The organism is Sphingomonas sp. Leaf9, assembly GCF_001421355.1.
GTDB lineage: Bacteria > Pseudomonadota > Alphaproteobacteria > Sphingomonadales > Sphingomonadaceae > Sphingomonas.
The window spans coordinates 1-56,880 of record NZ_LMKC01000004.1; the positions used below are offsets into that span (position 1 = coordinate 1).

The 56,880-nt window shown below is 67.8% G+C and carries 52 protein-coding genes and 1 pseudogene (1 of these 53 only partly in view); 33 read left to right on the forward strand and 20 right to left on the reverse strand.

Annotated elements, in window-relative coordinates:
• Positions 1-222, reverse strand: a pseudogene (locus ASE58_RS10975) (glycoside hydrolase family 125 protein); the annotation flags it as partial.
• A gap of 186 nt (positions 223-408) precedes the next feature.
• On the opposite strand from ASE58_RS10975, the gene ASE58_RS10980 reads away from it, so the two are divergent.
• Both ASE58_RS10980 and ASE58_RS10985 read left to right on the forward strand, forming a co-directional pair.
• Positions 409-1,590, forward strand: a complete 1,182-nt coding sequence (locus ASE58_RS10980) for a M24 family metallopeptidase (RefSeq protein WP_055822267.1) — start codon at positions 409-411, stop codon at positions 1,588-1,590.
• Positions 1,545-3,161, forward strand: a complete 1,617-nt coding sequence (locus ASE58_RS10985) for a serine hydrolase domain-containing protein (protein ID WP_156347712.1) — start codon at positions 1,545-1,547, stop codon at positions 3,159-3,161. Before ASE58_RS10980 ends, ASE58_RS10985 begins: the two co-directional genes overlap by 46 nt.
• A gap of 254 nt (positions 3,162-3,415) precedes the next feature.
• Here ASE58_RS10985 and ASE58_RS17940 read toward each other — a convergent pair whose 3' ends face one another.
• Together ASE58_RS17940 and ASE58_RS10990 are read right to left on the reverse strand one after the other, a co-directional pair.
• On the reverse strand, positions 3,416-4,267 hold the full coding sequence (locus tag ASE58_RS17940; RefSeq protein ID WP_156347713.1) for a hypothetical protein: 852 nt from the start codon (positions 4,265-4,267) through the stop codon (positions 3,416-3,418).
• A gap of 265 nt (positions 4,268-4,532) precedes the next feature.
• Complete coding sequence (locus ASE58_RS10990; RefSeq protein WP_055821189.1) at positions 4,533-5,264, reverse strand: arylesterase; 732 nt, start codon at positions 5,262-5,264, stop codon at positions 4,533-4,535.
• A gap of 14 nt (positions 5,265-5,278) precedes the next feature.
• Between ASE58_RS10990 and ASE58_RS10995 the strand changes: the two genes are divergently transcribed.
• Positions 5,279-5,974 carry an ABC transporter ATP-binding protein gene (locus ASE58_RS10995; RefSeq protein ID WP_235513596.1) on the forward strand — a complete coding sequence of 232 codons (696 nt, stop codon included), beginning with the start codon at positions 5,279-5,281 and terminating at the stop codon, positions 5,972-5,974.
• Positions 5,975-6,062: 88 nt separating this feature from the next.
• A complete protein-coding gene (locus ASE58_RS11000; RefSeq protein WP_055821195.1) occupies positions 6,063-8,555 on the forward strand; it encodes an ABC transporter permease in 2,493 nt (830 codons plus the stop codon).
• A 173-nt stretch (positions 8,556-8,728) separates the two neighbouring features.
• Here ASE58_RS11000 and ASE58_RS11005 read toward each other — a convergent pair whose 3' ends face one another.
• A complete protein-coding gene (locus tag ASE58_RS11005; RefSeq protein ID WP_055821198.1) occupies positions 8,729-10,201 on the reverse strand; it encodes a DEAD/DEAH box helicase in 1,473 nt (490 codons plus the stop codon).
• A 261-nt stretch (positions 10,202-10,462) separates the two neighbouring features.
• On the opposite strand from ASE58_RS11005, the gene ASE58_RS11010 reads away from it, so the two are divergent.
• Both ASE58_RS11010 and ASE58_RS11015 read left to right on the forward strand, forming a co-directional pair.
• Positions 10,463-11,581 carry a histidine kinase dimerization/phosphoacceptor domain -containing protein gene (locus tag ASE58_RS11010; protein WP_156347714.1) on the forward strand — a complete coding sequence of 373 codons (1,119 nt, stop codon included), beginning with the start codon at positions 10,463-10,465 and terminating at the stop codon, positions 11,579-11,581.
• Complete coding sequence (locus ASE58_RS11015) at positions 11,574-11,978, forward strand: response regulator (RefSeq protein WP_055758012.1); 405 nt, start codon at positions 11,574-11,576, stop codon at positions 11,976-11,978. The genes ASE58_RS11010 and ASE58_RS11015 overlap by 8 nt, the downstream gene beginning before the upstream one ends.
• On the opposite strand, the gene recF is transcribed toward ASE58_RS11015, so the two are convergent.
• Positions 11,975-13,042: a DNA replication/repair protein RecF gene (gene recF / locus ASE58_RS11020; RefSeq protein WP_055758008.1), complete on the reverse strand. Its 1,068-nt coding sequence runs from the start codon at positions 13,040-13,042 to the stop codon at positions 11,975-11,977. The two genes, ASE58_RS11015 and recF, sit on opposite strands and share 4 nt — an antisense overlap.
• 128 nt (positions 13,043-13,170) lie before the next feature.
• Here recF and ASE58_RS11025 point away from each other — a divergent pair, with 128 nt between their 5' ends.
• Positions 13,171-13,512, forward strand: coding sequence for a hypothetical protein (locus tag ASE58_RS11025; protein ID WP_055758004.1), 342 nt, complete (start codon positions 13,171-13,173; stop codon positions 13,510-13,512).
• Positions 13,513-13,574: 62 nt separating this feature from the next.
• Here ASE58_RS11025 and ASE58_RS11030 read toward each other — a convergent pair whose 3' ends face one another.
• Both ASE58_RS11030 and ASE58_RS11035 read right to left on the reverse strand, forming a co-directional pair.
• Entirely contained in the window at positions 13,575-14,324 is a 750-nt protein-coding gene (locus tag ASE58_RS11030; RefSeq protein ID WP_055821202.1) for a Coq4 family protein, read from the reverse strand.
• 67 nt (positions 14,325-14,391) lie between these two features.
• Positions 14,392-14,628: a hypothetical protein gene (locus ASE58_RS11035; RefSeq protein WP_055821205.1), complete on the reverse strand. Its 237-nt coding sequence runs from the start codon at positions 14,626-14,628 to the stop codon at positions 14,392-14,394.
• Positions 14,629-14,722: 94 nt separating this feature from the next.
• Between ASE58_RS11035 and ASE58_RS11040 the strand changes: the two genes are divergently transcribed.
• From ASE58_RS11040 to ASE58_RS11060, 5 genes are all read left to right on the forward strand, one after another.
• A complete protein-coding gene (locus ASE58_RS11040) occupies positions 14,723-16,540 on the forward strand; it encodes an ABCB family ABC transporter ATP-binding protein/permease (protein WP_200909352.1) in 1,818 nt (605 codons plus the stop codon).
• Between the two features lie 72 nt (positions 16,541-16,612).
• Entirely contained in the window at positions 16,613-17,554 is a 942-nt protein-coding gene (locus ASE58_RS11045) for an alpha/beta fold hydrolase (RefSeq protein WP_235513598.1), read from the forward strand.
• 114 nt (positions 17,555-17,668) lie between these two features.
• Positions 17,669-19,438: a DNA helicase RecQ gene (recQ, locus tag ASE58_RS11050; protein ID WP_055821209.1), complete on the forward strand. Its 1,770-nt coding sequence runs from the start codon at positions 17,669-17,671 to the stop codon at positions 19,436-19,438.
• Between the two features lie 57 nt (positions 19,439-19,495).
• Positions 19,496-19,924 carry a TIGR01244 family sulfur transferase gene (locus ASE58_RS11055; RefSeq protein ID WP_055821212.1) on the forward strand — a complete coding sequence of 143 codons (429 nt, stop codon included), beginning with the start codon at positions 19,496-19,498 and terminating at the stop codon, positions 19,922-19,924.
• Positions 19,925-20,148: 224 nt separating this feature from the next.
• The gene (locus ASE58_RS11060; protein ID WP_055757981.1) at positions 20,149-20,442 is read left to right on the forward strand and encodes a hypothetical protein; all 294 of its coding nucleotides are present in this window, start codon (positions 20,149-20,151) and stop codon (positions 20,440-20,442) included.
• Between the two features lie 224 nt (positions 20,443-20,666).
• Here the strand turns inward: ASE58_RS11060 and topA are convergent, their stop codons facing one another.
• From topA to plsY, 4 genes are all read right to left on the reverse strand, one after another.
• Positions 20,667-23,249 (reverse strand): type I DNA topoisomerase, encoded by a 2,583-nt coding sequence (topA, locus tag ASE58_RS11065; RefSeq protein WP_055821215.1) that lies wholly within the window; start codon positions 23,247-23,249, stop codon positions 20,667-20,669.
• Positions 23,250-23,335: 86 nt separating this feature from the next.
• A complete protein-coding gene (locus ASE58_RS11070) occupies positions 23,336-23,977 on the reverse strand; it encodes a hypothetical protein (RefSeq protein WP_055821218.1) in 642 nt (213 codons plus the stop codon).
• Positions 23,977-25,071: a DNA-processing protein DprA gene (dprA, locus tag ASE58_RS11075; RefSeq protein ID WP_055821221.1), complete on the reverse strand. Its 1,095-nt coding sequence runs from the start codon at positions 25,069-25,071 to the stop codon at positions 23,977-23,979. The genes ASE58_RS11070 and dprA overlap by 1 nt, the downstream gene beginning before the upstream one ends.
• Positions 25,064-25,630 carry a glycerol-3-phosphate 1-O-acyltransferase PlsY gene (plsY, locus tag ASE58_RS11080; RefSeq protein ID WP_082468019.1) on the reverse strand — a complete coding sequence of 189 codons (567 nt, stop codon included), beginning with the start codon at positions 25,628-25,630 and terminating at the stop codon, positions 25,064-25,066. The genes dprA and plsY overlap by 8 nt, the downstream gene beginning before the upstream one ends.
• Positions 25,631-25,767: 137 nt before the next feature.
• On the opposite strand from plsY, the gene murI reads away from it, so the two are divergent.
• Positions 25,768-26,565 carry a glutamate racemase gene (gene murI / locus ASE58_RS11085; RefSeq protein WP_055822279.1) on the forward strand — a complete coding sequence of 266 codons (798 nt, stop codon included), beginning with the start codon at positions 25,768-25,770 and terminating at the stop codon, positions 26,563-26,565.
• Positions 26,566-26,674: 109 nt separating this feature from the next.
• On the forward strand, positions 26,675-27,919 hold the full coding sequence (gene hemA, locus ASE58_RS11090) for a 5-aminolevulinate synthase (protein WP_055757963.1): 1,245 nt from the start codon (positions 26,675-26,677) through the stop codon (positions 27,917-27,919).
• A gap of 36 nt (positions 27,920-27,955) precedes the next feature.
• Here the strand turns inward: hemA and ASE58_RS11095 are convergent, their stop codons facing one another.
• From ASE58_RS11095 to ASE58_RS11105, 3 genes are all read right to left on the reverse strand, one after another.
• Positions 27,956-28,771 (reverse strand): GGDEF domain-containing protein, encoded by an 816-nt coding sequence (locus tag ASE58_RS11095; RefSeq protein WP_156347715.1) that lies wholly within the window; start codon positions 28,769-28,771, stop codon positions 27,956-27,958.
• A gap of 109 nt (positions 28,772-28,880) precedes the next feature.
• Entirely contained in the window at positions 28,881-29,360 is a 480-nt protein-coding gene (locus ASE58_RS11100; RefSeq protein WP_235511813.1) for a DUF3429 domain-containing protein, read from the reverse strand.
• Positions 29,353-29,862 (reverse strand): hypothetical protein, encoded by a 510-nt coding sequence (locus ASE58_RS11105; RefSeq protein ID WP_055821227.1) that lies wholly within the window; start codon positions 29,860-29,862, stop codon positions 29,353-29,355. The genes ASE58_RS11100 and ASE58_RS11105 overlap by 8 nt, the downstream gene beginning before the upstream one ends.
• A 70-nt stretch (positions 29,863-29,932) precedes the next feature.
• On the opposite strand from ASE58_RS11105, the gene rpiB reads away from it, so the two are divergent.
• The 5 genes from rpiB (at position 29,933) to ASE58_RS11125 (ending at position 33,658) form a co-directional block, all read left to right on the forward strand.
• Positions 29,933-30,373, forward strand: a complete 441-nt coding sequence (rpiB, locus tag ASE58_RS11110) for a ribose 5-phosphate isomerase B (protein ID WP_055821230.1) — start codon at positions 29,933-29,935, stop codon at positions 30,371-30,373.
• An 87-nt stretch (positions 30,374-30,460) separates the two neighbouring features.
• Complete coding sequence (glyA, locus tag ASE58_RS11115; RefSeq protein ID WP_055757949.1) at positions 30,461-31,756, forward strand: serine hydroxymethyltransferase; 1,296 nt, start codon at positions 30,461-30,463, stop codon at positions 31,754-31,756.
• A gap of 12 nt (positions 31,757-31,768) precedes the next feature.
• Positions 31,769-31,921 carry a hypothetical protein gene (locus ASE58_RS18205; RefSeq protein ID WP_200909353.1) on the forward strand — a complete coding sequence of 51 codons (153 nt, stop codon included), beginning with the start codon at positions 31,769-31,771 and terminating at the stop codon, positions 31,919-31,921.
• A gap of 57 nt (positions 31,922-31,978) precedes the next feature.
• Entirely contained in the window at positions 31,979-32,440 is a 462-nt protein-coding gene (gene nrdR / locus ASE58_RS11120; protein ID WP_055821234.1) for a transcriptional regulator NrdR, read from the forward strand.
• 180 nt (positions 32,441-32,620) lie between these two features.
• A complete protein-coding gene (locus tag ASE58_RS11125) occupies positions 32,621-33,658 on the forward strand; it encodes a TrmH family RNA methyltransferase (RefSeq protein WP_082467969.1) in 1,038 nt (345 codons plus the stop codon).
• Between the two features lie 141 nt (positions 33,659-33,799).
• Here ASE58_RS11125 and ASE58_RS11130 read toward each other — a convergent pair whose 3' ends face one another.
• The gene (locus ASE58_RS11130) at positions 33,800-34,105 is read right to left on the reverse strand and encodes a chorismate mutase (RefSeq protein WP_055757943.1); all 306 of its coding nucleotides are present in this window, start codon (positions 34,103-34,105) and stop codon (positions 33,800-33,802) included.
• A gap of 197 nt (positions 34,106-34,302) precedes the next feature.
• Between ASE58_RS11130 and rpsD the strand changes: the two genes are divergently transcribed.
• Positions 34,303-34,914 (forward strand): 30S ribosomal protein S4, encoded by a 612-nt coding sequence (gene rpsD, locus ASE58_RS11135; RefSeq protein WP_055757940.1) that lies wholly within the window; start codon positions 34,303-34,305, stop codon positions 34,912-34,914.
• 417 nt (positions 34,915-35,331) lie between these two features.
• Here the strand turns inward: rpsD and ASE58_RS11140 are convergent, their stop codons facing one another.
• Positions 35,332-35,886: a septal ring lytic transglycosylase RlpA family protein gene (locus tag ASE58_RS11140; RefSeq protein ID WP_055821237.1), complete on the reverse strand. Its 555-nt coding sequence runs from the start codon at positions 35,884-35,886 to the stop codon at positions 35,332-35,334.
• A gap of 82 nt (positions 35,887-35,968) precedes the next feature.
• On the opposite strand from ASE58_RS11140, the gene ASE58_RS11145 reads away from it, so the two are divergent.
• The 5 genes from ASE58_RS11145 to fucP are packed head-to-tail and all read left to right on the forward strand — an operon-like array spanning position 35,969 to position 40,508.
• Positions 35,969-37,078 carry an S-(hydroxymethyl)glutathione dehydrogenase/class III alcohol dehydrogenase gene (locus tag ASE58_RS11145; RefSeq protein ID WP_055821240.1) on the forward strand — a complete coding sequence of 370 codons (1,110 nt, stop codon included), beginning with the start codon at positions 35,969-35,971 and terminating at the stop codon, positions 37,076-37,078.
• Between the two features lie 58 nt (positions 37,079-37,136).
• Positions 37,137-38,144 carry an aldo/keto reductase gene (locus ASE58_RS11150; protein ID WP_055821243.1) on the forward strand — a complete coding sequence of 336 codons (1,008 nt, stop codon included), beginning with the start codon at positions 37,137-37,139 and terminating at the stop codon, positions 38,142-38,144.
• Positions 38,141-38,872, forward strand: a complete 732-nt coding sequence (locus tag ASE58_RS11155; RefSeq protein ID WP_055821244.1) for an SDR family oxidoreductase — start codon at positions 38,141-38,143, stop codon at positions 38,870-38,872. The genes ASE58_RS11150 and ASE58_RS11155 overlap by 4 nt, the downstream gene beginning before the upstream one ends.
• The gene (locus ASE58_RS11160) at positions 38,869-39,213 is read left to right on the forward strand and encodes an L-rhamnose mutarotase (protein WP_055821248.1); all 345 of its coding nucleotides are present in this window, start codon (positions 38,869-38,871) and stop codon (positions 39,211-39,213) included. Before ASE58_RS11155 ends, ASE58_RS11160 begins: the two co-directional genes overlap by 4 nt.
• Entirely contained in the window at positions 39,210-40,508 is a 1,299-nt protein-coding gene (fucP, locus tag ASE58_RS11165) for an L-fucose:H+ symporter permease (protein WP_082467971.1), read from the forward strand. The genes ASE58_RS11160 and fucP overlap by 4 nt, the downstream gene beginning before the upstream one ends.
• Here fucP and ASE58_RS11170 read toward each other — a convergent pair.
• Positions 40,499-42,334, reverse strand: coding sequence for an amidohydrolase family protein (locus ASE58_RS11170; protein WP_055821250.1), 1,836 nt, complete (start codon positions 42,332-42,334; stop codon positions 40,499-40,501). The genes fucP and ASE58_RS11170 overlap by 10 nt on opposite strands.
• Positions 42,335-42,409: 75 nt before the next feature.
• On the opposite strand from ASE58_RS11170, the gene dacB reads away from it, so the two are divergent.
• The 3 genes from dacB to ASE58_RS11185 all read left to right on the forward strand — a co-directional run bounded on the left by dacB (position 42,410) and on the right by ASE58_RS11185 (position 48,329).
• A complete protein-coding gene (gene dacB / locus ASE58_RS11175; protein ID WP_082467973.1) occupies positions 42,410-43,813 on the forward strand; it encodes a D-alanyl-D-alanine carboxypeptidase/D-alanyl-D-alanine endopeptidase in 1,404 nt (467 codons plus the stop codon).
• A gap of 165 nt (positions 43,814-43,978) precedes the next feature.
• On the forward strand, positions 43,979-46,999 hold the full coding sequence (locus ASE58_RS11180) for a TonB-dependent receptor domain-containing protein (protein WP_055821256.1): 3,021 nt from the start codon (positions 43,979-43,981) through the stop codon (positions 46,997-46,999).
• A 163-nt stretch (positions 47,000-47,162) separates the two neighbouring features.
• Complete coding sequence (locus ASE58_RS11185) at positions 47,163-48,329, forward strand: serine hydrolase domain-containing protein (RefSeq protein ID WP_055821259.1); 1,167 nt, start codon at positions 47,163-47,165, stop codon at positions 48,327-48,329.
• 13 nt (positions 48,330-48,342) lie between these two features.
• On the opposite strand, the gene ASE58_RS11190 is transcribed toward ASE58_RS11185, so the two are convergent.
• A complete protein-coding gene (locus ASE58_RS11190; RefSeq protein ID WP_055759230.1) occupies positions 48,343-49,272 on the reverse strand; it encodes a DUF808 domain-containing protein in 930 nt (309 codons plus the stop codon).
• A 334-nt stretch (positions 49,273-49,606) separates the two neighbouring features.
• Here ASE58_RS11190 and ASE58_RS11195 point away from each other — a divergent pair, with 334 nt between their 5' ends.
• Both ASE58_RS11195 and ASE58_RS11200 read left to right on the forward strand, forming a co-directional pair.
• Positions 49,607-51,397 carry a methyl-accepting chemotaxis protein gene (locus tag ASE58_RS11195; protein ID WP_055821262.1) on the forward strand — a complete coding sequence of 597 codons (1,791 nt, stop codon included), beginning with the start codon at positions 49,607-49,609 and terminating at the stop codon, positions 51,395-51,397.
• 72 nt (positions 51,398-51,469) lie between these two features.
• The gene (locus tag ASE58_RS11200; RefSeq protein ID WP_162233525.1) at positions 51,470-52,627 is read left to right on the forward strand and encodes a carbohydrate porin; all 1,158 of its coding nucleotides are present in this window, start codon (positions 51,470-51,472) and stop codon (positions 52,625-52,627) included.
• Positions 52,628-52,671: 44 nt separating this feature from the next.
• On the opposite strand, the gene ASE58_RS11205 is transcribed toward ASE58_RS11200, so the two are convergent.
• On the reverse strand, positions 52,672-53,727 hold the full coding sequence (locus ASE58_RS11205; RefSeq protein ID WP_055821266.1) for a glycosyltransferase family 4 protein: 1,056 nt from the start codon (positions 53,725-53,727) through the stop codon (positions 52,672-52,674).
• A complete protein-coding gene (locus ASE58_RS11210) occupies positions 53,724-54,650 on the reverse strand; it encodes a UDP-2,3-diacylglucosamine diphosphatase (RefSeq protein WP_082467977.1) in 927 nt (308 codons plus the stop codon). Before ASE58_RS11210 ends, ASE58_RS11205 begins: the two co-directional genes overlap by 4 nt.
• Before the next feature lie 162 nt (positions 54,651-54,812).
• On the opposite strand from ASE58_RS11210, the gene ASE58_RS11215 reads away from it, so the two are divergent.
• The 3 genes from ASE58_RS11215 to ASE58_RS11225 form a co-directional block, all read left to right on the forward strand.
• Positions 54,813-55,550, forward strand: coding sequence for a class I SAM-dependent methyltransferase (locus tag ASE58_RS11215; RefSeq protein ID WP_235515918.1), 738 nt, complete (start codon positions 54,813-54,815; stop codon positions 55,548-55,550).
• Positions 55,551-55,577: 27 nt separating this feature from the next.
• Positions 55,578-56,189 carry a hypothetical protein gene (locus ASE58_RS11220; RefSeq protein WP_055821269.1) on the forward strand — a complete coding sequence of 204 codons (612 nt, stop codon included), beginning with the start codon at positions 55,578-55,580 and terminating at the stop codon, positions 56,187-56,189.
• 507 nt (positions 56,190-56,696) lie between these two features.
• Positions 56,697-56,880, forward strand: partial view of a hypothetical protein gene (locus ASE58_RS11225; protein ID WP_235511812.1) — the 5' portion only. The gene runs 20 nt beyond the window's last position; 184 of the gene's 204 nt are visible here — the first part of the coding sequence; it begins with the start codon at positions 56,697-56,699; the stop codon falls past the right edge of the window.

The window sequence follows — 56,880 nt, forward strand, 5'->3', positions numbered from 1 at the left end:
ATAGGCATTGGCGAACAGCCACGCCAGTTCGGGATCGGCGATCATCCCGCTGACCCGCGCGATCTCCTGCTCGACCGACTTGCTCACGAACCGGCGATCGGCCGGCGCCGGCCGCTTGCTCGCAAACGCCGGCTTGCCCTGCGCCATCGCGAACCCCCCGGTCGCCAGCCCCGCGCCCAGCAGCGCGCCCTGCGTCATCAACGTGCGGCGGTCGGTCGGCATCGGGCAGTCTCCTTGGGGATCGGCCCCAGCTAGGTCACCGATGCCCTGTCTGGCAATGGAGCTCTGGCAATGGGGCTGACGCCCGCGCCGATCCCGGCTAGGCTGGCTGCGGCGACGATCGTGGACGCGGCCCCCGCGATCGACCGGTCGCCCTTTCCAATCGGGCGGTTTCAGGCGGAGACGGACATGACCATCGGCGGATCGAGCGCGGCGGCGCAGCTGGCAGCGATCGCGCCCTGGGCGTCCCCCGCCCCGGCGATCACCTCTGCCGAGCGCCTCGCCCGGATCGACCGCGCCCGTGCGCTGACCGAGGCCGCCGGCGCGCAGGCGCTGCTGGTCCATACCGGCGCGTCGCTGCAATATTTTACCGGCATTCCTTGGGGGCCGAGCGAGCGGATGGTCGCGCTCCTCCTGCCCGTCACCGGCACGCCGCGCATCATTTGCCCGGCGTTCGAGCGCGGCACGCTGGAGGCCGACCTCACCATCCCCGCCGAGCTGCTATTGTGGGAGGAGGATGCGGACCCGACCGCGCTGGTCGCAGGCGCGCTGCCTGCCGGCGCTACGCTGGCGGTCGACCCGCTGCTGCCCTTCGCCTGGGGGCAGAAGCTCGCGCGCCACGGCCTGACGCTGGCCGACGGTGCGCCCGCCATCGACGGGTGTCGCCAGGTGAAGTCGCCGGCCGAGCTGGCGCTGCTGCAACAGGCAAAGGACATGACGCTCCAGGTGCAGGCCGCCGCCGCACGCATCCTGCGCCCCGGCATCCTCGCCAGCGAAGTCGTCCGCTTCATCGACGACGCGCACCGCGCGGTCGGTGGCGGCGGGTCGTTCTTTTGCATCGTCCAGTTCGGCCGCGCCACCGCCTTTCCCCACGGCCTGCCCGGCGACCGCGCGCTGGCGGAGGGCGAGCTGGTGCTGATCGACACCGGCTGCCGGGTGGAGGGCTATCACAGCGACATCACCCGCACCTATGCCTTCGGCCAGGTCGCCGACGAGGTGCGCGCGATCTGGGACATCGAACACGCCGCACAAGCCGCCGCCTTCGCCGCCGCCGCGCCCGGCGTGCCGGCGCAAGCCGTCGACGCCGCCGCCCGCGCGGTGCTGGTGCGCGAGGGGCTGGGCCCCGACTATCGCCTGCCAGGCCTGCCGCACCGCACCGGCCACGGCATCGGCCTGTCGATCCACGAACCCGCCTATCTGGTGCGCGGCGACACGACGCCGCTCGAACCCGGCATGTGCTTTTCCAGCGAACCGATGATCGTCGTCCCCGACCGCTTCGGCATCCGGCTGGAAGACCATTTCTTCGTCACCGACACCGGCGCGCAGTGGTTCACCCAGCCGCAGCCGTCGATCGACCGGCCGTTCGGGTAGGGAAAGCTTTCCCGCAGGGGCCAAACCCAAACCCAGCTGTATTGCCAGTGCAATACACATCTGCAAGGATGATGATTAACGTCCTCCTGCGGATAGGTCGAATGAACAAGCTCGTGCTGGCGGCACTTCTTATGATCGCAACGCCCGCTTACGCGCAGGTGCCGGGCGACGGACTGGCGACATTCCTCAAGACGAAGATGCAGCAGGAACGCATCCCGGCGCTTCAGGTCGCGGTCGTTCAACGCGGGAAGATCGTGGCATCGGCAGCCTATGGCGTAGCCGATGTCGAGCATGGCGTGCCCGCCACCACGTCCAGCATCTTCTCGATCAATTCCTGCACCAAGGCGTTCACGGGCGTCGCGATCATGCAGCTGGCCGAAGCGGGCAAGTTGCGGACCGACGATCCGGTTTCCCAATATCTTGATGACCTGCCGCAGGCGTGGCGAGCGATCACGATCCGGCAGGTGCTTTCCCACGTATCGGGACTGCCGAACATCATCGGTGACAAGGAACAGGTGATCGGCGACGGGACCGAGGCATCGGCATGGGCCGCGGTGAAGAAGCTGCCGCTCGAGTTCAAGGCCGGCGAACGCTACCGCTACAATCAGACCGGCTACGTCATGCTGGGCCGGGTCATCGAGAAGCTCGGCGGGATGCCCTTCGCCGCATTCATCGAGAAAAATCAGTTCGCGCCTGCCGGGATGATGCATACCCGGTTCGGCGATTCCTCTGACGTCGTTCCGCTAACGGCGCGCAGCTATTCCTACCTCGCCAACACCGATGGCGTATGGCGGTCGGGTGACCGCCTGATGGCGACCTACGCGACCTTTCCGGGATATTTCAGGACCGCGGCGGGCATCCTGTCGACCGCCGACGATGTGGCAAGATGGCTGATCGCGCTGCAATCCGGCAAGCTACTGAAGGACAAGGCCAGCGTCGCCGCCTTGTGGACGCCGGTCGTGTTGAACGACGGCACGACGGCGGGGACCAACGAGTTGCTGAACGGATCGGGCCTGGGCTGGCCGGTGACGATGCGGACCGAACATCCGGCGGCGGGTCCGATCGGCGGGATGCGATCGGCCTTCTTCGTCTATCCCAAAGATGACCTGTCCGTCGTGGTGCTGACCAACCTTCAGGGCGCCAACCCGGAATATTTCATCGACGAGGTCGCCGCCTATTACATTCCGGGGATGCACGAGGCCGACGGCTTCGGCCTGCCGTCTGCCGTAAGGGCGTTCCGCGCCCAAGTGCTTCGCCGCGGTTTCGCGCAGGCCCCGCGTGTATGGCAGTCGATGCGGGCAAAGCCGAGCGAGGCCGAACTGAACGCCTGGGGCTACAAGCTGCGCGAGCAGGAGCAGTCGGATCAGGCGCTCGCCATCTTCCGGCTGAACGTCGCCAACAACCCCGGAAGCTGGAACGCTCATGACAGCCTGGCCGAAGTCCTGGAGGCGAAGGGCGACCGTGCCGGCGCGATCAAGCATTACAGACGATCGCTCTCGCTCAACCCCGGGAATGGCAATGCGGTTGAGCATTTGAAGGAGCTGGAAGCATCGCGTGCGCGACTGAACTGATCTGACCGTGGCAAGCGGTGGCTATCGGGTGACGCGTAGAGGCCTCAGTCTAGGCAATCCGGCTAGAACGGCGAGCGAGACGGCCGAGCGTTCCCACAAGGATGGTATTTCGGAAATTTGGCTTTGAGCCGAACCTTTAGACTGGGTTGGGAGATTGCTGGGTTACCGCAGCCTCGGCAGCAGGTCGGGGGCAACGAGCCTGTGCATTATCCATTAATTTAATAAGCGCAGAGCGAACGATTGGACGCGCTGACTTATTGTCTAGGCGAGAAAGATAGGTGAGTTTCGCCTTCGTTGCTTGAGCGACTCGATAACCTACATAGTAGCCAAAACGGTCTGGAAGCTCTTTTGGCGGGCCGCCGCCCATCTGCAATGCTTTGACTATTGCTGTACCGGTCGTGTCCATCGAAATGTGCGGCAACGAAGCATAAAGCATCTTCCCATCGTGCGTCGGTTTTGGGCCGAATTGGCTCGGGGGTGTCCAACAGAAGCTGGCGATCCGTTGCCCGAGGCGTCATCGTTGCGGCGGCATCAACCGCCAGCCCTTCCTGCCAAATGGTACACCAGAACTGATCGCAGTCCGAAAAATGACGTCCATGCTCGAGGTGAAACAGCTCGTGAGCAAGGAAGGGCTGTAACGAATTATCCGAGTGGTACTCAGCAATCATGTCCGCACCAAAAAGCATGACATGTCGCTTTCCCGGCTCAAGATAGTCGGAGCCCCCGTCTCGTAGCCCGAGAGAGTGATAGAGGTATATCGGTATTGGTGACCTAAAATCTGGGAATATCTTCCTAAAATTCTTTACCGCGCCGCTCAGGGCTATAGGAAAATCAGATATCACACGATGGTAGGCTGCTTGCTTCGCCGGAAGCTGAACAAGTGCATCCGCGATCAGCCGATCCGTCGACACATCACGTCGATAAACACCCGGCAACATAGCGTTGATCCGGTCACGTACCATTGCGATCCGTGTGTTTTGAGGCTGGCCGGCGGTTTCCGTTGCGACTTGTTCGAATGGTGTAGCGAGATCAACATAGCGGGCCGATGGTCCTGCGTCAGACGGTACGCTTGCGGTCGCACCTCCGGCAGCGAGGCAGGCCACCATGCAAGCGATCCTTTGTGTTCCAATCCCCCGCATAGTCCCTCCGACGGCAACAATAGAACGCCTTTATGACCATTGGCCGTCCAGTGTTCCACTCCAGTTACTGGCCAAGTAAAGTGCCGTTCGACATTCCCGATTGGGAAGCTGTGACGGGAATACCGGACCACCGATTGCGCTGACGGTCGCCTGCGGGTTCCTGTTTCCCGAAACCTGTTCCCGATTTGCAATTCCCGAAACTACCGATGTCGACGTGGAAACGGGAAAGCCCCTACCCCCGCAACCGCCCCGCCACCACCGGCCCAAGCCGTGCCACGATCCGATCCACCCCTTGCGCATTCGGGTGAATCCCATCGGGCTGCATCAGCGCCCGGTTGCCGATCACGCCCGCCAGGATGAACGGGTCGAGCGTCGCGCCGTACTGCTTCGCCATGTCGGGCCAGATGCGGTTGAATTGCGCGGCATAGTCCGGCCCCAGATTGGGCGGCACCATCATGCCGGTCAGCACCACCGGAATCCCGCGCTGCTTCAGTTCGTCCAGCATCGCGACGAAATTGGCCCGCGTCTCGGCCGGCGGGATCTGGCGCAGCAGGTCGTTGCCGCCCAGCCCCAGCAGCACGAGGTCGGGCTTGCGATCCAGCTTGTCGAGGGTGAAGGCCAGCCGCTGCCGCCCCGCCGCGCTGGTGTCGCCCGAAATCCCGGCATTGACCACGCGGGCATTGATCCCCTGCCCCCGCAGCACATCCTGCAGATCGTCGGGCAGGCTGTCGCCGCGCGCAAGGCCATAGCCCGCGTACAGGCTGTCGCCGAACGCCACCACCAGCCGCTCCGGCCCCGCGACCGGCGCCTGAGGATCGACCGGGTTCGGCGTCGCCGCCGCAGCGATATTCACCGGCGCGGCGTCGTTCGCCTCCGATAAATCCGGCCCGCCGCATCCCGCCAGCAGCAAAGCGCCTTGGAGAAGAATGACTGCGCCCGCATATGTGGGTCCCTGCTTCGTCACTGGCGAAAAACTCCATGCCCTCGGTTCCGAACGATATGGTCATCGACGCACGCGGTGTCACCCTGACGCTGGGCGATGGCGACGCCGCCACCCGCATTCTCCACGGTATCGACCTGGCCGTGCCCGCCGGGACCAGCGTCGCGCTGCTCGGTGCCTCCGGATCGGGCAAGTCCTCGCTGATGGCGGTGCTGTCGGGGCTGGAGCGTGCCAGCGGCGGGCAGGTCCATGTCGCGGGCGCGGATTTCGGCGCGATGGGCGAGGACGATCTGGCGCGCGCCCGGCGCGGGCGGATCGGCATCGTGTTGCAGGCATTCCACCTGCTGCCGACGATGACCGCGCTCGAAAATGTCGCGGTACCGATGGAGCTGGCCGGCGAGAGAGACGCCTTCGCACGGGCCGAGGCCGAGCTGGTGGCGGTGGGCTTAAGCCACCGGCTCCACCATTATCCGACGCAATTGTCGGGCGGCGAGCAACAGCGCGTCGCCATCGCCCGCGCGCTGGCCGGGCGGCCGGCGCTGGTGTTTGCCGACGAACCGACCGGCAATCTCGACCGCGCGACGGGGCAGGCGATCATGGACCTGCTGTTCGAACGCCGCGCCGCGACGCAGGCGACGTTGCTGGTCATCACCCACGACCCGGCACTGGCCGAGCGGTGCGACCGGGTGGTCGAGCTGGCCGATGGCCGCATCGCGCGGGATACGGGGCGGTGATGGGCGCGCCGCCCTTGCGATGGTGCCGTACCCCCGCGCAGGCGGGCACGCCGGCTGGGACGAACCGGCACTCTCCCGAAGGTGTCGCATGAGCGAGTGGCGTCTGGCGTGGACCTTCGCCCGCCGCGAACTCGATGCCCGCTTCCGCGGCCTGCGGCTGCTGCTGGTCTGCCTGATCCTCGGCGTCGGTGCGCTGGCGGCGATCGGCAGCCTGACGCGATCGATCACCGGCGAACTGGCGGCGCGCGGGCAGAGCCTGCTGGGCGGCGATCTCGAACTCTCCGTGTCGCAGCGTACTGCCAGCGATGCCGAACGCCGGGCGATGGCGCGGCTGGGCCGGGTGTCGGAAACGCTGCGGATGCAGTCGATGGCCGCCAACTTCGATGGCCAGACTGCGCCGATCGAGCTGAAGGCGGTCGACGCCCCCTATCCGCTCTACGGCATGCTCACCCTGCGAAGCGGCACCGCACGGCCATTGTCACCGACCGAGACCTATGTCGGACAGGCATTGGTCGAACGGCTGAAGCTGCGCATCGGCGGATCGGTGCGCTATGGCACCGCGCGCTTCACCGTCGCCGGGATCATCGCCGACGAGCCCGACCGCTTGAGCGAAGGCTTCACGCTGGGCGCGGTGGCGCTGGTGTCGCTGGAGGGGTTGCAGCGCACCGGCCTGATCGCGCCGGGCAGCCTGTACGAAAGCAAATATCGCATCGCCAGCCGCTATGATCCGGCGCAGGCGATCAAGGCGTTTACCGACCGCTATCCCGCGCAGGGCTGGGACACGCGCACCCGCGACCGTGCCTCGCCGGGGGCCGAACGCTTCCTGTCGCGGATGGGCGAATTCCTCGTGCTGGTCGGCCTCACCGCCCTCGTCATCGCCGGCATCGGGGTCGGTAACGGCGTGTCGAGCTACCTCGCCACCCGTCGATCGAGCATCGCGACGCTGAAGGTATTGGGCGCGACCTCCGGCCTGATCGCGCGGGTCTATCTGGTGCAGATCGTCGCGGTGGCGGCGATCGGCATCGCAGTGGGCCTGGCGATCGGCATCGCCGCCGTGCCGCTGATCGTGGCGCTGGCGGGCGATGTCCTGCCGGTCGCGCCGGCCTTTGCGATCCATCCGCTGCCGCTGGTGCAGGCCGCCGCCTATGGCCTGCTGATCGCCCTCGCCTTTGCCGCGCCGCCGTTGTTGGCGGCGGGCGCGGTGCCGGCCGCCGGGCTGTTGCGCGGCGTGCATGACGGGCGGCGCGCGCCCCGGTGGAAGGCGGCGGCATGGATGGGCGCGGCCTTTGCCGGGATCGTCGCGCTGGTGCTGGTGACCAGCGAACGGCCATGGTTCGGGGCGGCGTTCCTTGGCGCGGCGGGCGGACTTCTCCTTTTGTTATCGCTACTTGGTCGGCTGATCCGCAGGCTGGCGGCCCGATTGCCCCGGTCGCGCAGGCCGCTGTGGCGACTGGCGGTGGCGGCGCTGCACCGCCCCGGCGCACGTACGGGCGCGCTGGTGGTGGCATTGGGGCTGGGCCTGACCCTGTTCGTGCTGCTGGCGGCGATCCGCACCAGCCTCGACGCCAACATCCAAAAGACCGTTCCGGCGCGCGCGCCCGCGCTTTTCGCCCTCGATGTGCCTCCCGCCCGCGAATCACCGTTCCGCACAACCATCGCCAACATCCAGCCCGGCGCCGAAATCCAGACCGTGCCCCTGATGCGCGGCACGATCACCGCCTATGGCAAGACCCGCGTCGCCGACCTGAAGACTATCCCCGAAGGCGCATGGGCGCTGCGCGGCGAACGCGGCCTGACCTTTGCCGCCGACCTGCCACCGGGCAGCGAGCTGGTGGCGGGCAGATGGTGGCCGGCAAACTATAGCGGGCCACCGCTGGTGTCGGTCGACGAACGCATGGCGCAGGCGCTGGCGCTGAAACTCGGCGATCCGCTGACGATCAGCGTCGCGGGACAGGAACGCACAGCGCGCATCGCTTCACTCCGCAAGATCGAATGGGACACGATGGGGTTCAATTTCGTGATGGTGTTCAGCCCCAACACCCTGTCCGACGTGCCCCACAACCTGGCGGCGACGATCACCATGCCGCCGGGCCGCGAACGCGCCGTCGTCCGCGCGCTGTCGGCCGGTTTCCCCTCGACCTCAGTAGTCGAGGTGCGCGAAGTGATCGGGCAGGTGCGGACCATCGTGTCGCAAATGGCGACCGCCATCGCGGCGGCGGCGGGGATCGCGATCCTGGCCGGCATCGCCGTGCTGATCGGCGCGATCGCCGCCGCGCGCGAAACGCGGACCTACGATTCGGTGATCCTGAAGACGCTGGGCGCGACACGCGGGCAGATATTGACAGCGCAGGCGCTGGAATATCTGCTGCTGGCGGTGATCCTCGCCGTGCTGGCGGCGGCGATCGGGATCGCCGGGGGATGGTATGTCGTGGTCGAGCTGTTCGCGTTCGACTGGCTGCCGGATTATGGCGCGATCGCCATGACACTGGCGGTGGGGGTCGGGGTGACGGTGGGGATCGGGCTGCTCGGCGCGTTGCCGATCCTGAGCGCCCGGCCGGCGCGGGCGCTAAGAGAACTGTAAGGTCCTCCCCGGCACGGGGAGGGGGACCAGCGCAGCTGGTGGAGGGGGAGGTCCACATACGGAACCGTTGCGTTGCGCCGAGAACCCCCTCCACCACCGCTACGCGGCGGTCCCCCTCCCCGTGCCGGGGAGGATGAAAAAGGCCCCGGCAGTTGCCTGCCGGGGCTTGTCGATTACACCGCTGCGCGGGGAGCGCCGCCGCCGCGACCGCGGCCACCACGGCCGCGACCACCGCCGCCGCCGTTACCACCCGGACGGCCACCGCCACCCGGACGCCCGCCACCACCGACACCGGCTTCGCGCTGCGGACGACCACCGCCGCCCTGGCCTTCGCCACGCTGCGGCTGGCCGCCGCTCCGCGACGGATTGCCGACCGGACCGCCGCGACCATGCGCCGGCTTTGCGCCATGGGCATGGGTCGCACGCGGCCGCGCGGGGCCACGCTCGCTCGGCAAGCGCTCGGGACGATCGGGGGCATAGGGCGCCCGGCTCGCCTTGATCTGCGCGCTCTGCTGCAGGAAATCGTCGGGCAGCGGCACGACGTCGATCTTCTGCTTGGTCAGCCGCTCGATCCCCTTCAGGAACGGCCGCTCGTCATCGGCGCAGAAGCTGAACGCCACGCCCGAAGCACCCGCACGCGCGGTGCGGCCGATGCGGTGGACATATTGTTCCGACACGTTGGGCAGTTCGAAGTTCACGACATGGCTGACCCCCGACACGTCGATCCCGCGTGCGGCGATGTCGGTCGCGACCAGGATCGGCACGGTGCCGTCACGGAACGCGGCCAGCGCCTTTTCCCGCTGCGGCTGCGACTTGTTGCCGTGGATCGCGTTCGACGCGATGCCGTTGGCCGCCAGCAGCTTCACGACGCGGTCGGCACCATGCTTGGTGCGGGTGAACACCAGCGCGCGATCGATCTTGGTATTGCGGAAGAACATCGTCAGCAGCGTCTGCTTCTCCGCCTGCTGGACGAAGGTCACATACTGCTCGACGCGCTCGGCGGTCGACGACACCGGCGTCACCTGCACGGTGGCCGGATCGGTCAGATACTTGTCAGCCAGCTCGCGAATGTCCTTGGGCATCGTGGCCGAGAAGAACAGCGTCTGGCGCGACTTCGGCACCATCGACACGATACGGCGCAGCGCGTGGATGAAGCCCAGGTCAAGCATCTGGTCGGCTTCGTCGAGGACGAGGATTTCCAGCTCGCCCAGACCCAGGACCTTCTGGTCGATCAGGTCGAGCAGCCGGCCCGGCGTCGCGACGAGGATGTCGACGCCCGGCGCCACGTCACGGATGTTGCGCGGCACCGGCACGCCGCCGAAGACGGTCGCGACGGTCAGCTTGCTGTGCTTGGCATAGGCACGGGCGTTGTCGGCGATCTGGCTGACCAGTTCGCGCGTCGGGGCCAGCACCAGCATGCGGCAGCGCATCGGGCGGCGGCGCACATTGGCCTTCACCAGCAGGTCGATCGAGGGGAGGACGAACGCGGCGGTCTTGCCGGTGCCGGTCTGGGCGATGCCCAGCAGGTCGCGCCCTTCGAGGACCAGCGGGATCGCGTCGCGCTGGATCGGGGTCGGGGTTTCGTAATTCTTGGCGGCGAGCGCGTCGAGGATCGACTTCGACAGGCCGAGGGACTGGAAGGTCATGGTAGTTCCTGAAATAGGGTCCGGCACCCGAAACGCAGCAAGGCGCACGGGCAGCGGGGCAAAAAATTGCGACCCGCGTGACTAGGGAAGCCGGTTGGAGCTGCGACGCGGAGCCGAGACCAAAGAGGTCCGATCACGCTGCCTGAAAAGCGTCGCTGCGCTGCGGCAAATAGGGGGAACCGGCCCGAAGGTCAAGTATGTCGCCCCGGCCAGTGCGGTTTGAAGGTGGTAACACCCGTCCGGACGCCCTACACCGTGGCGATGACCGACCCTGCCCCGGCTGGCGCACGCCCGAACGATGCGTCATCCGCAAACCCCGTGGTCGATGCCCTGCCCCATCGCCAGCTCTATCTGTTGGGGGAAGCGGCCGACCGCCTGCTCGCCGCCGAAGACCCGGCGCGGATGGTCGACGATCTGTTCACGCTGATCGGCGACGAACTGCGGCTCGACGTCTTCTTCAACTACCGGATCGATGGCGACGAACTGGTGCTCGAAACCCATGGCGGGCTGACGCCGGGCGAGGCAACGGCGTTCGACCGGCTGGCGATGGGGCAGGCGGTGTGCGGCTGCGTCGCGCGCGATCGCCGGCCGATCACGGCGTTCGGCGTGCAGACATCGGACGACCCGATGGCGCAGTTCGTCCGCGACCTGGGCGTCGACGCCTATGTCTGCACGCCGTTGATGCACGGATCGACGCTGCTCGGCACGCTCAGCTTCGGGCGGCGCTGGACCGACCGGTTCGACGCCGACGAACTCGCCTTCATCCGCACCGTCTGCCACTATGTCGCGCTCGCCAAGCATCGCCTGCGGATCGAGGCAGAGCTGCGCGCCGGGATCGCATCGCGTGAACGATTGCTCGCCGAACTCAACCACCGCGTCCGCAACGCGTTGCAGACCGCCGTTGCGGTCGTCCGGCTGGGCGCGGCCGACACGGTGGACGATTCGGCGCGCACCGCCCTGGCCGTCGCCGCTGCGCGGCTGGAGGTGCTGGCCACCGCGCATCGCCCGCTCTACGCGACCGACAGCCCCAGCCGGATCGACATCGCCGCGCTGATCGAATCGCTGGTCGAGCGCAGCGACGACGAACCGGTCGAGATCACGGTCAGCGGCACGGGGGCGCTGCCGATCGAACAGGCCGCTGCCATCGCGCTGCTGACCCACGCCCTCGTCACCGCCGAACCCGACGCGGTGACCGCCATCGCGATCGAGCGGTTGCCGGAGGCCCTCAGCATCGTGCTGACCGGCCCGGCCATGGGGCAGGCGAACCCGGTGCTGGACGACAGCCGCCTCGTGCGCGGGCTGGCGCGACAGCTGCGCGCGACCATCCTGCGCGATGGCGAACGGCTGACGCTCAGTGTAGCCGGCCGCGACGATGGCTGATCGTTCACGCATCCTGCTGGTCGAGGACGAGGCGCTGGTCGCGATGCTGGTGGAGGACGCGCTGGTCCTGCACGGCCATGTCGTCACCGGCATCGCCGACACCCGCGCCGACGCGCTGGCGCTGGCCGCCGCCGACCCGCCCGACCTTGCGCTGTGCGACGTCCGGCTGGCGCGCGGCGATTGCGGGCGCGGTATCGCCGCGACGCTGGCCGAACAGGGCATCCCCTGTCTGTTCCTCAGCGGCAATTGCCCTGATGTCGCAGACCACCCGCTGATCCTCGGCTGCGTGGCGAAACCGTTCCACACCGCCGCGATCGGCCCGGTGATCGACGCCGCGCTGGCCCGGTTGCGCGGCGATACGGCGGCACGGACACCCGGCGAGCTACGCTTCTACTAATCCCGCTCGATCCGTCCGCCTTCGACATGATAGCGGGTGGCATCGGCCGGCATGTCGCTGAACAGCGCCGCCTCGGTCCCCGTCAGCCACACCTGCCCTGCCCCCGCCGCCCGCGCGAACAGCGCCGCGCGGCGGGCGGGGTCGAGATGCGCGGCCACTTCGTCGAGCAGCAGGACCGGCCGCCGCCCGGCACGCTCCGCGACCAGTTCGGCATGCGCCAGCACCAGCCCCAGCAACAGCGCCTTCTGCTCGCCGGTCGAACAGCGCGCCGCCGCCATGCCGCGGTCGCGGTCGGTGACGATCAGGTCGACGCGGTGCGGCCCACTCAGCGCCCGCCCCGCCGCCGCATCGCGCGCGCGCCCCGCCGCCAGTTCGCGGGCGAACAGCCCCGCATCGCCATGCCACCCCTCCAGCGACAAGGCGGCGCGTGGGAAATCGGTTGCGGGCAGCGCCGCGATCCGCGCGTCCAGCATCGCCACCGCCTCCGCCCGCGCCGCGCCAAGCGCCAGCCCGTGCTCGACCATCCGCGCCTCCAGCGCCGACAGCCAGTCGGGATCGGGCATCGCGTCCTCCGCCAGCAACCGGTTGCGCTGCCGCATCGCCGCGTCATAGCGCGTCGCCTGCGTCGCGTGCGCCGGGTTCAGCGCCAGCGTCATCCGGTCGAGGAACCGGCGCCGCTCGCCCGCCGGCTCGACGAACAGCCGGTCCATCGCCGGTGTCAGCCACAGCACCGACAGCCATTCGGCCAGCGCCGTTGCCGCCGCACCCGCACCGTTCACCCGCACGATCCGCCGTTCGGGCGCACTCGGCTGGGTTCCCGTCCCGATCCGCACGTCGTCGGTCAGGTCGGCGGCGACGCCGAAGCCGCCCGCCCCGCCCTCGCGCGCCATGTCGGACAACGGCGCACGGCGCAGCCCCCGGCCCGGTGCCAGTAGCGACACCGCCTCCAGCACATTGGTCTTGCCCGCGCCATTGGGCCCGCTCAGCACGACGAAGCCGCCACCCGGTTCGATGGTGCCGCCCGCATGGTTGCGAAAATCGGTCAGGGTCAGGCGGGTGAGCATGTGCGCGTGACCGTTAGCGGCGCGAGCGCCCGCGCGAAACCCTCCGGCCGCACGGTGGTTTGTTATACAAACGCAACTTTCCGGCGCTTCGCGAATTGGGAAGGTTCGACTTACGACAGGAATCGCCGATGCCCCGTTTCGTCCTGATGGCCGCCGCCGCGTTCGCACTCACTGCCTGCGGCTCGCAAAGCCCCGAGCAGCAGCGTGCGGAACAGCTGCGCGACCAGGCCGATGCCGAGGCCGACGCGATCGAAGCCGCCGCCGAGAACCAGACTGCGCAGATGAAGGTCGAGGCGGAAGGGCTGGTCAATCAGGCCGGGCAGGCCGGCGGCTATGATGCCGAACGGCTGAAGGTCCGCGCCGACGCGATCCGCGAAGAATCCAAGCTGGTCGAACAGCAGGCCGAAGCACGCGCCAAGGCCGTGCGCGACCGCGGCGAAGCGCAGGCCAGCGCCGCGCTGGCAAAGTAACAAGTACTTACAATCAACCGTCACCCCGGGTTTGACCCGGGGTGACATCGTAAGCAGCCGTCCTAAATCCCCGCCAGCCCCAGCTCGCGCAACCTTGCCTGCGCCGCGTGATACGCCACCGGCTCGGCGATATTGAGCCGCCGCCGCGCGACGTCGAGCGGTTCGGCCAGCAGCGCCTCATAATCCTGGGCATGCAGCCATTTCGCCCGTCGCCCATGGCGATACCCCTCCCACACCGCTTTCGCGAACGCCCGCTCGCCGGTGATGCGTAGCGATTTCAATGCCGCGCCAAGGCCGATCGCGGCCCAGCCCAGACCGCCGGTCTGCGCATAGGAAAAGGCGACGAGGCATGCCTCGCCCAGATGCTCTTCGGCGGTATAGCCGGTCAGGATGTGCCAGATGTCGTGCACATCGCGCTCGCGCCGGCCGAACCACGCGACCGGATGCGCTGCGTCCTGCCACCCTTCGCCATCGGCGTAGCTGATATCGGCCAGCCCCTGCGCCGAAAAGCCGGTGCGGTCGAGGAACGCGCGATACTGCGCGCCGACGCTGCCATCGGGCAGCGCATCGACCCACGCCCGGTCGGAAAACCGCCGCGCCAGTTCGACATGGTCATAGGCGATGCGCCCGCCGCCCGGCTCCTGCAGCAGGCGCGCATAGTTGCGGTGGCTGGTATCGGCGTTGAGCGCGCGCATGATGCGGAACACCTGCACCGTGTCGTTGCCATCGGCCAGCAACCGCCGAAGCGCTGCCCATGCCGCGCCCCAGTCGCGACGCAGCGGCTGCAATGTTTCGATTTCCTGCGTCGCCATGCCCGCCTCCGCTACTTACATCCATGTAAGTATTCCGGCGGCGCGAGGGCGTCAAGTCGTCGGGCGATCAACCCGCCTTGGGCTTGGAACGCGGCGCATTGTTAACGACGAACTGCCCACCACGCTCGCACGACGCGCTGATGACCGGGAAGGACAAGTCGGTGTTGCTGGCAAGGATGGCCGGCATCGCCGCCTGGCATTCGGCAACCGAAGTATAGCTGGCCGGAGCAACCCGCTCCCGCGTGCAAGTCGCGCCATCGTCGCCGCAACCCAGGATCGCCATGACATAGACCAACGGTGCCATTTTCCGTCTCCTCGATGGTTTCAATACATTCCACCGCAGCTTGTTCCGACGAAGCGTTGCCTATCTACGCCAGCCTCCCCAAATGGCGCTTGCCATGCCGCCTGAAACCCATTCCGCCTCCGGTCCGACCCGGCCGATGCTGGCGACGCTCCGTCGCTTCCTCCCCTATCTCTGGCCCGCCGATGCGCCGGGGCTGAAGGTGCGCATCGTCGCCGCGCTGTTGCTGGTCGTCGCGTCGAAGCTGGTGCAGGTCTATGGCGCGCCGTTTGCGCTGCAGGGTGCGATCGACACCATGGCGGCGGGATCGCGCGACGCGCTGTGGCTGGTGGTCGCGCTGGTCGCGGGCTATGCCGCCGCGCGCTTCGGGGGCACGCTGTTCGACAATCTGCGCAACGTCGTGTTCGAACGCGTCGGGCAGGATGCGACGCGACGGCTGGCGGCATCCGTCTTCCGCCACCTCCACGCGCTGTCGCTGCGCTTCCACCTCGAACGGCGTACCGGCGCGGTGACGAAGGTCGTGGAGCGCGGGACCAAGAGCATCGATACGATGCTGTATTTCCTGCTGTTCAACATCGCGCCGACCATCCTCGAACTGACCTTGGTCCTGTCGATCTTCGGCACGCGGTTCGGCGCGTGGCTGGTCGGGGGCACGGTGGCGATGGTCGTGTTCTACATCGCCTTCACCCGCTGGGTCACCGACTGGCGCTCGGCCTTGCGCGAACGGATGAACGACCTCGACACCGGCGCGGTCGCGCATGCGGTCGATTCGCTGTTGAACTTCGAAACCGTCAAATATTTCGGCGCGGAGGAGCGCGAGGCGGAGCGCTACGACCGTGCCATCGCCGGCTATGCCGATGCGGCGGTGAAGTCCGAAAACTCGCTGGCGCTGCTGAACATCGGGCAGGCGCTCATCACCGCGCTGATGCTGGGCGGCGGCATGGCGCTGATTGTGTTCGGGTGGTCGAGCGGGCGGTTCACGCCGGGTGACGTCGTGCTGGTATCGACGCTGCTGACGCAGCTGTTCCGCCCGCTCGACCTGCTCGGCATGGTCTATCGCACCGTGCGGCAGGGCGTGGTCGACATGGGGGCGATGTTCGACCTGATCGACGCGCCGGCCGAGATCGTCGATACCCCCGACGCCCCGCCGCTGACCGTGCGCGAAGGCCATGTGCGGTTCGAAAATGTCGGCTTCGGCTATGGCGACGGGCGCCAGATCCTGAACGGGATCGACCTCGACATTCCGCCGGGCACCACGCTGGCGGTCGTCGGCCCGTCGGGCGCGGGCAAGTCGACGCTCGCCCGGCTGCTGTTCCGCTTCTACGATCCCACCGCCGGGCGCATCACGATCGACGGACAGGATATCGCGCAGGTCGCGCAAAGCTCGCTGCGCAGCGCGATCGGCATCGTGCCGCAGGATACCGTGTTGTTCAACGACACCATCGGCTACAACATCGCCTATGGCCGCGCCGGGGCCAGCGCTGACGACATTGCCGAGGCGGCGCGCGGTGCATCGATCGCGCCGTTCATCGCTAGCATGCCCGAAGGTTACGCTACCCGCGTCGGCGAACGCGGTCTGAAGCTGTCGGGCGGCGAGAAGCAGCGCGTGGCGATCGCCCGCACGCTGCTGAAGAACCCGCCAGTCCTGATCCTCGACGAAGCGACCAGCGCGCTCGACAGCCGCACCGAGGCCGACATCCTCGACACGCTGGAGGCGATCGAGCGCGGCCGCACCACCATCGTCATCGCCCACCGCCTGTCGACCGTGGTCCATGCCGACCGTATCGTCGTGCTGGAGGGCGGGCGCGTCGCCGAAAGCGGGTCGCACGCCGACCTGCTGCGTCTGGGCGGGACCTATGCCGAAATGTGGGCGCGCCAGGCCGACGAGCGCGAGGCGGCACTGGCCGAGGCCTAGGGGTTTCATCATCGCCCATGGACACTCCGCCGCGCTGGCGCGTATCCCCGGCGCATTGCGGGAGGAACGCGCGTGAAGGATTCCCTGAAGAAAGCGGCGGTGACGACCGCGCTGGTCGGCGGCGGGCTGGCGCTGTGGACGGCACTGGCCGCCAGCGCGGCGGAGGCACTGGTCCCGGCGGACGGCGAATTTGTCGATGTGCCCGGCGCCCGGCTGCATTATGTCGATACCGGCGGCGATGGCCCGGCGATCGTGCTGCTGCACGGCATCTATGGCCAGCTGCGCAACTTCACCTATGCGCTGACCGACCAGCTGCGTGACCACCGGCTGATCGTCGTCGACCGCCCGGGCTGGGGCCATTCCAGCGTCGAGGGCGACCATCCGACGATAGAGACGCAGGCGCGGATGATCGCCGACCTGATCGACGCGCTGGGCCTCGACCGTCCGCTGCTGGTCGGCCATTCGATGGGCGGCGCGGTCGCGCTGGCGATGGCGCTGAACCAGCCATCGAAGATTCGCGGCCTCGCCCTCATCGCCCCGTTGACGCAGCGGATGACCGCCGCCCCCGCGATCTTTCGGGGCAAGGCGCCACCCGCCGCGGTGCGCGGGCTGGCCGCATGGACGGTCGGTGTGCCGCTCACCACGCTGACCGGCCCTGCCGTGTCGAAACAGGTGTTCGCGCCCGATGCCGTGCCGCTCGACTTCGGCACGCGCGGCGGCGGCCTCGTCGCACTGCGCCCGTCGAGTTTCCAGGCCGGCGCCGCCGAGCTGACCGACGCCAACCGCGCGCTGGCGACGATGGTACCGCGCTATGGCGCGATCAAGCTGCCGGTCGCGATCCTCTATGGCCGGGACGACGAACTGCTCGATCCGGTCAGCCAGGGCGACGTGACCGCCGGCGAGATTCCGGGCGCGAAACTGACCAAGATCGGCGGCGGGCACATGATCCCGGTGACCCATGCGGCCGAAACGGCGGCATGGCTACGCACGGCGGCCGCGGTGGGAACGCAGTAGACTCGGTCCCGCCGATACGCGTCCCCCCGGCACAGGCTTGGGCGACGCGTATCGCTGGTTCGACGATACCCTCCCCCCTCGACGCGCCTGCCCCGCATCCCTAGGTGGGACCCGATGGCGCTCGACCCGATCCCCGTATTGCAATCGACCTTTGGCTTTCCCGATTTTCGCGGTGTGCAGCGGCAGGTGGTCGACCGGGTGCTGGCCGGGCAGCGCACGCTGGCGGTGATGCCGACCGGCGCGGGCAAGTCGCTGACCTACCAGCTGCCGGCACAGATGCTGCCGGGCACCTGCGTCGTCGTCTCGCCGCTGATCGCGCTGATGCATGACCAGCTGCGCGCCGCCACCGCCGTCGGCATCCGCGCCGCGACGCTGACCAGCGCCGACGACAATCGTGCCGAAACGCGGGGTCGCTTCCTCGATGGCGAACTCGACCTGCTCTACGTCGCGCCCGAACGCGCCTCCGGCAGCGATTTCCGCGAGTTGCTTTCGCGCGGCAACCTGTCGCTGTTCGCGATCGACGAGGCGCATTGCGTCAGCGAATGGGGCCACGACTTCCGCCCCGATTACCGCCTGCTGCGCCCACTGTTCGACCAGTTTCCCGAGGTGCCCCGCCTTGCGCTGACGGCGACGGCGGACGCGCATACCCGCGCCGATATCCTCGAACAGCTGGGCATCCCGCACGAAGGGCTGATCGTCGCCGGGTTCGACCGGCCCAACATCCGCTACCACATCACCCCGCGCGACCAGGGCACGCGCCAGATCGCCGACGTGATTGCCGCGACCCCCGGCCCCGGCATCGTCTATGTCCAGTCACGCGCCGGCACGGAGCGGCTGGCGGAGGCGCTGGCGAAGACCGGCCGCCCGGTACGCGTCTATCACGCCGGGCTCGACCCTGCCGTCCGCCAGCGCAACCAGCATGAATTCGTCGCGTCCGAAGACATGGTGATGGTCGCCACCATCGCGTTCGGCATGGGCATCGACAAGCCCGACGTCCGCTTCGTCGCACATGCCGGACTGCCGAAATCGATCGAGGCCTATTATCAGGAAACCGGCCGTGCGGGCCGCGACGGCGATCCGGCGGTCGCGCACCTGTTCTGGGGCGCCGACGACTTTGCCCGCGCGCGCCAGCGGATCGGCGAGGTCGAACCCGCCCGCCAGCCGGGCGAGCGCCAGCGGCTGAATGCGCTGGGCGCGCTGGTCGAAACCGCCGGATGCCGCCGCGCCATCCTGCTGAAGCATTTCGGCGAGTCGCCGCCCGAATTCTGCGGGAATTGCGACAATTGCCTGACCCCGCCCAATGCGGTCGACGCGACGCAGGTCGCGCAGAAATATCTCTCGGCCGTATTCCGCACCGGCATGATGTTCGGCGCGACCTATATCGAACAGGTGCTGACCGGCCAGTCGACCGAGCGCAGCATGACCAATGGCCATGAAAACCTGTCGGTGTGGAGCATCGTCGAGGGCGACGAACTGGCGCTCCTGAAACCCGTCGGCCGCGCGCTGCAATTGCGCGATGCGCTGCGTGCGAACGAGCATGGCGGGCTGGAATTCGGCCCTGCCGCACGCGGGCTGCTGAAGGGCGGCGACACGCTGTCGCTGATCGTGCCGCCCAAGCGCGAACGGCGGCGCGGTCGTGGCGGCACGTCGACGACGCCCAACCCGACCGGCGACCCGCTGTTCGAGGCACTGCGCGCCAAGCGCCGCGAACTGGCGCAGGAAGCCGGCGTGCCGCCCTATGTCATCTTCCACGATTCGGTCCTGCGCGAGATGGCCAGCGACCGTCCGCAGACGATCGGCGGCATGCGCCAGATCACCGGCGTGGGGGAGAAGAAGCTGCAAGCCTATGGCGACGCATTCCTGAGCGTCATCCAGCAACACTGATCCTCCCCGGGACGGGGAGGATTTGCGCACGTCGCCTCGCGCCGCTATCCTCCCCCCATGCATATCCGCCGTATCGACGACCGCATTTCGGTCAGCCCGCAGATCACCGCCGACGACGTTGCGACGCTGAAGGCGCAAGGCTTCACCACCATCGTGAACAACCGCCCCGATGGCGAGGAAGCGGGCCAGCCGACGGGCGATGCCATCGCGGACGCGGCGGCGGCGGCAGGCCTCGCCTATCACGCCATTCCGATCACCCATGCCGGGTTCAGCCACCCGCAGCTGGACGCCATGGCCGCGATCCTCGGCGAAACCGACGGCCCGATCCTCGCCTATTGCCGGTCGGGCACGCGGTCGTGCAATCTCTGGGCGCTGGCCAGCGCCAAGCAGGGCGGCGATCCCGCGACGCTGGTCGCGGCGGGCGGCGCGGCGGGCTATGACCTGTCGGGCATCCGTCCCACGCTGGACGCGCTGTCGCAGGGTTGACGCCGGCGGTCATGGGGACTCCCCCCAAAATGGGGGCCCGTTGCCCGAACCCCGGCAACGACGCGGCCCCAGCATGGGGAGTCCACGGGAGGATAAGCGGCATTTCGGGCAACATGCTTAATCGACGGTACGTTAACGCACTGAACCCATTCGGTTTTCCGCGTTAACCAAATCACAACCCCATTGCCGGCAATCTCTTGCCTGTACAAATGGGGGTTCGGAACATGGGCATTGGTCAGAAAGGCGCCCGCTTCCTCTCGGAAAGCCGGGTGGAAGACGCAGGCGCAAACAACAGCACGGCGTGGTTCGATCTCGGCATCTGCTATTCCAGCGGGTCCGGCGGGACAGGGATCGACCTGGTCGAGGCGCATAAATGGTTCAACCTCGCCGCCATGTCGGGCGTCGAGGCGGCACAGGCATGGCGCGCCGAAATCGCGTGCGACATGACCCCGCGCCAGATCGCCGACGCGCAAAAGGCGGCACGGGCATTCCTGCAGGGCGGCGCGCGGGCGCACTGACCGGTGGCGCCAACGGGTCCGGTGGCGTTGGGCCGCCGGGGGCAGAACCCGTTGGCGAAAGCGGCGAGCCGCGACTTAAACTCGTCACCCCGGACTTGATCCGGGGTCCCGCTTTTTAAACCACGGCAGAGAAGAAGCGGGACCCCAGATCAAGTCCGGGGTGACGGCATAGGCAGAGGGTGTGCCTGCGACGGAGAGTCCGTCGCAGGCACAACGACACGCCCCTAGCCCTTCACCGCCGGCTTCTTCGCCGGCGCCTTCATGGCAGGTGCCTTCTTCGCCGCGCCGTCCTTGGCTGCAGCCGCCTTCTTCGGCGCTGCCTTCTTGGCGGCCGACTTCTTCTTGCCCTTCGCCGGAGCAGCCGCCGCGCGATCGTCGATCAGCTGGGCGGCTTCCTCCAGCGTCAGTGCATTCGGTTCGACCGACTTCGGGATCGTTGCGTTGGTCGTGCCGTCGGTGACGTACGGACCATAGCGGCCCTCCATCAGCTTGATCTCCAGCTCGGTACGCGGGTGGTTGCCCAACACCTTCAGCGGTTCCTTTGCCGCCCCGCGCGCCGCGCGTCCGCCGCCCGCCGCCGCTTCGGCCAGCTTGACGACCGCCGCGTTCATGCCGGTTTCGAACACGTCCGCCGTCGACTGCAACCGCGCATATTTGCCGGCGTGCTTCAGATACGGGCCATAGCGCCCGATCGCCGCCTCGATCGGCTCGCCCGTTTCCGGGTGATTGCCGATGGTGCGCGGCAGGCTGAGCAGCTTCAGTGCCCATTCGAGGTTCAGCTCGCCGATGTCCTTCGGGATCGACGCGCGCTTCGCCTCCTTGCCCTCGCCCAGCTGAATATAGGGGCCGAAGCGACCCGACTTGCGTTCGACCTCCAGCCCCGTCTCCGGGTCCTTGCCCAGCCCTTCCGGCCCGGCATCGCCGCTCTCCTCGCCGCCCGGCTGCGCGAAGCGACGGGTGTACTTGCACTCCGGGTAGTTGGAGCAGGCGATGAACGCACCGAACTTGCCACCGCGCAGCGCAAGGCGACCCTCGCCGCAATTCGGGCACAGCCGCGGATCGGTGCCATCGGCCTTTTCGGGGAACAGGTATGATCCCAGGAACTGGTCCAGCTCGGCGGTGATCGCGCTCGGCTGCTGTTCCATCACCTCCGACGTGCGCGGCTTGAAATCGCGCCAGAACGCCTCGAGCACCGCCTGCCATTCCGCCCGGCCACCCGACACGTCGTCCAGCTCCTCCTCCAGCTCGGCGGTAAAGTCGTAGCCGACATATTTCTCGAAAAAGCGCTCAAGGAACGCGGTCAGCAACCGCCCGGTCTCCTCGGCGAAGAACCGGTTCTTCTCGACGCGGACGTACCCGCGATCCTTCAGCACCTGGATAATCGAGGCATAGGTCGACGGGCGACCGATCCCCAGCTCCTCCAGCCGCTTGACCAGCGAGGCTTCGGAAAAGCGCGGCGGCGGCTGGGTGAAATGCTGTTCGGCGACGACGTCCTTCTTGGCCGGGCTGTCGCCCGAACGCAGCAGCGGCAGCCGGCGCGAATCCTCGTCCGCCGCATCGTCGCGGCCTTCCTCGTACAGCGCAAGGTATCCGGGGAACAACACGACCTGACCGGTTGCGCGCAGCCCGGTCTGGCCGGTCTGGTCCTCCAGCTCGACGGCGGTGCGCTCCATCCGCGCCGACGCCATCTGGCTGGCCAGCGCCCGCTTCCAGATCAGGTCGTACAACCGGCCATGATCGCCGCTGCCCGCGCGGTCCTTCGAAAAATCGGTCGGGCGGATTGCCTCGTGCGCTTCCTGCGCATTCTTGGCCTTGGTCTGGTACTGACGCGGCTTGTCGGGGACGTAACTGCCGTCATAGCGGTTGGCGATCGCCCCGCGCGCGGCATCGATCGCCGACCCGTCCATCTGCACGCCGTCGGTCCGCATGTACGTGATCGCGCCATCTTCGTAGAGCGACTGCGCGATCCGCATCGTGTGGCTGGCCGAGAAACCGAGCTTACGCGCTGCTTCCTGTTGCAGCGTCGAGGTGGTGAACGGCGGCGGCGGGTTGCGCGTTGCGGGCTTCGTCTCGACATTGACCACGGTAAAGCGGCCATCGACCACCGCCGCCTTCGCGACCTCCGCCGATCCGGCATCGCCCAGCGACAGGCGGTCGAGCTTCTTGCCCTTGAGCTTCACAAGGCGCGCGTCGAACGGCGTGCCGTCGGCCTCCATCTTTGCGATGACCGACCAATATTCCTGCGCGATGAAGGTTTCGATCTCGCGCTCGCGCTCGACCAGCAGGCGCAGCGCCACCGACTGCACGCGGCCCGCCGACTTGGCACCCGGCAGCTTGCGCCACAGCACCGGCGACAGCGTGAACCCCACCAGATAATCGAGCGCGCGCCGTGCCCGGTACGCGTCGATCAGGTCGGTATCCAGCTCACGCGGAGCCTTCATCGCCGCGAGGATCGCGGGCTTGGTGATCGCGTTGAACGTGACCCGCTCGACCTCCTTGGGCAGCGCGCGGCGCTTCTTCAGCACCTCCTGCACATGCCAGCTGATCGCCTCCCCCTCGCGATCAGGGTCGGTCGCGAGGATCAGTCGGTCGGCGGTCTTCGCCAGATCGGTGATGGCTTTGAGCTGCTTCGTCTTGTCGGCGTACGTCTCCCAATCCATCGCGAAGCCGTCGTCGGGGTTCACCGACCCGTCCTTCGGCGGCAGGTCGCGGACGTGACCATAGGAGGCGAGGACGCGGTAATCCGACCCCAGATATTTTTCGATGGTCTTCGCCTTGGCGGGCGATTCGACGATGACGAGCTGCATGATGTGGCGGTCGGTCCTTGTGCGTACGCGTACGAGAGTGGGGAGCGCCGGGGGGTGGCGTCAAGTCATAGGGTGCGCTGCGGCGATCAGGCGAACACCTCGGCAAGCGGTTGCGGCTGAAGCGCGCGGTAGATCGCGACCGCCAGATACCAGCCGGCGATCTGCGAACCAATCAGTCCGATATTGATCGCCAACGACACCGCCGGTGACAGGATAGTGGCTTCGTCCGACATCATCGACGCGGCGAGCCCTGCCACGAACGGCATGTAGAGAATGGCGGTCGCACCGACGATCGCCCCCAGCAACGATCGCGTACGTTCTGCACTGTTGGCCAGCGCTTCGCCGACCGTCGCCTGCTCCGCGAACAGGATCGGCCCCGATGCGATCCAGCGCGCGTAAATCCAGATTCCCGGCACGATGAACAAGGTGAAGCCGAGCAGGATGCCGAGGTTCGACAGGAAGCACAGCCCGAAGAAGCCGCCAACATTCCCTGGCATATCGGCCGTCAGCAATCCGCCGGCGCGCATCGCCCGCCGCGTCAGGACATATTGCAGGATGAAGGACGTGATCGAAATCGCCAGGAACGACAGCGGCATCACATCCGCCCCGCCCAAATCGCCCCACATGCTCAGCGCAACAAGCGGCACCAGTCCGCCCACCATCGCGACCGGATCACGTCGCATTTCCTCGACCGTATCACGCACCAGGTGCAACGCGTCCCCGATCATCATCCCCCCAGACTGACCCGCCCGCCGGCGTGCCGCTCCAGCCGCCCGGCCAGCTCGAGTTCCAGCAGCACCGTCTGCACCACCGGCGTCGCGCATCCCGATTGCCGCACCAGTTCGTCGACCGCGACCGGCACCGGCCCCAGCAGCCCCGTGATCCGCGCCCGCTCCACCTCGCTGGCATCCGCCACCGCCGGTTCGGGGCGATAGGCCCCGCCGGGCGAGCGCACCGCGCGCGCATCGATCGGGCGCAGCATTTCCGCCACGTCGGCCGCATTCTGCACCAATGTCGCGCCTTCGCGGATCAGCGCGTTGCACCCCTGCGCCCGCGGGTCGAGCGGCGATCCGGGAACCGCCATCACCTCGCGCCCCGCCTCGCCCGCCAGTCGCGCGGTGATGAGCGAGCCGGAACGTGGTGCGGCCTCCACGACCACCGTGCCCAGCGCCAGCCCGGCAATGATCCGGTTGCGTGACGGGAAATGGCGGGCGAGCGGCTGCGTCCCCGGCGGCTGTTCGGCGACCAACAGCCCACGCGTCGCCACCTCCTCCTGCAGCCCCGCATTTTCCGGCGGGAACACGACGTCGATCCCGCTGGCGATGACGCCGATGGTGGCATGGCCGATCGCGCCCTGATGCACCGCCGTGTCGATGCCCCGCGCCAGCCCCGACACCACGCAAAATCCCGCCGCGCCCAGTTCCTCGGCCAGCCCGCGCGCAAAGCGGCACGCCGCCGCCGAGGCGTTGCGCGCGCCGACCATCGCCACCGCCGGCTTCGTCAGCAGCGACAGGTCACCGCGCACGATCAACGCTGGTGGCGCGCTGTCGACCTCCGCCAGCAGCGCGGGATATTCGGGATCGCCGAGCAGCAGATAGCGCCCGCCGAGCCCCCGCACGGTCGCGATCTCGCGCCGCACTACGGCTTCGTCGGCCAGCACCGGCGCACGCCCGCCGCCCCGCGCCGCCAATGTCGGCAGCGCCTCGATCGCCGCCACCGCATCGCCGTAGCGCTCGATCAGCGCGCGAAACGTGACCGGCCCGATATTGGCCGACCGGATCAGCCGCAGCGCCGCGAACCGCGCGGCTTGCGGTTCAGTCACGCTTGCGGCCGATCCTCGGCTCGGTCCCCGCGATCAACCGCGCAATATTCTCGCGGTGCTTCCACAACACGATCAGCGCGAGGCCAAGGAACAGCACGGCTAGGTCGAGCCGCCCCAGCGCCGCTGCCGCGATCGGCGCGGCCACCGCCGCCGCCATCCCCGCGACCGAGGAGATGCGGATCGTCCCCAGCAGCCCCAGCCAGACGATGGCATAGACGAGGCCCGCGATCGGGCTGAGTGCCACCACGACGCCCATCATCGTCGCCACGCCCTTGCCGCCACGAAACCGCAGCCACAGCGGGTAACAATGGCCGACGAACGCCGCCGCGCCCGCGACCAGTTCCTCGCCCGGAAACAGCGCCGCCACGATCCACACCGCCGCTGCGCCCTTCAGCAGGTCGAGCAGCAGCGTCGCCGCCGCCAGCCCCTTGCGCCCGGTGCGCAGCACGTTGGTCGCGCCGATATTGCCCGATCCGATGGCGCGCAGATCGCCTGCCCCGGCGATCCGCGTGAGCAATATGCCCCACGGGATCGAACCGAGCAGATAGCCGATCAGCAATGCCGCCACCGGCGGGAACCAGAGAATGTCGCTCGGCAGGATCGCCCCCGTTACTTGCCGTCTGTGATGGTCAGGGTAAGGGGTTCGGCGGCGGCTTGCAACGCGGCGGGCGATGCCGATGGAGGACCGAGAGCACCATGGACCCGGCGGCACAACCGATCCTGTTCTTCGATTCGGGCGTGGGCGGCCTGTCGGTCGTCGCCCCGACCACCAGGCTGCTGCCGACCGCGCCGATCGTCTATGCCGCCGATTCGGCCGGTTTTCCCTATGGCACCCGGAGCGAGGCGGAGATCGCCGCACGCGTGCCTGCGCTGCTGGGGCGGCTGGTCGAACGCTTTTCCCCGCGCCTGGTCGTCATCGCCTGCAACACCGCCTCCACCATCGCGCTGCCGGTGGTGCGCGCCGCCTTGGACGTGCCGGTCGTCGGCACCGTGCCGGCGATCAAGGTCGCGGCGGCGCAGAGCACCACGCGGGTAATCGGCGTGCTCGGCACGCAGGCGACGGTGCGCCAGCCCTATGTCGACGACCTTGCCGCGCGCTTCGCCGCCGACTGCATTGTGCTGCGCCACGGATCGGCGGCGCTGGTCGAACTGGCGGAGGCGGCGTTGGCCGGCACCCCGCCGGCTGCCGCCGCGATCGCCCAAGAACTGGCCGGGCTGTTCGACCAGCCGGAGGGGCAGCGAATCGACGTGATCGTCAATGCCTGCACCCATTTCCCGCTGCTGGAGGACGCGATGCGGGCCATCGCTCCGCACGTCGCGTTCGTCGACGGCGGCTCCGGCATCGCCCGGCGCATCGTGGCGTTGACCGCAGGACAGGGATTCCCCGCGACTCCGCTGCCCGGCCGGCTCGTGTTCACCCGATTGGGTGAGCGGGAACGGACGATCGCCGCCGGGCTGGCGCGTCAGGGGTTCGCATCGGTCGAGGCGCTGTAGGGGGGCTGACAGTTGCGGCCCCCTTGGACAATATGTCCAACCCGGCCGATCACCATGACCGCTTTTATCCGCTGGAAACCCGGCGTTCCAACAGGTACACCCGCGCCCCATGAGCATCGACGCAGTTCCGGCCCGCTCGGTCGATTACAACCGTGTCTTCGCACAGGCGATCGACCGTCTGCACGAAGAGGGGCGCTACCGCGTCTTCATCGACATCCTGCGCAACAAGGGACAGTTCCCCAATGCGCGCTGCTTCGCCGGGCATAACGGGCCGAAGCCGATCACCGTCTGGTGCTCCAACGACTATCTCGCGATGGGCCAGCATCCGTCGGTCATCGCCGCGATGGAGGGCGCGCTGCACGATGTCGGCGCAGGCTCTGGCGGCACCCGCAATATCGGCGGCAACACGCACTATCACATCGACCTGGAAACCGAACTCGCCGACCTGCACGACAAGGAAGCGGCGTTGCTGTTCACGTCGGGCTATGTCTCGAACGAGGCCACGCTGTCGACGATCGCGCGCATCCTGCCGGGCTGCATCATCTTTTCCGACGAACTGAACCACGCGTCGATGATCGCCGGCATCCGCCATTCGGGCTGCGAGAAGCGGGTGTTCCGCCACAACGACTTGGCGCATCTCGAAGAACTGCTGGCGGCCGAGGACCCGGCGGTGCCCAAGCTGATCGCGTTCGAGAGCGTCTATTCGATGGACGGCGACGTCGCCCCGATCCACGCGATCTGCGACCTGGCCGACAAGTACAACGCGCTGACCTATCTCGACGAAGTGCACGCCGTCGGCATGTACGGCGCGCGTGGCGGCGGCATCTCCGAACGCGACGACGCCGCATCGCGCCTGACCATCATCGAAGGGACGCTGGGCAAGGCGTTCGGCGTCATGGGCGGCTATATCGCCGCCGACCGCACCGTGATCGACGTCATCCGCTCCTATGCGCCGGGCTTCATCTTCACGACCTCGCTGTCGCCGGTGCTGGTCGCCGGCGCGCTTGCCAGCGTCCGCCACCTGAAGGCCTCGCCCGCCGAACGCGAAGGGCAACAGGCCGCCGCCGCGATGCTGAAGACGCTGTTCACGCAAGCCGGCCTACCGGTGATGGACACGACGACGCACATCGTGCCGCTGATGGTCGGCGACCCGGTAAAGGCCAAGCGGATCAGCGACATATTGCTCCGCGAATATGGCGTGTACGTCCAACCGATCAATTACCCGACCGTGCCGCGCGGCACCGAACGGCTGCGCTTCACGCCCGGTCCGGCGCATGACGAGGCGATGATGCGCGAGCTGACCGCCGCGCTGGTCGAAATCTGGGGCCGGCTGGAGCTGAAGAAAGCGGCCTGACCAACATCCTCCCCGGCACGGGGAGGATCGCCGCCCCTACACCTCAACCCGATTGCCGCCGGCCGCGATCGCCATATCGATCTTTGCGCGCGCCTCGCGCAGGATCGCGTCGATATCGCCGACATGATCCGACACCACCGCCGCCGATGCGGTGACCTTTCCGATCGAGGCGCCGGTATCGCGCAGCCGGAAATTGCGCTGCTCCAGCAACGTCAGCGCCTCTTCGGCCAGTTCGCGCACGGCGGTGGCGGTCTGTCCGGGGACGACCACGATGAATTCGTTGCCGCCCCAGCGGATCGCCTGTTCGTTGGGGAAAGTCCGCTTCAGCTTCCCGGCAAACGAGTTGAGGATATTGTCGCCGACCGAATGGCCGAAATCGCGGTTGATCGCGACCAGCCGGTCGATGCTGAACATCAGCACCACGAACCGGCGGTCCTGCTGCCCGATCTGTTCGAGGATACGCTGCGCCCCGGTCTGGTTGAGCGTGTGGGTCAGCCGGTCATGCTCGGCATCGTCTCCCGGCCCGATCTGCGACAGGACCAGCGCGCGCAGGGCCGCGATCTGGTCGCGCAGCCCCACCAGTTCGCGCTCGGTCGTCGCAACCCGGACGGCCAGCACCGCTGCATCCGCCGGCCCCGATCGCCGCTCGCGCAGCGCCGCCGCGATATCCGCCGCCCGCGCGGTAGTCAGCGCGCCATCCTCATCGATCGCGCGATCGACATCTTCGGATAAGATCGGGTCCGACTGGTACAAATATACCAGCGCAAAATCGTAAAATTCGATGCTCGGCTCCAGCCGATGTTGCTCCAGAAAAGCCAGCGCGGCGCGAGCCTGCTCGAACGTCGTTATCATGGCAGCATGATTATCCGGCGGCCATAACCATTTCAACGCGATATAGACTTTGAGCGCCACGAACTGTTGGTGAGCAGACGATTATCCATCCGCTCGATAGTTGGCGATATCAGGGTTGCGCCAGCAATCCGGTCAGCAACGTCAATGCCGCCAGACCGACCGACAGCGGGATACGCAGCCGCATCCACCATGGCGGCACATGTCCGGCCCGGACCAGCGCCATGTCGACCAGCAGCGACCCCAGCAGCCCGGCGGCGACGATCGCCGCGCTCGACACGACCGAGCTGAACAACACCGCCCCCGCCGCCAGCGCGACCAGCGATGGCACAACCGCGATGGCCAGCCACAGCGTCAGCGCCGCGCCGCTCACCCGCGCCACCGCCGCACCCCACCACATGCCGCCCAGGAAACTGAGGATCAGCGCGGCATAGAGCAGCGACAGCGCCAGCATCATCCCGCCCTTGGCAGGATCGATCAGCCGCACCGCGACGGCGACCATCGGCGGCAGCAACCCGGCATAGCCGAGCAGCAGCGCCGCCACCGGCGGCCGCACGCGCACCGGCGTCGAGGCGGCCAGCGGATCAGTCACGGCAATAGCCCTCGCCCGGTGCGACGGTCAGGCAGTCCTTCTTGCCTGCCAGCCATTTCAGACCGGTCGCATCGCCGTCGCTCGGGCGCAGCAGCAGCGTGTCGGCACCACGCTTGAATCGGATGCCCTCGGGCGTGACCGTGCCGGTATATTGCCCCTTGTTGTCGAGGTCGTACTGCATCTCCAGCGTCACCGCGCCCGGCGTCGCCGCCTGGGTCACGTTCAGATACATGCCCTCTACCCCGATCCAGCGGCCGAGATAGCGGGTCGCCTCCGCCGCGGCCGTTGCCGCCGCGGCCGCCGTCGCGCTGGGGGTGGGCGTCGGCGTCGGGGTCAATGTGGGCGTGGGCGTCGGACTGGGTGCACGTGGCGCGATCGGCGCGGGCAACGGCGTCGCGGCGCTGTTCTCGATCTCGGCCTGGGTCGCGGCCCCTTCGCTGCGTCGCTCGTTGGCGCCGCACGCGCTGAGTACCAAAGCCGCGACGATGATCGTTCCACGCATCCGTTCGTCCTTTCCTGCACCTCGTCGACACAGCCTAGCCTTGCCGTGTCCCGACCGCTAGAAGCGCGCCATGGCCCGCATCGCACTTGCATCCGATCACGCCGCCCTGACGCTCAAGGCAGAACTCGCCACTTGGTTGCATGACCAGGGGCATGATGTCGCCGATCTGGGGCCGCATGACGCGACCAGCGTCGATTATCCCGACTATGGATACAAGCTCGGGCAAGCGGTTGGCGGCGGCGAAGCGGACTTCGGCGTCGCGCTGTGCGGATCGGGCATCGGCATCTCGATCGCGGTCAACCGCGTGCCGGCATGCCGCTGCGCGCTGGTGTCCGAACCGCTCTCGGCGACGCTCGCGCGCGAACATAACGACGCGAACGTCATCGCGATGGGCGCACGGCTGATCGGCAGCGAGATGGCGAAGGCGTGCCTGACCGCGTTCCTCTCGACCCCGTTTGGCGGCGACCGCCACCAGCGCCGCGTCGACAAGCTCGGCAACCCGCCTGCCTGATCGGGCAAGCCCGATTCACCGGGTGGCAATTATGTGACGTCGGCAGTAAAGCGCGCGCGACCTCTTTCTCAGCGGGAGCCGCGCCCCATGACCGACCAGTTCCGCCCCGACGGTTTCTTCGAAACCACCCTTGCCGATGCCGATCCCGCCGTGTTTGCGGGGGTCGCCCACGAACTGGAGCGCGAGCGCTACCAGATCGAGCTGATCGCGTCGGAAAACATCGTGTCGAAGGCGGTGCTGGAGGCGCAAGGGTCGGTCTTCACCAACAAGTACGCCGAGGGCTATCCCGGCAAGCGCTATTATCAGGGCTGCCACCCTTCGGACGAGGTCGAGACCCTCGCGATCGAGCGCGCCAAGCAGCTGTTCGGCTGCGGCTTCGTCAACGTCCAGCCGCATTCGGGCGCGCAGGCGAACGGCGCGGTGATGCTGGCGCTGACCAAGCCCGGCGACACGATCATGGGCATGAGCCTCGATGCCGGCGGTCACCTGACCCATGGTGCCAAGGCGGCGATGTCGGGCAAGTGGTTCAACGCGGTGCAGTACGGCGTCGACCGCGAAACGCACCTGATCGATTACGATCAGGTCGCCGCCCTGGCCCGCGAACATAAGCCCACGCTCATCATCGCCGGCGGCTCGGCCTATCCGCGCCATATCGACTTCGCGAAGTTCCGCGCGATCGCCGATGAAGTGGGCGCGAAGTTCATGGTCGACATGGCGCACTTCGCCGGCATCGTCGCCGCCGGGCTGCACCCGACCCCGTTCGGCCATGCCGATGTCGTCACCACCACCACGCACAAGACGCTGCGCGGGCCCCGTGGCGGCATGGTGCTGACCAACGACGAAGCCATCGCGAAGAAGATCAATTCGGCGGTGTTCCCCGGCCTCCAGGGCGGCCCGCTGATGCACGTGATCGCCGCCAAGGCGGTCGCGTTCGGCGAAGCGCTGCGCCCGGAGTTCAAGGACTATATCCGCGCCGTCGTCGAAAACGCGCAGACGCTGGCCGCCACCCTCAAAGAACGCGGTGCGAACGTCATCGCGGGCGGCACCGACACGCATCTGGCGCTGATCGACCTCACCCCGCTGGGCGTCACCGGCAAGGATGCCGACGAGGCGCTGGAGCGTGCGGCGATCACCTGCAACAAGAACGGCATCCCATTCGATCCCCTCCCCCCGGTCAAGACCAGCGGCATCCGCGTCGGATCGCCGGCCGGCACCACCCGCGGGTTCGGCAAGGCGGAGTTCACCGAAATCGGCCATATGGTCGCCGACGTGCTCGACGGACTGCGCAACAAGGGTGAAGCCGGGGACCCTGCGGTCGAGGCGGACGTTAAGGCACGGGTTCGGGCGCTGTGCGAGCGGTTCCCGATCTATCCGGGTCTGTAAGGAGTTCGAGAAATGCAGGACAAGTCGGTTGGCAAGAGCATGGCGAAATGGGGTGCGCTGGGCGCGGTGATCGCGATTCCGGTTCCCTTTGTCGGCCCGCTGATCGGCGCCGCCGCCGGCGCCGGCTATGCGTACTACAAGTCGAAGAAGCAGCCGCGCTACTGATGCGGCACCCCCGCCGCCCCGCTTCTTCGCGGGGCGGCGGGTCCAACAGGAATTTCGATGCGCTGTCCCTTTTGCGCCCATGAAGACAGTCAGGTGAAGGACAGCCGTCCCAGCGACGACGGCGCCGCCATCCGCCGCCGCCGGCAATGTTCGGGCTGCGGCGCGCGCTTCACCACCTTCGAACGCATCCAGCTGCGCGACCTGACCGTCGTGAAATCGGGCGACCGCCGCCAGCCCTTCGACCGCGACAAGCTGCTGCGTTCGGTCGCGACCGCCTGTCGCAAGCGGCCGATCACCCCGGCACAGGTCGAACGGCTCGTGTCCGGCATCCAGCGCCAGCTGGAAACCACCGGCGACAGCGAAGTCCCCTCGGGCCGCATCGGCGAGCTGGTGATGGAGGGGCTGCAGGGCCTCGATCCCGTCGCCTACATCCGCTTCGCCAGCGTCTACAAGGACTTCCGCGAGGCGAAGGATTTTGAGGAGTTCGCGGGCACCGTGGGGGATGCGGCGAAGGGGTAGGGCCCCCTCACCCCACGCTCTCCGTTCAGTTCGAGCAGCTTCGAGCCTGTCGAGAAGCGTCCGTCGAGAACCCGGCCACTTGGGGCACCCCCTTCCCCCCATCCGGTTCGACCGGTATCGAGCTTGCAAGAGATACGCCCGTCGAGAACCCGTCTCGACCCCGCGAACCCAAGGCCCGCCATGTTCTACGTCTATATCCTCAAATGCTCGGACGGCACCTACTATACCGGCCACACCGACGACCTCGACCGCCGCATCGCCGAGCATCAGTCGGGCGCGTTCGAAGGCTACACCCATGACCGCCGCCCGGTCGAACTGATGTGGCACGAAACCTTCCAGACCCGCACCGACGCGCTGGAGCGCGAGGCACAGGTCAAGGACTGGTCGCGCAAGAAGAAGGAAGGGCTGTTCCGCAGCGACTGGTCGACGATTTCGACGGCAGCCAGCTCTCGGCGGACGGATCTCGACCAGCTCGATCCTGCTCGAACCGAACGGGGGGATAGCAGCGCGCCCGTCATCGTCCTCGTCCGCCCGCAACTAGGGCAAAACATCGGCAAGGCCGCCCGCGCCATGCTGAACTTCGGCCTCGTCGAAATGCGCCTCGTCGCCCCGCGCGACGGCTGGCCCAACCCCGAAGCCGGCCCGGCGGCCAGCGGTGCCGACCAGGTGCTGCGCGACGCCACCGTCTATGAAACGGTCGCCGAAGCGGTCGCCGACTGCGCCCATGTCTACGCCACGACGGTGCGCAAGCGCGGCATCACCAAACCGGTCGTCACCCCCGAAGCCGCCGCACAGGCGATCCGCGCCGAACCCGGCCGCTCGGCGATCCTGTTCGGCCCCGAACGCTCGGGCCTCGAAACCGACGACGTGGCGCTGGCCCGCACGATCCTGACCGTGCCGATCAACCCCGAGTTCGGCTCGCTCAATCTGGCGCAGGCGGTGATCCTCGTCGCCTATGAATGGTCGAAGGGTGAGGGGCTGGCCAGCCCGCCCACCGTCGATCTGGGCGTCCCCGCCCCGCATGAGGAGCTGGAGGGCATGATTGGTCAGCTGGACGACATGCTGGAGGCCGCGCGCTTCTTCTATCCCCCCGAACGCGCCGCGACGTCACGCCGGACGCTGCGCACGCTGATCACGAAAGCGGGCTGGACGTCACAGGAAGTGCGGACGATGCGCGGCGTATTGTCGGCACTGGATGGCGCGAAGCGGCGGCGGTAATACCCGAAATCCGTTCGGTTCGAGCAGCTTCGAGCTTGTCGAGAAGCGTCCGTCGAGAACGCCGTTGTTTGGGCCACTCCCCTCTCGACAAGCTCGAACCTCCGTTCGAAGCAAACGGATAGGAGCAAGAGGGAGGTCGGCTCACCCCCGCGTGGCGTCGAACCGCGCCAACTCATACCCGATCGACGCCTCGACCAGCCGCTCCCACAAATCGGCAACCACATCCTCCGGCACGCCCATCGCGACCGCCGCCGCCCGTGCATTCGCGATGACTTCCGCCTTGCGCGCCTCGTCACGCACCGCGCCCCGCCCCGGCTTGATCCGCGCCGCCGCGTCCATATACGCAAACCGCCGCGCCAGCAGCGCGACCAGCTCGCGGTCCAGCGCGTCCACGCCGGCGCGGACTTCGGTCATGGTGGTACAGTCGGGGCCGGGCAGGATCGTCATGGCCGCGGGGTGTGGCGCGCGACGGCCACCTTGTCCAGCTTGACTCTGCGGAACCCAGCGTCTAACCGCGCCCCTTCGCAATTCGGCCCCGCATTCCCGGTGAAGCGGTGGCCCCGACCACAAGTCGGAGGCGAAGACCGGGAGCCGCGATCGTCCCCGGACGGTCAAACGTCATACCAGATTGCATTGGATTTACGATGTCGAAGCGCTCCAGCGCCAAGTACAAGCTCGATCGCCGCCTTGGCGAGAATATCTGGGGTCGCCCCAAGAGCCCGGTAAACAAGCGTGAATACGGCCCCGGCCAGCACGGTCAGCGTCGCAAGGGCAAGATGTCGGACTTCGGCATCCAGCTGCGCGCGAAGCAGAAGCTGAAGGGCTATTACGGCGACGTCACCGAGAAGCAGTTCAAGCGCACCTACGAAGAAGCGTCGCGCATGAAGGGCGACACCGGTCAGAACCTGATCGGCCTGCTCGAACAGCGCCTCGACATGATCGTGTACCGTGCGAAGTTCGCACCGACCGTGTTCGCCGCGCGTCAGCTCGTCAGCCACGGCCACGTCCGCGTCAACGGCGTGAAGTGCAACATCGCATCGCGTCGTTGCTATGTCGGCGACGAAATCTCGCTGGGCACCAAGGCGCAGGAAATGGCGCTGGTCCTCGAAGCGCAGACCCTCGCCGAGCGTGACGTGCCGGAATATATCGGCACCGAAGGCACCAAGGTCACCTTCACCCGCGTTCCGACGCTGGACGAAGTGCCCTATCCGGTGAAGATGGAACCGAATCTGGTCGTCGAGTTCTACTCGCGCTGATCTCGCGCCGAGCCAAGGTCCAGCAAAGCTGGATCAAGGCCAAACTTTGGCGCGAGCGGCCGGCGGGGCCAAGGCCCCGACCGACGACATGGGCTTCGCCCATGGCGCTGGCAGAAACAAAAAGGGCGGCCCCGCAACGGGCCGCCCTTTCTGCGTCCGCAATCCGCGCGCAGCCCGAGCCGACGACCCGATAAACCGCTTTCCTACATGCGGCCCCATCGCCACGATCGCCAACGCGGCCCGTCGCGTCCGCGCGCTCTTTGACCTCGCGAACCTCCGTTACGACATCGACCGCCATCCGCGATGGTCGCCGCGCGCACGATCATCACGAGTGTGAACTTTGGCCACCCGGCGCCGGCCCAGCCCACCGCGCGCAAACACGCCACTAGTGTGAACTTTGTGAACTTTGGCCCGCCGCTACAGCCCGCTTGCTCGCAGCTGCGCCCGCAAATTGGCCCGCGTGGCGGCGTCCACCGGCGGCAGTTCGCGCGCCGGCTTGCCCCGGCGCAGCCGCGCCCGGTCGCGTTCGTCAGGCGACACCACCCGCACGCGAACCGGCACCACGCCCGCCCCGCGCATGCCCAGCGCCTCGGCCGCGCCACGTGACAGATCGAGGATGCGGCCCTTGCCCGCAAACGGCCCGCGATCGTTGACCCGCACGATAATGCGCCGCCCGGTGTCGAGCGCGGTCACCTCGACATAGCTGGGCAAGGGCAGCGTGGTGTGCGCCGCGCTCACCCCCTTGGGCCGGAACCGCTCGCCATTGGCCGTCCGCCGACCCGACTCGCTGCCATACCAGCTCGCCATCCCCAGCATGTCGTAGCTCGGGTCCGCTGCCGGGGCATAACTGACACCCCGCACCCGGTACGGCGCACCGATCTTGACCGCCGCGTCGCTGACCGGCCGATAGTCGCCCCCGGCACAGGCGGACAGGAGCAGCAAAACGACGGGAACAAGGAAACGCGGTACCATGGCCGCAACGGTAGCGGATCGCGTCCCCCTTGCCGACCCCTACCCGCCCCCGCTACGCCGCATGCCCAAAGGAGACGCCCCCATGAAGACTCGCGCCGCCGTCGCATTCGAAGCGAAGCGCCCCCTCGAAATCGTCGAACTCGACCTCGAAGGTCCCAGGGCCGGCGAAGTGCTGATCGAGATCATGGCGACCGGCATCTGCCACACCGACGCTTACACGCTGGACGGCTTCGACAGCGAGGGCATCTTCCCGAGCGTGCTGGGTCATGAAGGCGCCGGCATCGTCCGCGAGGTCGGCGCGGGCGTGACCAGCGTTGCGGTCGGCGATCACGTCATCCCGCTCTACACCCCCGAATGCCGCCAGTGTAAGTCGTGCCTGTCGGGCAAGACCAACCTGTGCACCGCGATCCGCGCGACGCAAGGGAAAGGGCTGATGCCCGACGGCACGACGCGCTTCAGCTACAAGGGGCAGCCGATCTTCCATTACATGGGCTGCTCGACCTTCTCGAACTTCACCGTGCTGCCCGAAATCGCGGTCGCGAAGATCCGCGAGGACGCCCCGTTCCAGACCAGCTGCTATATCGGCTGCGGCGTCACCACCGGCGTCGGCGCGGTGGTCAACACCGCGAAGGTCGCGCCGGGCGACAACATCATCGTCTTCGGCCTCGGCGGCATTGGCCTCAACGTGCTGCAGGGTGCGAAGATGGCCGGCGCGAACATGATCGTCGGCGTCGACATCAACCCGGATCGCGAGGAATGGGGCCGCCGCTTCGGCATGACCCATTTCGTCAATCCGAAGGACGTCGGCGGCGATCTGGTCCAGCATCTCGTCGCGCTGACCGATGGCGGGGCGGACTATACGTTCGATTGCACCGGCAACACCGACGTCATGCGCCAGGCGCTGGAGGCGTGCCACCGTGGCTGGGGCACCAGCATCATCATCGGCGTGGCGGAGGCGGGCAAGGAAATCGCCACCCGCCCGTTCCAGCTGGTCACCGGACGCAACTGGCGCGGCACCGCGTTCGGCGGGGCGAAGGGGCGGACGGACGTGCCGAAGATTGTCGACTGGTACATGAACGGCAAGATCGAGATCGACCCGATGATTACCCACGTCCTGTCGCTGGAGGAGATCAACAAGGGCTTCGACCTGATGCACGCCGGCGAAAGCATCCGCTCCGTCGTCATCTATTGACGCTTTGGTTTTGACAGGTGAAATTTCTTCGCGAATATAAGCGAAGAGAGGATAGGCGATGACGCACGGGCTGGTCCCTGCCAAGCTGGGCTTTGGCGGGGCCGCGATCGGTAATCTGTATCGACCGGTCGGTGATGACGCCGCCCGTGCAACGATCGACGCCGCGTGGGACCGGGGCATCCGCTGCTTCGACACCGCGCCACATTACGGCTTCGGCCTGTCCGAACGGCGGCTGGGCGATGCGCTGGCCGACCTCGACCCCGACCGGCACGCCTTCGTTTCGACCAAGGTCGGCCGCGTGCTGCGTCCCGCCCCCGACCGCGACCCTGCCGCCGAGCGACAGGGATTTGTCTCGCCCGAACCGGTCGAAAGCGCGTTCGATTACTCACGGGACGGCGTGCTCGCCTCGTTCGACGCCAGCCGGGCGCGGCTGCGGCGTGACCGGATCGACCTGCTGCTGGCGCATGACCTGGGCGAGCTGACCCACGGCGCGGATGCGGCGGCGCAGATGGCGACGTTCCTCGATGGCGGCTATTCGGCGATGCGGCAGCTGCGCGACGCCGGCGTGGTTGGCGCGATCGGCATCGGCGTGAACGAGATCGCGGTGTGCGAGGACCTGCTCGACCGGGTGGAACTCGACGCCATCCTGCTCGCCGGGCGCTACACCTTGCTCGAACAGGCGGCGCTCGACACGCTGCTGCCGCGCTGTGCGGCGCGGGGGGTGCGGGTGATCGTCGGGGGGCCATATAATTCGGGCATCCTCGCTTCGGGCACCGGGCCGGACGCCCGCTATAATTACGAAGCGCCCCCGGCCGAGGTGACACGCCGGGTCGATGCCATCGCCGCGATCTGTGCGCGCCACGCCGTGCCGATGGCCGCCGCCGCGCTGCAATTCCCGATGGCGCATCCCGCCGTGACGGCGGTGATCCCCGGCATGGCGGATGTGGGTGAGGTGGCGCAGGCCGCGACGCTTGCCACGATGCCCCTGCCGGGCGCGCTGTGGACCGACCTGATCGACGCCGGCCTGATCCGCGCCGACGCCCCTGTTCCCATGGAGACTGCATGACCCGCCTGTCCGGCAAAACCGCCATCGTGACCGCTGCGGCGCAAGGCATCGGCCGCGCCGCCGCCGAACTGTTCGCCCGCGAAGGCGCCCGCGTCCTTGGCGTCGACATCAACGCCGACGCGCTGGCGACGTTGGCCGGGTGCGAACCGCATGTCGTCGACCTGATGGATGGACAGGCGATCAAGGACTTCGCGGCACAGGTCGGCGCGGTCGACATCCTGTTCAACTGCGCCGGCTTCGTCCATGCCGGCACGATCCTGACGACCGAAGAGGCTGACTGGGACTTCAGCTTCGACCTGAACGCCCGGTCGCAATATCGTCTGATCCGCGCGCTGCTGCCGGCGATGATCGCGAATGGCGGCGGATCGATCGTCAACATGTCGTCGGTCGCCAGCCATGTGATCGCGGTGCCCGGCCGCTTCGTCTACACCGCGTCGAAGGCGGCGGTGATCGGCCTTACCAAATCGGTCGCGCTCGATTTTGTGGGGTCCGGCATCCGCTGCAACGCGATCTGCCCCGGCACGGTCCAGTCGCCCTCACTCGAAGAACGCATGGCCGCCACCGGCGATGCGGAGGCGGCCCGCGCCGCCTTCACCGCGCGCCAGCCGATGGGGCGGCTGGGCCGGGCGGAGGAGATTGCCGAACTGGCGCTGTACCTCGCCTCCGATGCGTCGTCCTACACCACCGGCGCGGTGCATGTGATCGACGGCGGCTGGTCGAACGCATGATCCGCGTCCTGACCCTCGACCTGGTGGACGATGCGGCGGCGATCGCCGAATATGAACGCTGGCATGTGCCGGGCAATGTCCCCGCACCGGTATTGGCCGCGATCCGCGCGGCGGGGGTTCAGGAAATGCAGATTTTCCGCCACGGCACGCGACTGGTGATGACAATGACCGTCGCACCCGATTTCGATCCCGGCGCAAAGGCCGAAGCCGACGCCGCCGACCCCGAAGTCGCGGCATGGGAGGCGCGCATGGGCAATTTCCAACGCGCGCTGCCCGGCGCGCCCGATGGCAGCCGCTGGACGCCGATGACCCCGATCTTTGCCCTGAGCGACCATCCATGATCGCCCCCGGCGCCCCGCCCCGCTCCACCCCGGCCGGGACCGGGGGCCGCTTCGTCACGCCGGGCTTTGCCGCCGGCTTCGCGGTCGTCGTCAGCCTGTTCTTCCTCTGGGCGATCGCCAACAACTTCAACGACCTGCTGATCCGCCAGTTTCAAAAGGCGCTCGACCTGAACCGGGCGCAGGCCGGGCTGGTGCAGTTCGCTTTCTACATCGGCTATTTCGTCATGGCGCTGCCCGCCGGGCTGGTGCTGCGGCGCTTCGGCTATCGCGCCGGCATCCTCGCCGGCCTCGCCTTCTACGCGGTCGGCGCGCTGCTCTTCTATCCCGCCGCCGAGGTGCGCGACTATGCCGCGTTCCTGGGGGCGCTGTTCGTCATCGCCTCGGGCGCGGCGTTCCTCGAAACCGCCGCCAATCCCTATATCGTCGCCTTCGGCGATCCGGCGCGCGCCGAACAGCGGCTCAACCTGGCGCAGGCGTTCAATGGCCTCGGCGGCGCGATCGCCCCGATCATCGGCGCGAAGTTCATCTTTTCGGGCATCGAGCATGACCGCGCCGCGCTCGACGCGATGGCCCCCGCCGCCCGCACCGCCTATCGCGCGGCAGAGGCGCAGATGGTGCAGCTGCCCTATCTGGTGCTCGCCAGCGTCGTCGTGCTGATCGCGCTGGCCGTCGCCATCGTCCGCCTGCCCGAAGTCCCGCGCGAAACCGGCGGCAACACGCTGCAGGGGCTGCGATCGGTGCTGGGGGTCCGGGCATTGCGCTGGGCAGTGGTCGCGCAATTCTTCTATGTCGGCGCGCAGGTCGGGGTGTGGAGCTTCTTCATCGACGTGGTGAAGACGATCAGCCCTGCGACGCCCGAGCGCGAGGCCGCCTATCTGCTGTCGGTCAGCCTTGCGCTGTTCCTTGCCGGGCGGTTGATCGGTACGCTCCTGATGCACCGCATCGCCGCGACCCGGCTGCTCGCGGTCTTCGCGCTTGCCAATATCGCGCTGATGCTCGTCGCCGCGCTCGGCCACGGCATGATCGCGATCTACGCGCTGGCGCTCAGCAGCCTGTTCATGTCGATCATGTTCCCCACCATCTTTTCGCTCGGCGTCCGCGACCTGGGGCCCCGCGCCCCGCTCGGCGCACCGCTGATCGTGATGGCGGTGATCGGCGGGGCGGTATTCCCGCCGCTGATGGGGTGGCTGAGCCATGGCACGGTGTCGATCCAGACCGCGATGCTGGTGCCCGGCGTGTCCTTCGCGGTGGTGCTGGCCTTTGCGCTGACAGTACGGCCCACGGTTCAGCGGTAGAAGCGGACCTTCGCCAGTTCGAGCCACGCCCGCCCGCCCGGCTCCCCGGTCAGGCGGAACGCGACGCTGCGTAATTGGGTCAGGTCTAACGGGGTGTCACCGCTAGCAAAGGCGCTGAACGGCAGGCGGATTTCGCGGCGCTCGCCGCTCGCCTCGAACGACGCGCGGCTCGCCTGCCGTGCGCCATAGGCGTCGAACGCGACGCCATAGCGCCCCGACCCGCGCGCCTCGAACGCGATACCGGTAAAGCTCCGCGCATCGGCGACGTCGATCGCCCCCTTGGTCAACGGCAGCACCAGCGCAGCGAACGGCCGGTCGGCCGCGCCCAGCCGGGCCACCGCGAACAGATGCCGGTCATGCGGCCCATCGGGACGCACCACGTCCAGCCGGCTGTGGTCGGTGCCCGGCTCGACGCTCTCGACCGGCAGCGTGTCGAGGTCGGTGCGCCCGTCACCCCGCGCACCGGTATCGATCGGGCCGGCCATGGCGTGGACCGGCATCGGCGTTGCCTCGCGCGCATCGATCCGTCGCCGCAGATCGTCCAGCGGCATTTCCCGCCCGGCGACGAACACCCGCCGGACATCGTGCAAGTCGTCGATCGCCACGTCTGGCCGCCCGCCGACCAGCAACAGGTCGGCCCGCTGCCCGACCGCGATCCGGCCTTGGTCGCGCTGCCGCAGAATATCCGCCGCCCCGCCAGTCGCCGCGACCAATGCCTCGGCCGGGGTCAGCCCCAAACCGGCGAGCAGCCGCGTCTCGCGCACCGCGCTCAACCCGTGATAGACGCCGCCGATCCCGGCATCGGTGCCCACGCCGATGCGGATGCCCGCCGCGTGCAGCGCGCGGACATTGGCCTGCATGATCGCCCAGCGCTTGGCTTCCAGTTCAGGAATCGCCTCGACCGGCCGCGCCATCCGCGCCGCCTCCGCCGTCCGTTCGGGCGCGGCCAGATGCCGCCATTCCAGTGGCACGAAGGTCCGGTTCTGCTGCGGTTCGTACACCACCAAAGTCGGGATATAGGCGACGTGGTTGGCCCGCATCAGCGCAATCAGCTCGGCATCGACGCGCGCATCGCCGACGCCATGCCCCAGCGCATCGACCCCGGCGGCGGCCGCGATCTTGGCTCCGGCGAGCGTTACCGTATGGGTGATGACCGGCAACCCCGCCGCATGGGCATCCTCAACGATGGCTGAGAGGGTCGGCACGTTCATGCTGGCAAGGTCGGGCGAGCGGCCATAGCGCCAGCCATCGGCGAACACCTTGATGACGTCGGGCTGGTACGCCAGCGCGGTCTTCATCGCGACATGCGCCGCGCGCGGGGTCGTCGCGGTCAGCGTGAAGAAGCTGCCCCAGCCATATTCTGTGCCATGCCCGCCCGGCACGCCCAGCCGGATGGCGAGGTTCAGGCGCGGCGTGGGAATGCTGCCATTAGTGGCGATGGCGCGAATGGGGCCGAGCATCTCGCCCGATAGCGAGAAGTCGTTGGCGCTGGTGATACCGTTGGCGAGATGCGAGGCCCAGGCCTTGCCCAGATCGTCGGGACTGCCATAGCCAGACGCCCGCAAATGGGTGTGCAGATCGTGCAGCCCCGGCAACAGCGTCAGCCCGCGTGCATCGATGACCCGCGCGCCACGGGGTTGCTTGAGGCGAGGCCCGACACCCACGATCCGGTCGCCGACGACCAGCACATCGCCCGTCACCGCCGGCGCGCCGGTCCCGTCGAACACCCGCGCCCCCCGGATCAGCACCACCGTTTCCCGCTGCGCCGGCCGATCGGCGGCGATCAGCAACAGGGGCAGCAGCGCGAGCAGGAGGCGATGGAGCATGGGTCCATGTGTACCGGCTATACCGTGCGCGTCCAACGGTTGCGCAGGCGCAGCCACGACGTAGGATGCGCCCCCATGCAGACCATCAGAGCGATCATCATCGGAGCCGCAGGCGCAATGCTGGTCGCGGCGGCCCCCGATCCAGGGGTAGAGGCCGCCGTCCGCGCCGCGCTGGCCAAGGCACCGGCGGGCACCCGCTTCGGCATGGTGGTGCGCGATGCCGCCGGTGTCGAACAGGTCGCGATCGAACCCGACCGGCGGTTCGTGCCGGCGTCGAACACCAAGATCTTCACGACGCTCGCGAGCTTCGCCACCCTGCCGCTCGACGCCGCCGACGATGGCGGCGCGGGGGTGCGGTTGGAGGGGCGCGACGTCGTGCTGGTGGGCGCGGGCGATGCGCGGCTGTCGAGTGCGGCGGACTGTCGGGTCGATTGCCTCGCCACGCTCGCCGATGCGGTGGCGGCAAAAACGCGGGTGGTGGGCGACGTGATCGGCGACGACAGCCGCTTTCCCGACCAGCGCTGGTCGCCCGGCATGGGGTGGAACAACATGGCCGGGCGCTATGGCACCGCCGCCTCCGCCCTCACGCTGGACGACAACGAACTGGTAGTGACGGTCGTCGCGGAAGGGGGCCGCGCGGTGGTCGGCGGGTCCGACTATTACCGCATCGACAACCGCGTCCGGGTCGGCACCACCAGCAACATAGCGTTCGACCGGATGCCGGGCAGCGATGTGCTGCGGCTGTCGGGGACGATAGCGCCGGGGTCGGGCGTGACGGTCAGGACCGGGGTCGAGGATGCGGCGCATCATGCCGCGTGGACGTTGGCGACGTTGTTGCGGGAGCGGGGTGTGCAGGTGACCGGGGCGGTCGGGGTCCGGCACCGGCCGTACCGGGCGGAGGAGGATGGCGCGGTCGTGGAAGGTGGCACGATGCCGCCGATGTTGGCGCGCGTTCAGCCCGCGCCCCTGATCGAGGATGTGACGACCACCAACAAGGCGAGCCAGAACCTGCACGCCGAACTGCTGCTGCGCCGGATCGGGCGGGTCAGCGGCGGCGGGTCGATCGGCGACGGGCTGAAGCGGGTCGCGGCGATGATGGCGTCGGCGGGCGTGCCGCGCACCGCATGGGACCTGTCCGACGGGTCGGGCATGTCGACCTATAACCGGGTCACCCCGCGCGCGATGGTGACGCTGCTGACCTGGGCACAGGCGCAGCCGTGGAGGGCGCGGTGGCTGGCGACGCTGCCGGTCGGCGGGGTCGACGGCACGCTGTCGCGCCGGTTCCGCGACACGCCGCTCGCCGGCAAGGTCCACGCCAAGACGGGGACGCTGAGCGGGGTATCGGCGCTGGCCGGCACGATGACGGCGGCGAGCGGACAGGTGCTGACCTTTGCGCTCTACGCCAACGACAATCCCGACGGCACGTCGGCGACCCCGGCGATGGACGCCGCGCTGCTGGCCGCCGCCGCCGCGCTATAGCCGCACGTTATGGCACTCTAACCAAAATTGGGCGAGTGTTACCGGAACGCTACGGTTCCGTGAAAACCCGCCGCGCCGCCCCTTCCGCGACGCAACGCTTTTGTTGCTTATTGTTGCCAACAGCCGCTCACGGGGAAATGGCGGCGCAGGCTTGGGGGCAAGATTATGCGGGCTGGCAAGGCACGGGTGCTGTTGGGCGGATCGCTGTTCGTCGCGATGATCGCGGCGGGACAGGCGGGCGCACAGACGGTCAGCGAAGGGGTGACGACGGCGGAAGCCGCCACCCCGACCGGCGTCGCGGTGCAGACGACGCCCGCGTCGAAGGCCGACGACGGCGAAATCCTGGTCACCGGATCGCGGATCAAGCGCGACCCGAACAACAGCTCGCTCCCGCTGCAGATCATCAGCAATGCCGAGATCGAGCGCAACGCGATCGCCAGCCCCGAACAGCTCATCAGCCTGCTGACCAGCAACGGGTCGGGCGCGGACAATCTAGCGTCGAATGCCGACGTCACCACCGGGGCGCAGCGCGGCACCAACGGCCTGTCGGCCGCCAACCTGCGCGGACAGGGCGCGGCGGCGACGCTGGTGCTGCTCAACAGCCGCCGGGTCGCGGCGCACGGCCTGTCGGGTGCGGCGGTCGACGTGAACCAGATCCCGTTCGCCGCGATCGAACGGGTCGAGGTGCTGAAGGACGGCGCATCGGCAATCTATGGCACCGACGCGATCGGCGGCGTCATCAACTTCATCACCCGCACCGATTACAAGGGCGTCGGCGTGATGGGCGCGAGCGACATCACCGAACAGGGGGACGGCGCGATCTATCGCTTGTCGGCCATCGCCGGTTTCGGCGATCTGGACCATCAGGGGTTCAACGTGATGGGCGCGGTCGCCTATCGCTGGAACAACATCCTGTTCGGGTCGAACCGCGACTTCGTGAACGGCAACCAGCCGAACCGCGGCCTGTCGGTCGACACGCGCGGCACGCCGATCGCCACCGCCTTTCCGCTCAACCGCTCGACGCTGCTAGGCAGCACGCTGGCTGGCGGCACGCTGCTGGGCGGCACCGCGAGCGCACAGGTACTGGCTGGCCTCGTCATTCCCGGCACGACCACGGCGGCGAGCGGCGGGATCAACCCGCTCGACCTGCCCGGCGGTGCCGGCTGCGAATCGATGGACGGCGGCATGGCGTATGACGATGCGCTGTGGAACAACGTGTCGGCGCGCTATGCCTGCGCGTGGGATACCGGCCGCGCGGCGGTGATCCAGCAGCCGATCAAGACGCTGACCTACCTCGCCCGCGCCGTCGCGCGGGTGGCGGAGGATCACCAGATTTCGCTGGAGGTCACCGGATCGAACGCCAATTCGGCCAAGCTGTTCTCCAATGCGCAGGTGTCGAGCAACACGACCAATTTCCAGGTCGCCTATCCGCGCAACGCGCTGACCGCCGCGACCTATGATGCGGTCTATAACGCGATCGCGGCAACCTTCCCGGCGGTGGCGGCCAATCGCGGCAAGCCGATCGCTTTCCGCTGGCGCTGCATCGCCTGCGGCCCGCGCGAATACGAAACCGATACCAAGACGATCCGCATCACCCTCGCCGCCGAAGGGCCGTTGTGGGAGGGTTGGGATTACCGCGCGGGCGGTTCATACGCCAAGAGCGAGTCCAGCTCGGTGCTGGGCAGCGGCTATTATTATCGCGGGACGCTCAGCAACGGTGCCTATGATCCCAGCGCCCCGACCGCAGCCGGGGCGATCGGGCCGGGCCTTGCCGGACTGCTCAACAGCGGCATCCTGAACCCCTTCTCGATCAACCAGAGCGATGCGGCGCTGGCCGGGTTGGCGGCGGTGTCGGCCGAAGGGGCGACGCTGTACGGCGGGCGGTACGAGGTGAAGCAGATCGACTATTCGATCGCCGGCCCGCTGTTCCGCCTGCCCGGCGGCAAGGCGCAGATGGCGGCAGGCATCGATTTCCGCAGCGAATCCTACAGCTTCAACGGGTCGGCCGCCGCCGCTGCCTCCGCCCCGGTCATCTTCCTCGCCGCGTTCGACAATGTGAACGCGCTGCGCGCCAAGAACCGGCAGGTGAAGGCGGCCTATACCGAAGTGCTGCTGCCGCTGTTCCGCGGGTTCGAGCTGACCGGCGCGCTGCGCGTCGACGACTATGGCGATTTCGGCACCAGCACGAACCCCAAGGTATCGGTGAAGTATCGTCCGTGGGAACCGGTGATGGTCCGGGGATCGTTCAGCACCGGGTTCCGCGTGCCGACCTTCAACCAGATTTTCAACGGCACCACCGAATCGCCCTATTCGGGCCGCGACCTTGCCGACCCGGTGCGCTGCCCCGGCGGCATTCCCAACACGACGACCCCGGCGTGCCAGGCGGTACAGCCCACCATCCTGACCGGCGGCAACCCCAACCTTGGCCCGGAAAGCGCCCGGATGTTCAGCGCGGGTATCGTGATCCAGCCGGCACCGAAGTTTAGCGCCTCGCTCGATTTCTGGGCGATCAATGTCGACGACACGATCCAGCTGCTGACCGAGCGTGAGCTGATCGACAATGCCGCGCTGTTTTCCGACCGGTTCCGCCGCGATCCGACCACCAACGAACTGGTCGAGATCGATCGCACCTGGATCAACGCCGGCGCGCGGCGGACGCAGGGCCTCGAACTCACCGCGCGCGGCGGGGTGGATGCGTTCGGCGGCAGCTTCCTCGCCGGGATCGACGGCACCTATCTGCTGAAGAAGCGCGAGAAGCTGACGCAGAATTCGCCCTATGGCCCCAGCCTGATCGGCGTGTTCAGCTTTGCCGGCGACCTGGGCCTGCGGTGGAAGCATAATGCGTTTGTCAGCTATACCAACGAAGCGGTCACGATCGCGCTGACCCAGCAATATCGCGACGGGTACAAGAACCAGGCACTGCCCGGCATCCTGGCGGGCACGGTCACGCGGGCCGACTTCAACGAAGATGTGAAGCCCTATGTCACCTATAACCTCGCGGTCAGTTTCCTGAACCTCGGCAACAAGGCGACGCGCCTGACGCTGGGGGTCAAGAACCTGTTCGACGTCGATCCGCCGTTCGCCATCACCTATGATTCGAACACCGGGTCGGGCGGGTCGTGGGAACCGCGCGTTGCCGATCCGCGCGGTCGGGCGTTCACCGTGCAGGCGGATGTGAAGTTCTAGGGGGGCTGTCTTGCCTCTCCTGCCCGTTCGGTTCGAGCAGCTTCGAGCTTGTCGAGAAGCGGCAGTCGAGAACGCTCCGTTCGGGGCAACCCCTTCTCGACTACGGTTCTCGACAGGGTCGAACCTGCGCTCGAAGCGAACGGATTTGGAAAGGGGGTAGAAGATGATCGCCGCCCTACTCGCCGCCGCGACGGTGCAACCGGTCGCCGAGGTGCGCGTGGCGTTCGATCGGCGCGGCGAGACGGCGGTCGTCGCACGCGGCATGGCCGATATCGCCGCCGACCGCGCGGTCACCGCCGACGATCCGGTGCGCGTCGCTTCCATTTCCAAGCTGGTAACCGCGATCGCGGTGCTGCGGCTGGTCGATGCGGGGACGCTCGACCTCGATGCCGATGTGTCGGACCTGCTCGGCTGGCGGCTGCGGCATCCGCGCTTTCCCGACGTGCCGATCACGCTCCGGCTGTTGCTGTCGCACCGCGCGGGGATCGTCGACGGGGTGGACTATGTGTTGCCACTGGATGCCGAACTGGCCCCGGTGCTGGCCGATCCCAAGGCATGGGATGCGACCCACGCTCCGGGACAGTGGTTCGCCTATGCCAATCTCAACTTCCCGATCGTCGCCAGCGTGATCGAACGCGCGACGGGCAAGCGGTTAGACCGGGCGATGGAGCGGCTGGTGTTTCGGCCGCTGGGGATCACCGCATGCTATAACTGGGCAAGCTGTTCGCCCGAAATGGCCGCCCGCGCGGTGGTGCAGTATCGCGGGCGAGCACCGACCAAGGACGATCATCACGGCCGCGCGCCCGCCTGTTCGGTCGAACCGGCGCGCGATGGATCGTGCGACCTCTCGCGGTGGCGCGCGGGCAGGAACGGGGCGATGTTCTCACCACAGGGCGGCCTGCGCATCTCGGCGCGAGGGCTGGCGGCGGTCGGGCGGATGTTGCTGCGGCGGGGGCGGAGCGACCGCGGACGGATATTGTCGCCGCGCGCCTTTGCGACGCTGACGACGCCGCTGTGGACATGGGACGGGACGAATGGCGACACCGGCAGCGATGCGACCACGGGCGCCAAGCAGGGCGGCTTCCTGTGCCGCTATGGGTTGGCGGTGACGTTCCTTGCCACACCGGTCGCCGGGTGTCGCGACGATCCGTTCGGCGATGGTCGGCTACGGATCGGCCATGCGGGCGATGCCTATGGCCTGCGGTCGGGGCTGTGGGTCGACCTGCAGGCCGGGACCGGCGTCGCCTATGTCGCGACCGATGTACCGGTCGAGGCGTCGACGCGGTCGGCGTTCACCCCGACCGAGGAGCGGCTGGCGCGGGGGCGGTAGGTCCCCCTGCCCCTCAATGCTTCTTCGGCAGGACGTGCAGCACGCCGGCGATGACCGCGCCGATCAGGATGCCGAACACCGCCGCACCGGCTGCGTTGACGATCCATTCCAGCACGCCGCCCAGGGCCGGCACCGCCTCCGCCACATGATGCGCGGTGTCGTGGACGAGGTGCGGGAGCGTTACGAAGCCGAACTCCTCCAGCCCGTGCAGGATGATCTGTCCGCCGACCCACAGCATCGCGGCGGTGCCGATCAGTGCCAGCGCCTTCAGCACCACCGGCATCGCCTGGACCAGTCCGCGCCCGATCGTCTGGGCCAGCGCGCTCGACCGGCGGGCGAGCGCGAGGCCGATATCGTCCATCTTCACGATCAGCGCGACGGCGCCGTACACGCCGATGGTGATCGCAATCCCGACCACCGCCAGCGCGACCCCTTGCATCCAGATCGACAGCGCGGGCAGTTCGTTGAGCGCGATAATCATGATCTCGCCCGACAGGATCATGTCGGTGCGGATCGCGCCGCTGACCTGCTGCCGCTCCAGCTCGACCGGATCGGTGGTCGTCGCGGCTTCCTCGGCATGGTGGCCGCCGAACAGCGGCGCGAGGATCTTTTCCGCGCCCTCGAAGCACAGGAACGCGCCGCCCGCCATCAGGATCGGGGTGACCGCCCAGGGCGCGAAGAACTTCAGGATCAGCAGCACCGGCAGCAGGATCAGCAGCTTGTTGCGCAGCGACCCCAGCGCGATCTTGCCGATGATCGGCAGTTCGCGCGCCGGCGACAGGCCGACGACATAGCGCGGGGTGACCGCCGCATCGTCGATCACGACGCCCGCCGCCTTTGCCCCCGCACGCCCCGCCGCCGCGCTCACATCGTCGAGCGAGGCCGCTGCGAGCTTTGCGATCGCCGCGATATCGTCGAGCAACGCAACCAAACCACCAGCCATCGCCTGTTCCCCAAAGCTGTTTGCGCCGAGCGGTAGCGACCGGATCGACACAATTCCATGAAAAGCGTCGAACGCCGCAAATCGCCCGTTAACGCTGTTCGCCGGTAGCGCCGCGCCGGCTCACGCCGAATTTTCGCAGTCGCCCCATGCGTATACGATCATTGTAATTTTTTGTTGCTGAAGCAGAGCTCCTTATTTGCACCTGTGTCAGTCATATTCATTCGCGCGAAGTTAATGCCCGACAAAGATGATCTTAAGCTCCCCCGGCCAATGTCGCCCCATCGCGCACCACTGAGAATGCGCAACGACACCAAACTTGCCGGGGACCTACGCAATGCGAGCGACGATCAAGATGAAATTGGGGGCGACCTTTGCGGTCGTCTTGCTGTTGCTGGCCGGCGTCGTCGGCTATGGCATCGACCGTCTGGGGATGCTCAACCAGGCGATGAGCGATCTGGTGGACGATCCGGCGACGGCGCTCGACCGTATCCAGCAGTTCAACATGGCATCGACGCTGGCGATCGTCGCCGAAAAGAACCTGGCATTGTCCGACGATCCGCAAATCGTGCAGCGGCAGCTTTCCAATTTCCGGCAGCAACGCGCGCGTGCGGACGAACTGATCGGACAGGCCCCGCCCATGTCGGACGATACCGACCGGGCGCAATATGCCGCTATCCGCACCCAGTGGAACGCGTACAAGACGGTGGCCGATCGGGTCATTCCGCTCGCCCTTGGCAACAAGAACCTGGAAGCAGGCGCGATCTCGCTGCGCGACGCGCGCCCGATCGCGGAACGGATGCGCACACAGGTCCAGGACGTGGTGCAGCGCCAGCGTGCCGAGATGAAGGAAGCCGACGCTGCGGGCGACGCCTTGTACGCGACGTCGCGGACGACGTTGCTGACGGCGGCGATCGCCGCGCTGATCCTCGCCATCGCCGGTGCGCTGTGGGTCGGCATGATCGTGTCGAAGGGGCTGAAGCGGGTCGGCGTCGCGCTGGACGCGGTGGCGATCGGTGATCTCGATCAGGAAGTGACCGTCACCAGCAATGACGAGATCAAGGATCTGGTCGACACGGTGAACCGCATGACGGTGGCGCTCCGCAAGTCGGCGGCACTGGCCGATACGATCGCGCAGGGCGACCTGACCGTCGATCACAGCCCTGCTTCGGACAAGGACAAGCTGGGCCACGCATTGGTGTCGATGGTCGAGCGGCTGCGCGGCGTGGTCGGCGATGCGACCGGCGCGGCGAACAACGTCGCTGCCGGCAGCCAGGAACTGTCGGCCTCGTCGGAGCAGGTGAGCCAGGGCGCGACCGAGCAGGCCGCCTCTGCCGAGGAAGCCTCGGCATCGATGGAGCAGATGGCTGCCAACATCAAACAGAACGCCGACAATGCCGCCCAGACCGAAAAGATCGCGCGCCAGTCGTCGAAGGATGCCGAAGCCAGCGGCGTCGCGGTGGACAAGGCGGTCGTCGCGATGCGTATCATCGCCGAAAAGATCGGCATCGTGCAGGAAATCGCGCGGCAGACCGACCTGCTGGCGCTGAACGCGGCGGTCGAGGCGGCGCGTGCCGGCGAACATGGTCGCGGCTTCGCGGTGGTCGCTTCGGAAGTGCGCAAGCTCGCCGAGCGCAGCCAGACCGCCGCTGCCGAAATCAGCGCGGTGTCGGGCGACACGGTGCAGGCAGCGGCACAGGCCGGCGAAATGCTGACCAAGCTGGTCCCCGACATCCGTCGTACCGCCGAACTGGTGTCGGAAATCAGCGCGGCGTGCCGTGAACAGGATATCGGCGCGAGCCAGATCAATCAGGCGCTGCAACAGCTCGACACCGTGACGCAGCAGAACGCGTCGGCGTCGGAACAGATCACCTCGACGTCCGAGGAACTGGCCGGACAGGCGAACGACCTGCAGCAGAGCATCGCCTTCTTCCGCATCGATGACGCACGCGCCACGCATCGCCCGGCCGCGCGCAAGCCGGCGGTGCGCGCCAAGGGAACCGCTGCGGCGCACCGGACCAAGGCCACATCGGTTGCCGGGCAACAGAGCCGTGTGCGCGGCTTCGCCCTCGACCTGTCGCAGGGCGGGCCGGACAGCGACGACGCCGCGTTCGGCCGCGCCGCCTGATCCGACGACCGGCCGCCGATGGGGGCATCGGGCGGCCGGTCGCCAGCAACGCTTGAAACAGGGGAACATCGCATGGGACGCAACGCAATCGGCTGTGCCGCCATCGCTCTGACGATGGCTTCGGCACCGGTGCAGGCGCAGGAGGCGCCGGCGGGTCCGCTCAGCGTCGACATCGTGTACAAGGGTGATGTCGTCGGCGTCGCGGCGGGGGATGCGCGCGGCGTCCGCTATCTCGACAATATCGACCTGCTCGCCGCGCTAGACCTCGACCGGGCGGTGGGATGGCGCGGGGGTACCGCCTTTGCCAGCCTGCTCAACAACATGGGCGGGCGCCCCAACGACATTGCCGGCACGTTGCAGGGCGTGAACAATATCGAGGTCGCCGGCGCCGACCTGCTGCTGTACCAGGCATGGGTCCAGCAGAATTTCGCCGACGACCGGCTGTCGGTGCTGGTCGGCAAATACGACCTGAACAGCGAATTCTATGCCAATGATGCCGCATCGCACCTGATCGCGCCGGCGTTCGGGATTGGGTCCGAACTGGCGGCGACCGGTCCCAACGGGCCGTCGATCTTTCCGCGCACCGACCTGGCCATCCGCGTTCGCGCCGGGGACGAGCGGCAGTATGTGCAGGCGGTGGCGATCCGCGCGCCGCGCGGGATCGCCGACACGCACGGACACCGCTCGACGCTGTTCGTCGCCGAGGCGGGACGGCAGGGCATGCTGTCCTTTACGGTGGGCGGTTGGGCCTATAGCCGGCGGCAACCGCGCATCATTCCGCCCGGTGTCACCACCGGCCCCGGCGAGGCGGCGTCGCACGGCGTCTATGTCTCGGTCGAGACCGACCTTGCCGGACAGGCCGATCAGCCGGGCCATTGGCGCGCCTTTGCCCGTGCCGGATGGTCGGACGGGCGGACCACGCCCTTTGCCGGCGGGGTGCAGCTGGGCGTGACCGGCCATGGCATCGTCCCCGCCCGTCCCGACAGCCAGCTGTCGATCGGCGTGGCCAGTGCCGACCTCAGCACCCCTTATCGCCGGGCCAATCCGGCGAGCGAACCGGCGCTGACCGGATCGGAGGGGATGGTCGAGCTGACCTATAGCGACCGGGTGCTGCCGTTCCTGACGCTCCAGCCCGACGTGCAATATGTCCGCCGTCCGGGGGGCCTGCGCGATGCGGAGGACGCGGTGGTGCTGGGGCTGCGCGCGATCGTCGCGTGGAAGGCGCTGTAGCGGCCTGTCCGTATTCCCTGGATCAAGTCCGGGGTGACAAGGGGCTATGCCGCCGCCAGCACCGGTCGGGCGGCAATCCCGGCATCGACCAGATTGCCGACGAACTGGTCGGTGCAGTGCGACCAGCAATAGGCGGTGCCGGCGCGGGCGCAGGCGTCGCGATCGGCGGTCAGCGCCTGGGCGACGGCCACCGCCAGATCGTCGTCGACCGCGCCGATCCGCTGCGTGCCGCCGCCCATGCCGTCCGTCCCGATGATGTCGAGCGGGCCGGGCACCGGATAGCCCGCGACCGGCGTGCCGCAGGCCAGCGCCTCGATCATCACCAGCCCGAAGGTGTCGGTGCGGCTGGGAAAGACCAGCACGTCGGCGGCGCGGTAGGCGGCGGCAAGGGCGGCCCCCTGTTTCAGCCCAACGAACTGGGCGAGCGGATAGCGACGCTCCAGCTCCGCACGCGCCGGGCCGTCGCCGACCAGCAGCTTGGTGCCCGGCACGTCGAGTGCCAGGAACGCCTCGATATTCTTTTCCACCGCGATTCGCCCGACATGGAGCAGGATCGGGCGCGGCAGGGTGGCGACGTCGAGCTGGCCGCCATCGGGCTTGAACAGCGACAGGTCGACCCCGCGCGACCAGCGCTTCGTGTGCGCGATGCCATGGTCGCGCAGCGAGGCGGCGATGCGGGCGGTGGCGGTCATCACCCCGCTGGCGGCCGCATGGAAGCGACGCAGGAACGGCCAGAACAGCCCGGCGGGCAGATGCGTGCGCATCGCCAGATAATCGGCGAAATTGGTGTGGAACGAGGTGGTGAAGCGCACACCATGCCGCCGGCACCACGCCCGCGCTGCCCAGCCCAATGGCCCTTCGGTCGCGATGTGGATCGCGTCGGGCCGGAAGGCTTCGATCCGTCGCCCCAGCTCCGGCCCGCAGCCCAGCGCCAGCCGGATTTCGGGATAGCCGGGGCAGGCCCGCGTGGAGAAGCCGTCCGGCGTATAGGTTTCGACGATGTGGCCGCGTTGCTGCAACCGGCCGATCGTCGTCTGCAAGGTGCGGACGACGCCGTTGACCTGCGGACTCCATGCGTCGCTGACGATCGCGATCCTCACGCGGTGGCGACCGCGCGGGCAGCGGTGTCGGCCCTGCCCGCCGCCTGTGCCAGTTCCTTTTCCCAGGTCAGCGCGCGCCAGTCGATCAGCGACATGGCACCGCTGTGATCCTCGACCAACGCGGTGCAGCTCTCCACCCAGTCGCCGTCATTATAGTACATGATGTCGCCGATCTGGCGGATCTCGGCGGTGTGGATATGGCCGCATACCACGCCGTCGACGCCGTGTTCGGCGGCCGCATGCGCCACCGTTTCCTCGAACCGGCCGATGAAGTTCACCGCGTTCTTCACGCGATGCTTGGCATAGGCCGACAGCGACCAATAGGGCAGGCCGAGCTTGCGCCGGGTGAAGTTCCACACACTGTTGGCCTTCAGCAGCGCGGTGTAGGCATAGTCGCCGAGGAAGGCGAGCCACTTGGCATAGAGCACCACGCCGTCGAACTTGTCGCCGTGCAGCACCAGCAGCCGGCGGCCGTCGGCGGTTTCGTGGATATCCTCCTCGACCATTTCCACGCCGCCGAATTCGAGACCGGTATAGTCGCGAAATGCCTCGTCATGGTTGCCGGGGATATAGATGACGCGGGTGCCGCGGCGCGCGAACTTCAGGATCGAGCGGATGACGTCGTTATGGCTGGACGGCCAGTACCAGCCGCGCCGGATCTGCCACCCGTCGACGATATCGCCGACCAGGTACAGCGTCTCGCATTCGAACGAATGGAGGAAGTCGACCAGCTGGGTCGCGCTGCATCCCGGCGTGCCGAGATGGACGTCGGAAATGAAGACGGTGCGGTAGGACTTTTTCGGACCCTCCGCCTGATAGCTTTGCGGATCGTTAATCCAGTCCGGTATCTTGCGCGCGAGCGACTTTGCAGGCGTTTCCGGCGACTTTTGCCGATCGGTCCGGGATACAAATGCCGTCGTCATCGTATTTCCCCACGATAGTGGGCCGGACTTGCGTCCTGGCGATGGCGATGCAGTAACGCGCCTCGGCGACAATAGTATTGCGCGGGTGTGACGGCCGCTCTCATCAAATTGAAACCTTGCTGACACGCCTCCGCCATTGGCCTGTCATCGATCGGCGTCATTGTGGCTGGCCAGACAAGCCGCACGGCGCTGGACAAGGAAACTCACGGATTGGCTCAGGAATTGAACCGCGTCGGCGTGGCGAGCGCCTATGATCGCTGGGCGCCCATCTATGACCTGATATTCGGGCCGGTGTTCCGCCGGGGCCGCCGCGCGGCGATCGACGCGGCCGAGACGGTCGGCGGCCGTATCCTTGAGGTCGGCGTCGGCACCGGCATCTCGTTGCCGCACTACCGCGCCGAGAGCCGGATCACCGGCATCGATATCGCCGACCAGATGCTGGACAAGGCGCGCGACCGGGTGAAGCGGTTGCGGCTGGATCATGTCGAGCGGATCGCGATCGGCGATGCCGAGGCGCTGGATTTCGACGATGCGTCGTTCGACGTGGTGGTCGCGCAATATGTCGTGTCGGCGGTGCCGCATCCTGACCGGGCGCTCAGCGAATTCCTGCGCGTGGTGCGGCCCGGCGGCATGATCGTGATCGCGACCCGGCTGGGCGCGGAAGCGGGCGTGCGCGCCAGAATCGAGCGCGCGCTGATGCCGATCACCAGTCGGCTGGGCTGGCGCACCGATTTCCCGTGGTCGATCTATGGCGACTGGGCGGCGCGCAACCCGCAGGCAGAGCTGGTCGAGCGCCGGCCGCTGCCCCCGCTCGGCCATTTCTCGCTGGTGTGCTTCCGCCGCGCCGGCGCGGCCGGACAGGATAACCACCCGACGCCCGCGCTCGGCGCGACCGCCTGAACCACATTCTTTTCAAAGGCTTGGACAATGCCCGGATTCAAGGAAGCGTTGCACGAACAGCGGTGGGACGATCATCGCTATTACCACCACAGCATCATCAACCAGGCGCTGCACTTCGTCAGCGCGACGACGTTCCTCATCGCCTATGTCGTCGTGTGGATCGACCCGGCGGTGGCGAGCCTGCTCGGCTGGCTGGTGGCGATGACCGCGCGGCAGTCGGGGCATTTCTTCTTCGAGCCCAAGACCTACGACCATCAGAACCAGGCGACGCACGAGCACAAGGAAGAGATCAAGGTCGGGTACAACCTGTTCCGCAAGGTCGTCTTCATGGGGCTGTGGGCGGCGACGCCGATCCCGCTGCTGCTCGACCCGACGTTCTTCGGGGTGTTCGAGCCGCATGTCGGCTTCGTCGGGTTCCTGCGCCACCTGGCGCTGCTGTGGCTGGCGTTCGCGGTCGGCGGCCTGCTGTTCCGGGTGGTGCAGCTGTTCATCCAGCGCGACGTGATGACCGGGATCGTGTGGGCGACCAAGATCATCACCGATCCGTTCAACGACTTCATCCTGTACCGCAAGGCGCCGGTGCAGCTGTTGAAGGGTGCGCGGATCGATACGGATCTGCAGGAACAAGCGCGCCTGTAAGGGAATAGCGCAAGCTATTCCCGCACTGTGAGGCGCGCCCGGCCGGCGGCGCGAAAAGCGCCGTCCGACGCCATGGGCTTTGCCCATGGCGGGCCTGAAAACAAAGGCTTTTTCCGCCAAAGTTCACAAAGTTCACACTCGCGACCGGTTTGCGCACTTGCGAACCGGTCGCATTAATTGCGGCTGAGGGGATTGACGGGGAGAAAGAGCACCGGCGAGCGTGGCAGGGCGTCGCGGTGTAGGAAAGCACGATCCGGCACGGCTATGGCGGAGCGAAATCCCGCTCGTTCCGCCCCTGCAACATTATCCGCGCCCGCCACCTGTTAACGCGCCGGCGGCACCCCATATACGATCCGGCCCCGTCAATCCGGCTGGTCCCGCTACCGGCGCCGGCCGGTCGACCCTCTCCGCGTGGCCCGGCGGTCCGTTTGCTCGAATGATGACTGGACCGACATGCAGGACGATTGGCGACGGGGCACCCCGACCGCGGTGACGACTTCGCGGGCGATGAACGTGGGCATTGCGCGGGCCGATGTGGAGGCGCTGTGCCGCAAGCATGGCGCGTCGATCAGCGCGATCGAGACGCTGCATTCGGGTGGTACGCATGTCGTGCTGAAGAATGGTGATGCGGCCGATACGATGCGCAAGGCGTTCGGCAAGAAGTTGATCGCCGGCACGGTCGTGCGGACGC

Coding starts and splice junctions, on each gene's coding strand:
- ASE58_RS11210 (WP_082467977.1), bottom strand. CDS start 54,650: ATGACGACGGCATTTGTATCCCGGACCGATCGGCAAAAGTCGCCGGAA.
- ASE58_RS11180 (WP_055821256.1), top strand. CDS start 43,979: ATGCGGGCTGGCAAGGCACGGGTGCTGTTGGGCGGATCGCTGTTCGTC.
- rpiB (WP_055821230.1), top strand. CDS start 29,933: ATGGCCCGCATCGCACTTGCATCCGATCACGCCGCCCTGACGCTCAAG.
- ASE58_RS11015 (WP_055758012.1), top strand. CDS start 11,574: ATGGCTGATCGTTCACGCATCCTGCTGGTCGAGGACGAGGCGCTGGTC.
- ASE58_RS11105 (WP_055821227.1), bottom strand. CDS start 29,862: ATGCGTGGAACGATCATCGTCGCGGCTTTGGTACTCAGCGCGTGCGGC.
- ASE58_RS11140 (WP_055821237.1), bottom strand. CDS start 35,886: ATGGTACCGCGTTTCCTTGTTCCCGTCGTTTTGCTGCTCCTGTCCGCC.
- ASE58_RS11055 (WP_055821212.1), top strand. CDS start 19,496: ATGCATATCCGCCGTATCGACGACCGCATTTCGGTCAGCCCGCAGATC.
- nrdR (WP_055821234.1), top strand. CDS start 31,979: ATGCGCTGTCCCTTTTGCGCCCATGAAGACAGTCAGGTGAAGGACAGC.
- ASE58_RS11010 (WP_156347714.1), top strand. CDS start 10,463: ATGACCGACCCTGCCCCGGCTGGCGCACGCCCGAACGATGCGTCATCC.
- ASE58_RS10995 (WP_235513596.1), top strand. CDS start 5,279: ATGCCCTCGGTTCCGAACGATATGGTCATCGACGCACGCGGTGTCACC.
- ASE58_RS11030 (WP_055821202.1), bottom strand. CDS start 14,324: ATGGCGACGCAGGAAATCGAAACATTGCAGCCGCTGCGTCGCGACTGG.
- rpsD (WP_055757940.1), top strand. CDS start 34,303: ATGTCGAAGCGCTCCAGCGCCAAGTACAAGCTCGATCGCCGCCTTGGC.
- topA (WP_055821215.1), bottom strand. CDS start 23,249: ATGCAGCTCGTCATCGTCGAATCGCCCGCCAAGGCGAAGACCATCGAA.
- murI (WP_055822279.1), top strand. CDS start 25,768: ATGGACCCGGCGGCACAACCGATCCTGTTCTTCGATTCGGGCGTGGGC.
- ASE58_RS11005 (WP_055821198.1), bottom strand. CDS start 10,201: ATGACCTTCCAGTCCCTCGGCCTGTCGAAGTCGATCCTCGACGCGCTC.
- recF (WP_055758008.1), bottom strand. CDS start 13,042: ATGCTCACCCGCCTGACCCTGACCGATTTTCGCAACCATGCGGGCGGC.
- ASE58_RS11195 (WP_055821262.1), top strand. CDS start 49,607: ATGCGAGCGACGATCAAGATGAAATTGGGGGCGACCTTTGCGGTCGTC.
- ASE58_RS11185 (WP_055821259.1), top strand. CDS start 47,163: ATGATCGCCGCCCTACTCGCCGCCGCGACGGTGCAACCGGTCGCCGAG.
- ASE58_RS11130 (WP_055757943.1), bottom strand. CDS start 34,105: ATGACGATCCTGCCCGGCCCCGACTGTACCACCATGACCGAAGTCCGC.
- ASE58_RS11190 (WP_055759230.1), bottom strand. CDS start 49,272: ATGGCTGGTGGTTTGGTTGCGTTGCTCGACGATATCGCGGCGATCGCA.
- hemA (WP_055757963.1), top strand. CDS start 26,675: ATGAGCATCGACGCAGTTCCGGCCCGCTCGGTCGATTACAACCGTGTC.
- ASE58_RS11155 (WP_055821244.1), top strand. CDS start 38,141: ATGACCCGCCTGTCCGGCAAAACCGCCATCGTGACCGCTGCGGCGCAA.
- fucP (WP_082467971.1), top strand. CDS start 39,210: ATGATCGCCCCCGGCGCCCCGCCCCGCTCCACCCCGGCCGGGACCGGG.
- ASE58_RS11000 (WP_055821195.1), top strand. CDS start 6,063: ATGAGCGAGTGGCGTCTGGCGTGGACCTTCGCCCGCCGCGAACTCGAT.
- ASE58_RS18205 (WP_200909353.1), top strand. CDS start 31,769: ATGCAGGACAAGTCGGTTGGCAAGAGCATGGCGAAATGGGGTGCGCTG.
- ASE58_RS11060 (WP_055757981.1), top strand. CDS start 20,149: ATGGGCATTGGTCAGAAAGGCGCCCGCTTCCTCTCGGAAAGCCGGGTG.
- ASE58_RS11200 (WP_162233525.1), top strand. CDS start 51,470: ATGGGACGCAACGCAATCGGCTGTGCCGCCATCGCTCTGACGATGGCT.
- ASE58_RS11150 (WP_055821243.1), top strand. CDS start 37,137: ATGACGCACGGGCTGGTCCCTGCCAAGCTGGGCTTTGGCGGGGCCGCG.
- ASE58_RS17940 (WP_156347713.1), bottom strand. CDS start 4,267: ATGGTGGCCTGCCTCGCTGCCGGAGGTGCGACCGCAAGCGTACCGTCT.
- ASE58_RS11025 (WP_055758004.1), top strand. CDS start 13,171: ATGCCCCGTTTCGTCCTGATGGCCGCCGCCGCGTTCGCACTCACTGCC.
- ASE58_RS11040 (WP_200909352.1), top strand. CDS start 14,723: ATGCCGCCTGAAACCCATTCCGCCTCCGGTCCGACCCGGCCGATGCTG.
- ASE58_RS11070 (WP_055821218.1), bottom strand. CDS start 23,977: ATGATCGGGGACGCGTTGCACCTGGTGCGTGATACGGTCGAGGAAATG.
- ASE58_RS11035 (WP_055821205.1), bottom strand. CDS start 14,628: ATGGCACCGTTGGTCTATGTCATGGCGATCCTGGGTTGCGGCGACGAT.
- ASE58_RS11095 (WP_156347715.1), bottom strand. CDS start 28,771: ATGATAACGACGTTCGAGCAGGCTCGCGCCGCGCTGGCTTTTCTGGAG.
- recQ (WP_055821209.1), top strand. CDS start 17,669: ATGGCGCTCGACCCGATCCCCGTATTGCAATCGACCTTTGGCTTTCCC.
- ASE58_RS11170 (WP_055821250.1), bottom strand. CDS start 42,334: ATGCTCCATCGCCTCCTGCTCGCGCTGCTGCCCCTGTTGCTGATCGCC.
- ASE58_RS11125 (WP_082467969.1), top strand. CDS start 32,621: ATGTTCTACGTCTATATCCTCAAATGCTCGGACGGCACCTACTATACC.
- glyA (WP_055757949.1), top strand. CDS start 30,461: ATGACCGACCAGTTCCGCCCCGACGGTTTCTTCGAAACCACCCTTGCC.
- ASE58_RS11160 (WP_055821248.1), top strand. CDS start 38,869: ATGATCCGCGTCCTGACCCTCGACCTGGTGGACGATGCGGCGGCGATC.
- ASE58_RS11220 (WP_055821269.1), top strand. CDS start 55,578: ATGCCCGGATTCAAGGAAGCGTTGCACGAACAGCGGTGGGACGATCAT.
- ASE58_RS11145 (WP_055821240.1), top strand. CDS start 35,969: ATGAAGACTCGCGCCGCCGTCGCATTCGAAGCGAAGCGCCCCCTCGAA.
- ASE58_RS10980 (WP_055822267.1), top strand. CDS start 409: ATGACCATCGGCGGATCGAGCGCGGCGGCGCAGCTGGCAGCGATCGCG.
- dacB (WP_082467973.1), top strand. CDS start 42,410: ATGCAGACCATCAGAGCGATCATCATCGGAGCCGCAGGCGCAATGCTG.